This is a genomic window from Paenibacillus sp. BIHB 4019 (genome assembly GCF_002741035.1).
GTDB lineage: Bacteria > Bacillota > Bacilli > Paenibacillales > Paenibacillaceae > Pristimantibacillus.
The window spans coordinates 3,463,015-3,520,685 of record NZ_CP016808.1; the positions used below are offsets into that span (position 1 = coordinate 3,463,015).

Annotated in this window: 53 protein-coding genes and 1 riboswitch (1 of these 54 running past the window's edge); of the genes, 44 read left to right on the plus strand and 9 right to left on the minus strand. The window is 47.6% G+C overall.

What is annotated here, in order from left to right:
• The first annotated feature begins 136 nt into the window (after positions 1-136).
• The 4 genes from BBD42_RS14780 to BBD42_RS14795 all read left to right on the plus strand — a co-directional run bounded on the left by BBD42_RS14780 (position 137) and on the right by BBD42_RS14795 (position 4,800).
• The gene (locus tag BBD42_RS14780; protein WP_099518761.1) at positions 137-1,564 is read left to right on the plus strand and encodes an aldehyde dehydrogenase family protein; all 1,428 of its coding nucleotides are present in this window, start codon (positions 137-139) and stop codon (positions 1,562-1,564) included.
• Between the two features lie 124 nt (positions 1,565-1,688).
• Positions 1,689-2,807 (plus strand): PdaC/SigV domain-containing protein, encoded by a 1,119-nt coding sequence (locus BBD42_RS14785; RefSeq protein WP_099518762.1) that lies wholly within the window; start codon positions 1,689-1,691, stop codon positions 2,805-2,807.
• Positions 2,808-3,021: 214 nt separating this feature from the next.
• Positions 3,022-4,317 carry a homocysteine synthase gene (locus BBD42_RS14790; RefSeq protein WP_099518763.1) on the plus strand — a complete coding sequence of 432 codons (1,296 nt, stop codon included), beginning with the start codon at positions 3,022-3,024 and terminating at the stop codon, positions 4,315-4,317.
• 3 nt (positions 4,318-4,320) lie between these two features.
• A complete protein-coding gene (locus BBD42_RS14795) occupies positions 4,321-4,800 on the plus strand; it encodes a GAF domain-containing protein (protein WP_099518764.1) in 480 nt (159 codons plus the stop codon).
• 83 nt (positions 4,801-4,883) lie between these two features.
• Here the strand turns inward: BBD42_RS14795 and BBD42_RS14800 are convergent, their stop codons facing one another.
• Entirely contained in the window at positions 4,884-5,294 is a 411-nt protein-coding gene (locus BBD42_RS14800) for an ImmA/IrrE family metallo-endopeptidase (protein WP_056043730.1), read from the minus strand.
• An 8-nt stretch (positions 5,295-5,302) separates the two neighbouring features.
• On the minus strand, positions 5,303-5,731 hold the full coding sequence (locus BBD42_RS14805; RefSeq protein WP_099518765.1) for a helix-turn-helix domain-containing protein: 429 nt from the start codon (positions 5,729-5,731) through the stop codon (positions 5,303-5,305).
• Positions 5,732-6,034: 303 nt separating this feature from the next.
• Here BBD42_RS14805 and BBD42_RS14810 point away from each other — a divergent pair, with 303 nt between their 5' ends.
• The 18 genes from BBD42_RS14810 (at position 6,035) to BBD42_RS14890 (ending at position 20,832) form a co-directional block, all read left to right on the plus strand.
• A complete protein-coding gene (locus BBD42_RS14810; protein WP_237163481.1) occupies positions 6,035-6,649 on the plus strand; it encodes an ECF-type sigma factor family protein in 615 nt (204 codons plus the stop codon).
• 273 nt (positions 6,650-6,922) lie between these two features.
• Positions 6,923-7,111 carry a hypothetical protein gene (locus tag BBD42_RS14815; RefSeq protein WP_099518766.1) on the plus strand — a complete coding sequence of 63 codons (189 nt, stop codon included), beginning with the start codon at positions 6,923-6,925 and terminating at the stop codon, positions 7,109-7,111.
• Between the two features lie 3 nt (positions 7,112-7,114).
• Positions 7,115-8,431, plus strand: a complete 1,317-nt coding sequence (locus BBD42_RS14820; RefSeq protein ID WP_099518767.1) for a phage tail sheath family protein — start codon at positions 7,115-7,117, stop codon at positions 8,429-8,431.
• A gap of 1 nt (position 8,432) precedes the next feature.
• A complete protein-coding gene (locus tag BBD42_RS14825; protein ID WP_046229141.1) occupies positions 8,433-8,897 on the plus strand; it encodes a phage tail tube protein in 465 nt (154 codons plus the stop codon).
• 43 nt (positions 8,898-8,940) lie between these two features.
• A complete protein-coding gene (locus BBD42_RS14830) occupies positions 8,941-9,363 on the plus strand; it encodes a phage tail assembly chaperone (protein WP_056043746.1) in 423 nt (140 codons plus the stop codon).
• 236 nt (positions 9,364-9,599) lie between these two features.
• Positions 9,600-12,080, plus strand: a complete 2,481-nt coding sequence (locus tag BBD42_RS14835; RefSeq protein ID WP_099518768.1) for a phage tail family protein — start codon at positions 9,600-9,602, stop codon at positions 12,078-12,080.
• Positions 12,080-12,763 (plus strand): LysM peptidoglycan-binding domain-containing protein, encoded by a 684-nt coding sequence (locus BBD42_RS14840; protein ID WP_099518769.1) that lies wholly within the window; start codon positions 12,080-12,082, stop codon positions 12,761-12,763. Before BBD42_RS14835 ends, BBD42_RS14840 begins: the two co-directional genes overlap by 1 nt.
• Positions 12,764-12,767: 4 nt before the next feature.
• Positions 12,768-13,736 carry an XkdQ/YqbQ family protein gene (locus BBD42_RS14845; RefSeq protein ID WP_099518770.1) on the plus strand — a complete coding sequence of 323 codons (969 nt, stop codon included), beginning with the start codon at positions 12,768-12,770 and terminating at the stop codon, positions 13,734-13,736.
• Complete coding sequence (locus tag BBD42_RS14850; protein ID WP_197091339.1) at positions 13,736-14,008, plus strand: DUF2577 domain-containing protein; 273 nt, start codon at positions 13,736-13,738, stop codon at positions 14,006-14,008. Before BBD42_RS14845 ends, BBD42_RS14850 begins: the two co-directional genes overlap by 1 nt.
• Positions 14,005-14,406 carry a DUF2634 domain-containing protein gene (locus BBD42_RS14855; protein WP_099518771.1) on the plus strand — a complete coding sequence of 134 codons (402 nt, stop codon included), beginning with the start codon at positions 14,005-14,007 and terminating at the stop codon, positions 14,404-14,406. Before BBD42_RS14850 ends, BBD42_RS14855 begins: the two co-directional genes overlap by 4 nt.
• Positions 14,399-15,478 carry a baseplate J/gp47 family protein gene (locus BBD42_RS14860; protein WP_099518772.1) on the plus strand — a complete coding sequence of 360 codons (1,080 nt, stop codon included), beginning with the start codon at positions 14,399-14,401 and terminating at the stop codon, positions 15,476-15,478. The genes BBD42_RS14855 and BBD42_RS14860 overlap by 8 nt, the downstream gene beginning before the upstream one ends.
• The gene (locus BBD42_RS14865; protein WP_099518773.1) at positions 15,471-16,055 is read left to right on the plus strand and encodes a putative phage tail protein; all 585 of its coding nucleotides are present in this window, start codon (positions 15,471-15,473) and stop codon (positions 16,053-16,055) included. The genes BBD42_RS14860 and BBD42_RS14865 overlap by 8 nt, the downstream gene beginning before the upstream one ends.
• Positions 16,052-16,333 carry a ketopantoate hydroxymethyltransferase gene (locus tag BBD42_RS14870; RefSeq protein ID WP_099518774.1) on the plus strand — a complete coding sequence of 94 codons (282 nt, stop codon included), beginning with the start codon at positions 16,052-16,054 and terminating at the stop codon, positions 16,331-16,333. Before BBD42_RS14865 ends, BBD42_RS14870 begins: the two co-directional genes overlap by 4 nt.
• A 7-nt stretch (positions 16,334-16,340) precedes the next feature.
• The gene (locus tag BBD42_RS14875) at positions 16,341-19,064 is read left to right on the plus strand and encodes a pyocin knob domain-containing protein (protein ID WP_099518775.1); all 2,724 of its coding nucleotides are present in this window, start codon (positions 16,341-16,343) and stop codon (positions 19,062-19,064) included.
• 12 nt (positions 19,065-19,076) lie between these two features.
• Entirely contained in the window at positions 19,077-19,415 is a 339-nt protein-coding gene (locus tag BBD42_RS14880; protein WP_099518776.1) for a hypothetical protein, read from the plus strand.
• Between the two features lie 6 nt (positions 19,416-19,421).
• Positions 19,422-19,538 carry a CD1375 family protein gene (locus BBD42_RS32515; RefSeq protein ID WP_252120219.1) on the plus strand — a complete coding sequence of 39 codons (117 nt, stop codon included), beginning with the start codon at positions 19,422-19,424 and terminating at the stop codon, positions 19,536-19,538.
• A gap of 95 nt (positions 19,539-19,633) precedes the next feature.
• The gene (locus BBD42_RS14885; protein WP_099518777.1) at positions 19,634-20,161 is read left to right on the plus strand and encodes a phage holin family protein; all 528 of its coding nucleotides are present in this window, start codon (positions 19,634-19,636) and stop codon (positions 20,159-20,161) included.
• Positions 20,161-20,832: a M15 family metallopeptidase gene (locus BBD42_RS14890; protein ID WP_099518778.1), complete on the plus strand. Its 672-nt coding sequence runs from the start codon at positions 20,161-20,163 to the stop codon at positions 20,830-20,832. The genes BBD42_RS14885 and BBD42_RS14890 overlap by 1 nt, the downstream gene beginning before the upstream one ends.
• 129 nt (positions 20,833-20,961) lie before the next feature.
• Here BBD42_RS14890 and BBD42_RS14895 read toward each other — a convergent pair whose 3' ends face one another.
• Positions 20,962-21,297, minus strand: a complete 336-nt coding sequence (locus tag BBD42_RS14895; protein WP_099518779.1) for a hypothetical protein — start codon at positions 21,295-21,297, stop codon at positions 20,962-20,964.
• A 331-nt stretch (positions 21,298-21,628) separates the two neighbouring features.
• Between BBD42_RS14895 and BBD42_RS14900 the strand changes: the two genes are divergently transcribed.
• The 10 genes from BBD42_RS14900 (at position 21,629) to BBD42_RS14935 (ending at position 33,263) form a co-directional block, all read left to right on the plus strand.
• Positions 21,629-22,546: a helix-turn-helix domain-containing protein gene (locus tag BBD42_RS14900; RefSeq protein WP_099518780.1), complete on the plus strand. Its 918-nt coding sequence runs from the start codon at positions 21,629-21,631 to the stop codon at positions 22,544-22,546.
• 16 nt (positions 22,547-22,562) lie between these two features.
• Positions 22,563-23,582 carry a zinc-dependent alcohol dehydrogenase gene (locus BBD42_RS14905; protein ID WP_099518781.1) on the plus strand — a complete coding sequence of 340 codons (1,020 nt, stop codon included), beginning with the start codon at positions 22,563-22,565 and terminating at the stop codon, positions 23,580-23,582.
• A gap of 4 nt (positions 23,583-23,586) precedes the next feature.
• Positions 23,587-24,408, plus strand: coding sequence for a sugar phosphate isomerase/epimerase family protein (locus BBD42_RS14910; protein WP_099518782.1), 822 nt, complete (start codon positions 23,587-23,589; stop codon positions 24,406-24,408).
• A 123-nt stretch (positions 24,409-24,531) separates the two neighbouring features.
• Positions 24,532-24,663 carry a YjcZ family sporulation protein gene (locus BBD42_RS31985; RefSeq protein ID WP_216364933.1) on the plus strand — a complete coding sequence of 44 codons (132 nt, stop codon included), beginning with the start codon at positions 24,532-24,534 and terminating at the stop codon, positions 24,661-24,663.
• 84 nt (positions 24,664-24,747) lie between these two features.
• Positions 24,748-24,864 (plus strand): YjcZ family sporulation protein, encoded by a 117-nt coding sequence (locus tag BBD42_RS32245; protein WP_231594100.1) that lies wholly within the window; start codon positions 24,748-24,750, stop codon positions 24,862-24,864.
• 252 nt (positions 24,865-25,116) lie between these two features.
• A complete protein-coding gene (locus BBD42_RS14915; protein ID WP_099518783.1) occupies positions 25,117-26,190 on the plus strand; it encodes a CobW family GTP-binding protein in 1,074 nt (357 codons plus the stop codon).
• Between the two features lie 276 nt (positions 26,191-26,466).
• Entirely contained in the window at positions 26,467-26,946 is a 480-nt protein-coding gene (locus BBD42_RS14920; RefSeq protein ID WP_099518784.1) for a hypothetical protein, read from the plus strand.
• 433 nt (positions 26,947-27,379) lie between these two features.
• Positions 27,380-29,851: an EAL domain-containing protein gene (locus BBD42_RS14925; RefSeq protein WP_237163522.1), complete on the plus strand. Its 2,472-nt coding sequence runs from the start codon at positions 27,380-27,382 to the stop codon at positions 29,849-29,851.
• Between the two features lie 203 nt (positions 29,852-30,054).
• Positions 30,055-31,068, plus strand: a complete 1,014-nt coding sequence (locus BBD42_RS14930; protein ID WP_099518786.1) for a LacI family DNA-binding transcriptional regulator — start codon at positions 30,055-30,057, stop codon at positions 31,066-31,068.
• Positions 31,068-33,263, plus strand: coding sequence for an alpha-galactosidase (locus BBD42_RS14935; RefSeq protein WP_099518787.1), 2,196 nt, complete (start codon positions 31,068-31,070; stop codon positions 33,261-33,263). The genes BBD42_RS14930 and BBD42_RS14935 overlap by 1 nt, the downstream gene beginning before the upstream one ends.
• 150 nt (positions 33,264-33,413) lie before the next feature.
• On the opposite strand, the gene BBD42_RS14940 is transcribed toward BBD42_RS14935, so the two are convergent.
• From BBD42_RS14940 to BBD42_RS14950, 3 genes are all read right to left on the minus strand, one after another.
• Positions 33,414-34,388, minus strand: coding sequence for an aldo/keto reductase (locus BBD42_RS14940; RefSeq protein ID WP_099518788.1), 975 nt, complete (start codon positions 34,386-34,388; stop codon positions 33,414-33,416).
• 201 nt (positions 34,389-34,589) lie between these two features.
• Positions 34,590-35,609: an iron-hydroxamate ABC transporter substrate-binding protein gene (locus BBD42_RS14945; protein WP_099518789.1), complete on the minus strand. Its 1,020-nt coding sequence runs from the start codon at positions 35,607-35,609 to the stop codon at positions 34,590-34,592.
• Positions 35,610-35,722: 113 nt separating this feature from the next.
• Positions 35,723-36,508, minus strand: a complete 786-nt coding sequence (locus tag BBD42_RS14950) for an AraC family transcriptional regulator (protein WP_099518790.1) — start codon at positions 36,506-36,508, stop codon at positions 35,723-35,725.
• A gap of 223 nt (positions 36,509-36,731) precedes the next feature.
• Here BBD42_RS14950 and pyk point away from each other — a divergent pair, with 223 nt between their 5' ends.
• The 12 genes from pyk (at position 36,732) to BBD42_RS15015 (ending at position 53,033) form a co-directional block, all read left to right on the plus strand.
• Positions 36,732-38,153 (plus strand): pyruvate kinase, encoded by a 1,422-nt coding sequence (gene pyk / locus BBD42_RS14955; protein ID WP_099518791.1) that lies wholly within the window; start codon positions 36,732-36,734, stop codon positions 38,151-38,153.
• Positions 38,154-38,461: 308 nt separating this feature from the next.
• A complete protein-coding gene (locus BBD42_RS14960) occupies positions 38,462-39,793 on the plus strand; it encodes an SPFH domain-containing protein (RefSeq protein WP_099518792.1) in 1,332 nt (443 codons plus the stop codon).
• Positions 39,794-39,917: 124 nt separating this feature from the next.
• Entirely contained in the window at positions 39,918-40,367 is a 450-nt protein-coding gene (locus tag BBD42_RS14965; protein WP_099518793.1) for a hypothetical protein, read from the plus strand.
• Positions 40,368-40,415: 48 nt separating this feature from the next.
• Positions 40,416-40,970 (plus strand): hypothetical protein, encoded by a 555-nt coding sequence (locus BBD42_RS14970; protein ID WP_099518794.1) that lies wholly within the window; start codon positions 40,416-40,418, stop codon positions 40,968-40,970.
• A 133-nt stretch (positions 40,971-41,103) separates the two neighbouring features.
• Positions 41,104-41,451 carry a hypothetical protein gene (locus BBD42_RS14975; protein WP_099518795.1) on the plus strand — a complete coding sequence of 116 codons (348 nt, stop codon included), beginning with the start codon at positions 41,104-41,106 and terminating at the stop codon, positions 41,449-41,451.
• 35 nt (positions 41,452-41,486) lie between these two features.
• A complete protein-coding gene (locus tag BBD42_RS14980; protein WP_099518796.1) occupies positions 41,487-42,020 on the plus strand; it encodes a hypothetical protein in 534 nt (177 codons plus the stop codon).
• Positions 42,021-42,115: 95 nt separating this feature from the next.
• Positions 42,116-42,637, plus strand: coding sequence for a DJ-1/PfpI/YhbO family deglycase/protease (locus BBD42_RS14985; RefSeq protein WP_099521621.1), 522 nt, complete (start codon positions 42,116-42,118; stop codon positions 42,635-42,637).
• A gap of 275 nt (positions 42,638-42,912) precedes the next feature.
• Positions 42,913-44,076 (plus strand): response regulator, encoded by a 1,164-nt coding sequence (locus tag BBD42_RS14990; protein ID WP_099518797.1) that lies wholly within the window; start codon positions 42,913-42,915, stop codon positions 44,074-44,076.
• Positions 44,077-44,277: 201 nt separating this feature from the next.
• On the plus strand, positions 44,278-44,739 hold the full coding sequence (locus tag BBD42_RS14995; protein WP_099518798.1) for a hypothetical protein: 462 nt from the start codon (positions 44,278-44,280) through the stop codon (positions 44,737-44,739).
• A 360-nt stretch (positions 44,740-45,099) separates the two neighbouring features.
• Positions 45,100-45,184, plus strand: a riboswitch (cyclic di-GMP riboswitch).
• Positions 45,185-45,197: 13 nt separating this feature from the next.
• Positions 45,198-46,013 (plus strand): transglutaminase-like domain-containing protein, encoded by an 816-nt coding sequence (locus BBD42_RS15005; protein WP_099518800.1) that lies wholly within the window; start codon positions 45,198-45,200, stop codon positions 46,011-46,013.
• A gap of 285 nt (positions 46,014-46,298) precedes the next feature.
• Positions 46,299-52,172, plus strand: coding sequence for an SdrD B-like domain-containing protein (locus BBD42_RS15010; RefSeq protein ID WP_172455504.1), 5,874 nt, complete (start codon positions 46,299-46,301; stop codon positions 52,170-52,172).
• A gap of 216 nt (positions 52,173-52,388) precedes the next feature.
• Positions 52,389-53,033, plus strand: coding sequence for a class D sortase (locus BBD42_RS15015; RefSeq protein WP_237163482.1), 645 nt, complete (start codon positions 52,389-52,391; stop codon positions 53,031-53,033).
• A 93-nt stretch (positions 53,034-53,126) separates the two neighbouring features.
• Here BBD42_RS15015 and BBD42_RS15020 read toward each other — a convergent pair whose 3' ends face one another.
• The 3 genes from BBD42_RS15020 to BBD42_RS15030 all read right to left on the minus strand — a co-directional run.
• Positions 53,127-53,885, minus strand: coding sequence for a GGDEF domain-containing protein (locus BBD42_RS15020; RefSeq protein ID WP_099518802.1), 759 nt, complete (start codon positions 53,883-53,885; stop codon positions 53,127-53,129).
• 75 nt (positions 53,886-53,960) lie between these two features.
• Complete coding sequence (locus BBD42_RS15025) at positions 53,961-56,936, minus strand: hybrid sensor histidine kinase/response regulator (protein ID WP_172455505.1); 2,976 nt, start codon at positions 56,934-56,936, stop codon at positions 53,961-53,963.
• A gap of 211 nt (positions 56,937-57,147) precedes the next feature.
• On the minus strand, positions 57,148-57,671 hold the 3' portion of the coding sequence (locus BBD42_RS15030; protein WP_099518804.1) for an STM4011 family radical SAM protein. 361 nt of this gene lie beyond the right edge of the window; 524 of the gene's 885 nt are visible here — the last part of the coding sequence; its start codon lies beyond the right edge, outside the window; it ends in the stop codon at positions 57,148-57,150.

Below are 57,671 nucleotides of genomic sequence, written 5' to 3' on the forward strand. Positions count from 1 at the left end.
AGGATATGAATGTACAGGAAGCTTGAATCTGGTACGCTAGAAGGGGTTTCGCTTCAATTGCCCGAATTATGGTTATACATAGTTACATAGGGCTAGTTAATCAGGTATGTTTTGGGGAGAGGAAGGACGAGCTGCAATGAAGCAAAACTTATATGTGTTTGGTCAGGAAGCAGCTGCACAGCAGTACGATTCATTACGCTCGCCTTATTCAGGCGAGGTGATTGCTGAGGTAGCGAGCGCAACAATCGAGCAGGCCGATCAAGCGATTGAGGCGGCGCTGGAAGCGGCAGCAGTTATGCGGAAGCTGCCCGCTTATCGCCGGGCGGAAATTTTGGCCAAGGTGGCGTCGCTCTTGCAGGAACGCAAGGAGGAGGTTGCGAAAATCGTAGCTATGGAGGCGGCAAAGCCGATCAAGACGGCTCGCGCCGAGGTGGATCGCACCGTGCAAACGTATCAATTTGCGGCGGAAGAAGCGAAGCGGATTCATGGCGAGATGGTGCCGCTAGATGCTGCTCCAGGTGGCGAGGGACGGCTTGCCTATACGCTGCGCGAGCCGCTCGGTGTTATTGGCGCAATTACGCCGTTTAATTTTCCGCTGAATCTGGTCGCCCATAAGGTGGGACCTTCACTGGCGGCAGGCAACACCGTCGTGCTGAAGCCTGCTCCGCAGACGCCGCTGTCTGCTTATTTCATTGCCAAGCTGTTCGAGGAGGCCGGCCTGCCGCCAGGAGCGCTCAATGTTATTAGTGGAGACGGCAAGCTGCTTGGCGAGAAGCTGGTCCAGGATGCCCGCGTGAAGATGATTACGTTCACCGGCAGCCCAGAGGTCGGTATAGGCATTCGCAAGCAGGCGGGACTGAAGCGGGTGACGCTGGAGCTGGGCTCAAATTCGGCTGTCATTATTGACAAGGACAGTGACGTCGATGCTGTAGCTGCAAGGTGCGTAACCGGAGCCTACTCGTATCAGGGGCAAATTTGCATATCCTTGCAGCGGATTTTTGTAATGGACGAGCTGTATGATGCCTTCGTCAGCAAGTTTATCGCATTAGCTGTAGCGCTGCGGACAGGTGATCCGCTGAACGAGCATACGGATGTATCCTCGCTTATCACGGAAGCTGCGACGAAGCGGGCGATGGATTGGGTGGCGGAAGCGGTCCAGCTAGGCGCCGAGCTAGCTATTGGCGGCCGAGTCGACGAGCAAGGCGTTATGCAGCCGACTGTGCTGCTTCATGTGCCAGCAGAAGCGAAGGTTTCCTGCAAGGAGGTGTTTGCGCCGATCGTGCTGATCAATAAAATTAGCAGCATCGAGGAAGGCATTCAGCAGGTGAACGCCTCCGATTACGGCCTGCAAGCAGGCATTTTCACGCAAAATATAGGCAAAGCGCTTGATGCGGCGGATGCGCTGCATGTGGGCGGCGTGCTGATCAACGATATTCCTACGTTTCGCGTCGATCAAATGCCTTATGGCGGCGTGAAGCTCAGCGGCACAGGACGCGAGGGCATTAAATATGCGGTGGAAGAAATGCTGGAGATGAAGCTCGTTATTGTGAATCGGAACAAGTAGCTCGGAACAAGTCGCTGAGCGTTTCTCCGCTCAGCGCCCAAGCCCTATTTTCAAAAGCCAGTTTGTAACTTATTCGGTGGTATATGCGTCTACAATGATAATGAATTCACGGAGAGGAAGATGAATGATGAATAGGAATCCTTTTAAAAATTTGACTTACAAACGTACCCTTGCTTCGATTTTGGCAGCAAGTCTTATAGTAGGCGCATCGCCTGCCGCATTTGGTTTTCCCGGCATAGAGAAGGCAGCAGCGGCAACGGCTGTGCAAACTTATCGCGTCGTCCCGCAACCGTTTATCATTGACGACTACAAATATTCCATCCCGACGATTAACATTAGCGGCAGCACCTATATTGGCATTCGCTCGCTCAATGAGAAGCTGGGCCTGGATATTACGTGGAATGTGAATAGCCGCACGATTACACTCGATGGAAGAGGCCGCAAGCTAACGGCGAATCCGGAGGATGGCAGCTATGTAATTAATGGTCAGAAGACGTACGGCGATTCGGCCCTTATTTATAAAGGCTCGGCTTATGTGCCGCTGCGCTTCTTGCTGGAGCGGATGGGCTATGGCATTTCCTATGAGAAAGGCAGCAAGACCGTAGTTATTAACACGATTGAGGAAAATGAGCTAACGGTTGCTCTGGGCACGATTCAGGATAATAACGACAAGCAAACGCTGCTCGTCAATTATCCGGTCATCGAAGACCTTAAGGACAAAACAGTTGAGGGGAAAATTAATACCTTCCTGAAGCAGGAAGCGGAGTCCTATGCGGCAGCAGGTCAGAAGGACCTTACTAAAGCAACGGCCACAAATGCAGCGTACATCAAGAAAAATCCGGGCACAACATTTCCAAAGGCGACCTTCGAGGGCGTTTTTAACGTGACCTATAATGAACAGGGACGCCTCAGCCTGTATGTGGATTATTACTCCTATCTGGGCGGAGCGCATGGGATGACCTTCCGCGTGCCTTATACATTTGATATCAATAACGGCGAGCTGCTGACACTGAAGGAAGCTGCCGATTACAATTCGAAATACTTATCCATTATGAATGCTTCGATCAACAAGCAAATTAAAGAACGCAAGCTGCCGCTAATTGCACCGTTCGATGGCATCAAGTCGAATCGTTCCTTCTACTTGAAGCATGAGGGAATCGCCATTGCTTTCGAGCAGTATGAGTATACGTCTTATGCCGAGGGCATGCCGGAGTTTGTGACGCCTTTTGAGGCGTTTGAGTAAGAGTAGAATTTGGATTGCTTAAACTGTATTCCGCCAGTTCTGTCAAGGGCTGGCGGAATATTTTTTTGTATGAAAGCTTGTCTCCCTACTGTATAATTTTGCATAGATCTGCTATAATCGTTTTTAATTCCTACTTTATTGGTAGGATTAGTGATGACGCAGGGTGTTATATTCGTAAGCTTGGAAAAACTAACGTTCTGGGAGGTTTTTTATAATGGCTAAGCAAGAAAGACAATATTCACCTGAAACTTTAGCGGTACACGCAGGTCAGCAAATTGATCCCGCTACACAATCGCGTGCGGTACCGATTTATCAGACGACTTCCTACGGCTTTAAAGATACAGATCATGCGGCAAGATTGTTTGGTCTTGAAGAATTTGGAAATATCTATACACGCATTATGAACCCAACGACAGATGTATTCGAGAAGCGGATTACTGAGCTTGAAGGCGGAGTTGGCGCACTTGGCGTGGCGTCCGGTTCAGCGGCGATCACTTACTCCATTCTGAACATTGCATCTGCAGGCGATGAAATTGTTTCCTCGTCCAGCCTGTACGGCGGTACGTACAACCTGTTTGCCCATACGCTGCCGAAGCTCGGCATTAAAGTGCATTTCGTTGATTCCTCCGATCCGGAAAATTTCCGCAAAGCAATCAATGCAAATACGAAAGCGATCTTCGCTGAAACGATCGGCAACCCGCGCGGCGATGTGCTCGATATTGAAGCTGTAGCTGCGGTTGCCCATGAGAATGGCATTCCGCTCATCGTGGACAATACGTTCCCAAGCCCGTATTTGCTTCGTCCAATTGAACATGGAGCAGACATCGTTGTACACTCGGCGACGAAGTTTATTGGCGGTCATGGAACGTCCATTGGCGGCGTTATTGTAGACGGAGGCAAATTTGACTGGGCGCAAAATGATAAATTCCCAGGTCTGACTGAGCCGGACCCAAGCTACCATGGACTTGTATATACGCAAGCTGTTGGTGCGATTGCTTATATTATTAAAGCGCGTGTACAGCTGCTTCGCGATATGGGAGCTTCACTGTCGCCATTCAACTCATTCCTGCTGCTGCAAGGACTTGAAACGCTGCACTTGCGTATGGAACGCCACAGCTCTAATGCGCTTGCAGTAGCAAACTATCTGGAGCAGCACGAATCAGTGGAATGGGTAAGCTATCCAGGTCTAGCAAGCCACGCATCGAATGCGTTGGCGCAAAAATATTTGCCGAAGGGCCAAGGCGCGATTATCAGCTTCGGCATTAAGGGCGGCGTAGAAGCGGGCAAAAAGCTGATTCATGGCGTGGAACTATTTTCCCATCTTGCCAACGTCGGCGATTCGAAGTCGCTCATTATCCATCCGGCAAGCACAACGCACCAGCAGCTCGATGAGCAAAGCCAGCTTGCATCCGGTGTTACGCCAGGACTCATTCGTTTATCTGTCGGCACGGAAGGCATTGACGATATTATTTATGATTTGGAGCAAGCGATCAAAATCAGTCAGGAGTAAGCGATGTTTGCAGAACAACTTTATACAGGAACGAAGGAAGAGAACGAACGCCTGCTGCTGAAGCAATTGGAGGGGCTTATCGAAGATGAGCCCAGCCAGCTCGCTAATTTGGCCAATGCTTCGGCGCTGCTCCAGCAATTTTTGAGCGATATTAATTGGGTCGGCTTTTATTTGCTGGAAGGGGAGGAGCTTGTGCTCGGACCTTTCCAAGGCAAGCCGGCATGTACGCGCATCAAAGTGGGCAGAGGCGTCTGTGGGACGGCGGTTAGCCGCGGCGAGGCGATATTGGTAGCGGATGTGCATCAATTTCCCGGCCATATTGCCTGCGACAGCGCATCGAATTCCGAGCTGGTCATTCCATTGAAGCGGGATGGAGCGGTTATTGGCGTTCTCGACATTGACAGTCCGCAGTTCTCGCGGTTTGATGAGTCGGATTTGGCGACTTTAACGGCATTCGTGAATATTTTGGAGAAGTATTTATAAAATGATTGCAGCATAAAGGGCTCCAGGCCGCCGATTGGCGTTCTGGAGCTCTTTGTTGTTCAACCTCTAATGGAAGGCCGCAGCTAAAAATAAAACTTATCCATTTCCTTCGGCACGCCGTTGCGCTGCAGCAGCTCGCCAATGGATTCCGAGCGGCCAATCGTGTCGCCGGAGGTCAGCAGGCGGACGGCGAATTTATTCGCTTGGCGCTCATATTTTCCAACATTGATAAAGGACTGCTCGTCCAACCAAAAACGGCTGAAGCCGGGATGCAGGCGGTCATGTCCCAGCTCATGCGCGCAAACAAAACGCTGCCAGTCATCCGGCAGACGCTCGTGTATGACGATAAACCGACGGCGCAGCTTCTTATAATAAAAGCCTCGCGTTTCATTCCCCAGATCCGCATAACGAATATGGATACCCAAACCGTTTGCGATTACAAAAGGATCTCTTGTCTGGAATTTTCGTACAAGGCGCAGTATTAGTTTGTCCATGGCAGCACCTACCCTTCGGCATGATCTGTTGTTTTGTCCGTTATATCTGGTTTGGGGGCACGTTTGTTCATTTGCTTAGCTTCCCAGAATAGTCCGGTCAGCACGTCCATGACACGCTGGCGGTCGCCTTGGCTCATCGGAACGCCGTCAAACATGACTTCTCCGTCTTCCTCCAGCATTTTTTTGAAATCGCGTTTGTCTTTAGCAGTTGCCCAGTCTGGCACATGCTCTGCAAACGCATCGCGGCGTCCGAGCAAATAGTCGGCAGTCGTATGCAAAATGTCTGCAATTTTCTGCAAATCCTCACTGGTCGGGACGACACGATCATTCTCGATATGCCCAAAATTTGAGCGTCCCATGCCAAGCTGTTCGGCAATTTCCTGCTGGGTTAATCCTCGTTGTGTGCGCAATTGCTTGATCCTTGCTCCCATCGCCATGGTAATACCCTCCGTCTCTTGAAAAGGTATTTATAATACTTGACGGTATTATAAATATCAATTATAATAAGATTCACAGTCGTTACAGCGGCTATGAACTGATTCCGCAAATGCTACTGAAACTAGCAAGTGAACCGTTTGAAAGCGAGTATAGAAGCCAATTAAGCGGCAAAAACGTATTTTTAATACTATATTTATATTTTACCTTTTAACGATGGTATTGTCAATATCGTAGGTCTGCTATTATTTTTTTGAAATATAGGGTAATAAAAATACTTAATTAAATAGAAAGAGGGTATTTTAATGGACGTAGAAAAAATGACAATTGAGCAATTAAAGTCGTACAAGCGTCTCGTCGCCAGGAAAAAACTAATTGAGAGGCAAAAGGTTGGAAGCGGTCTGACGGTGAGCACGGTATATGAGGATGACAAGCTTCAGGAGCTTCATCGCCAGCTGCGCGGGCTTCCTTCCTATATGTATTTGGACAAGCAGGAGCAGCAATTAGAGAAGCTGGCACATACGCATTTGACGAGGTACCCCGCTGGAACGAAAGCGCAGCTTAGGGAAGTAAAGCAAATCCAGCCGGGTAATGCCGATGAAGAGCAGCTTGTACAGGAGCTTAGCCGCAAAATCGCTAAAGTTATTGAAGCAAGGGCAGGTGCAGCGCCGGAAGGTTATGAGGGTGTCATTGAACGTCTAAGCGAGCTGCAGGATTTGGAGCGCCAGCTGCAAACGATCGATGAGTCGCTGGAAGCGCTGGAAGCTTGTTTCCCTGAATATGCGACTCTGCTGAGGCTCCGTTATATTGAAGGAAAGCCAGCCGACTTCGTCGCATCGGAGCTTGGAATCGTCGATCGTACCTTCCGCAGATGGCGTCAAAAAGCGGTTTCCGAGATTGTCCGGTTTATGTCCGTATAGTGTCCGCTGAGTGTCCGAAATGACCTTCAAAACCGTGTTATTATGATATTGTCACCAAATGAGCAACGGCAACAAGCGATGCTTGCAAGGTATTTTAAATCCTGTTTTCATAATTATAAGTAATTTAAATATCACAACATGAAAGGGGGTGAGGACATGTAGCGCCAGACGAAGGAAGCTTTACAGCAGCAGCAGCGTCAAGGCCGGTAATCGCCGAGTGAGGCGGGAACAGAGCCGCAAGGCTAGCTTGGAGGAAACAGGAGGGAAGCAGCGGTGAACGATCAGGAAAATCGGCAAAGCACGATGGAAGCAAAGCATAGCAAGCAGAAGCTGCTGGCAGCAGCGCGCTATTCCGCAGGCGAGAAGGATGTGCTGAATGTCATTTTGGACGAGCACAGCACTTACTCCCATGAGCAGGTCAAACAGCATTTACAAGCATATTCACAAAAGGAGGTCATGTAGATCATGGCAGGAGGAACTTGGACAACGCAAACGAAAGCAAGACCAGGGGTATACATTAATTTCGCGGCTGAGCCGCAATCGGCAGCAAACGTAGGGGAACGCGGCATCGTATCAACGGCGCTGACGCTGAACTGGGGTGCGCCGCAAACGATGATTTCTATTAAAGCAGGCGACGATCTGCGCAGCGTGCTCGGTTATGATGTAACCGCACCGGAAATGCTGCTCGTTCGTGAGGCTTTGAAACGGGCACAAACTTTGCTGCTCTACCGCTTGAATGCAGGAACGAAAGCGACTGCAACGATTGGCAGTTTGGTTGCAACGGCTAAATTTGGCGGTACACGCGGCAATGCGATTACCGTATCGGTTCAGAGCAATGTGGATGATGAAGATCAATTCGACGTTGTCACTTATTTGGCGGGTGAAGAAGTGGATTCGCAGACAGTTGCTGCGATTGCTGGCCTTGAATCCAATCGCTTCGTCGATTTCAGCGGTACTGGCGCGCTTGTAGCGACAGCTGGTACGGTGCTTGCTGGCGGTGCGAATGGCACGGTGACGAATCAAAATCATCTGGATTATTTGGCGGCTGTTGAGCTGCAAGAATTTAATGCGGTGGCGCTTGTATCTGGCGACAGCTCGCTGAAGTCGGTTTATGCGGCTTTTGCCCGCAGACTGCGCGAAAATGATGGCAAGAAAATTCAGGTCGTGCTGGCCAATGCTGCACTATCGGATTACGAAGGTATCATTAGCGTGAAAAATGGCGTCAAGCTTGAAGACGGCACAGCTGTGAATGCCGAGCAAGCAACCGTATGGGTGGCAGCTGCTACTTCCGGCGCAAGCATGAGCCAGTCGCTTACTTACAGCGTCTATGAAGGTGCGGTGGATGCTGACGTTCGTTATTCGAATTCGCAAATCGAGCAGGCTTTGCGTTCAGGCGAATTTTTGTTCACGCCGAATGGCGGCCGCGTCATCGTTGAGCAGGATATTAACTCTCTGGTTACTTATGTGCCAGGCAAAAATCCTTCTTTTGCGAAAAACCGCGTTATCCGCGTGCTGGACGGCATTGCGACCGACATGAAAAAACTGTTCGAGACGCAATACATTGGCAAAATCGATAACAACCCGGATGGCCGCAGCCTATTCCGCAGCGAATGCGTGAAATATTTGACGCTGCTTCAGGATGGCAATGCGATTCAAAACTTTAATTCCCAAACGGACCTGACGGTTGAAGCGGGCGAGGCTTCTGACAGCATCGTCATCAACGTTTACATTCAGCCGGTTGACAGCATTGAAAAAGTATATATGAAAGTGACGGTGAAGTAATATGGCATTTTTGCATGCAGGAGATACGATTTCGGGGCAAGAGGGACGCGCTTATGCGAAAATCAACGGCCAAAACGAGGAAATGTTCTATATTAAAACGCTTGAAGCAAGCGTGGAGAAGACGAAAGCGGAAATTAAGACGCTGGGTCATCGCGCATTGCAGCATAAAGCGACGGGCTGGTCGGGTACCGGCAGCATGACGGTGTATTATGTGACGTCGAAATTCCGCCAAATGATGCTCGATTACGTGAAAACGGGCATTGATACGAACTTTGATGTCCACATCATCAACGAAGATCCGACTTCGACAATCGGCCGCCAAGAGGTTGTGCTGTACAACGTCAACCTGAACAAGGTCATCATCGGCAAGCTCGACACGGAGAGCGAAGCGCTTGAAGAAGAGCTGGAGTTCACCTTCGACGGCGTCGATATTGCCGAAAGCTTCAAAGCGCCAGCACGCGTATAAAACAGCTTTATCTTAAAATAAACCCAATCCATGGAGGTAGCAAATGAGTGACTTAAGCTTGTTTTTTGCGCAAAATACAGCTGCGGAGGCGACGGAGAAATTCGTCGTGTCCGAGCGATTCAAGGATGCAGACGGCAATCCGGTAGCCTGGGAGCTGCGCAGCATGACGGAGGCGGAGAATGAAGAATGCCGCAAATCCGCGACCCGCAAAGTGAAAGGCAAAAATGGCACCTTCGTGCCGGAGACGAATACGGATGAATATTTGGCCAAGCTGGTCGTCAGCAGCATTCAATATCCGAGCTTGAAGGATGCCGAGCTGCAAAAATCGTACGGTACGATGGGCGCTGAGCATCTGCTCCGCAAAATGCTGCGTCCGGGCGAATATGCTTCGCTCGTGCAGCGCGTCCAGGAAATCAACGGCTTCAATCAAAGCCTGAATGAGCTGGCCGATGAAGTAAAAAACTAATTAAAGAGGGCGACGGAGAAGCGAATTACGCTTACTACGCCCTCCATGAGCTTCGCATTTTGCCCCATGAGCTATTGAGTATGTCGCGCCGCGAGCGGGCGGCGATCTACGCCATGATCGATGTCCGCATCGACAGCGAGAAAAAACAGCGGGCCAAGATGAAGAAGAAATAATGAAAGCAACGGGACGGCGCTTCTCTATTAGAGGGCGCTTTTGTTCTGTAAGGAGGTGGAAGGATGGCGGGTACGATAAATTTGGATGCGAGCGCCGCCGCTGGCGCAGTTAAGATGCTAGATCAATTGAAAAACACCCTGTTGTTTATGGCGCAAACCAGCGCTGCCTCGACCCAGCAAATGATGGCTGCAACCTCGGAATTTAATAAGCTGAACAAGACGATGAACGAGATGAGCCGTGTAGTTTCAACACTTGGTAAAACGCTAAGCAGTTTCAATGCGACTGCTGCCAAGAGCAGCGGTTCAGGTATGTCGGGGCTGGGTGGCATGCTAAAGGGAGTAAGCGGACCAAAATTGTCTTTGGATGGATTATTACTAGCACCACTAAGAGATGCTGGTAATGCTTTAAATTTGAAATTGCAGAATATGGGCCAAATAGTACAAAAGGGTGCTGAAAAGCTATTCGAAATACCCAAAGTGGCTGGGGCGATTTCGAAAATGAAAGACGTTGGCCAAGCATTAACATGGGAGTTTGAGAGTAAGTTTGTTTTGCCATTAAAATATATTGGTAGTAAATTGCAAGGGCCATTGGATAAAATGTTCATTAAGCCATTGGAAAATGCTAGAAATACATTGCAAGAACCCATAAATAAAATGTTTATTAATCCATTGGGAAAACTTGGTAAAGTTTTGAAAATACCGCTGCAGGATCTGATTGTTACGCCACTTAATGAGATTAAAGCTGCAACTAAAATACCGGTTGATGATTCATTTCTTGCACCTTTTAGATCAATTAAAACGGAGCTTTTGAAATTAGCCTCTGAGCTAGCAGCAATATCCCTTAAAGGAGCCTTAAACGAACGCACTCAAAAGGACATGTTAATTGCACGTACTGGGAGTACGGAAAAAGGCACAGCCATTTTCGAGGCGGTAAGGGAACAGTCGATTTCAGCAGGGATTGACCCTAGTGAAGCGATTAAAAATACGATGAATTTGCTTCCAATGGCAGAGAACATGGAGCAATTTACGAAGATGACTTCTATGGCTATGCAGCTTGCTGCATTCGATACAAATGGAGGTGGTACTGCTAGGTCAAGTGAGGCCATAAAATCTGCGATGAATGGCGATACAACGTTATTAATGAGACAATACGGTATTTCTTCTGAAGCAGCACAGGGCTTCGATCCGCAAGAATACATTAACAATGGTGATATGGACGGTTTTTTGACCAGCCTTAATCAAGTTTTTGAAAATGCAAATCTTGGAAAAGCTGAATTGGATATTGTGTACAGTAGTCCACAAAGTCAATTGGACACCATTGTAAATAGTTTAAAAACCTCTTTGGCTGGAGCAGGAATGGGGGCATTAGATGTCCTTACCCCATTAATTGGAAGAATTATGGAAGCTTTTAATAGCGGACAGCTTCAAGGTTTTTTTGACATACTCGGAGCCGGGTTAAGCTTTGCAGCTGAACTATTTGTCATGCTGGGGGATGCGGCTTTATGGGTAGTAACAAATATAATAACTTACTGGCCGGCAATTGCTGCTATGTTACTAACAGCGGCAGTCTTTTTGCTTCCTACTATGATCCTAGGGTTATATAATATGCTGCTTCCTCTTTATATGCAGATAGCCGGATGGTTAATGTTGAATTTACCGATTCTAGCCGTTATTTTAGTAGTAGGATTATTAGTAGCCGCGGTTATTGCCTTTGGAGGGACAGTCGGAGATATAGTTGGATTTGTGGTAGGTACCTTTTATGCAATGTTAGCGAATATTAATAATATTATAGCACTTTTTTGGAACGCTATTGTTACTTACGTTGAGTTCATAGCTAATCTTTTCATCGATCCGTTTTATGCTTTTAAAAATTTGGTCTACAATATTCTCAAGGGAGTAATGGGGTATTTCGGTACGGTCATTAATGGTTTTATAGATGGTATTAACTGGGTCTTGGAAAAGATCAATAGTTTAACCGGGACAGAATTGAAAATAATATCAAAGTTTGATAATGATTCTCTTGAAAAATTCAAGCCAACGTCTGATAAAGATGTTAAGGATTTTTCTAACAATAGAATGAAAAATATGGATTTAGGAGATTCGTTTAAAACAGGCTTTGATGTAGGATCAAATATGACTAAAAGCATGACTGATAAGTTGGGTGATTTTAGCACTGATCTAGGTGGAGGCTTTACGCAGCCTAAAACTGTTGAAACGCCAGGTGGCACAGATATTCCGGGTGGAAACAACGGAGCAGGAGCAGCCGGCATGGGAGCTGGCATGACACCTGACATTGCCAATGTAAACAAAGTTGATGAAGTAGGCAAGGTCAATGACACCGTCGACATTGCCAGCGAGGATCTCAAGACGATGCGTGAGCTTGCGGAGATGAAAAATATTCAGAACTTTGTATCGCTCCAGCCGACCGTGAGCGTACAAACCGGCGATATTAACAATGGCACCGATATCGACACCATCATTGGCCGAATCGAGCGCTCCTTGAATGAGCAAATCGCTTCGTCGGCGGAAGGGGTGTATGCTTAATGATTACGAACAAGCATCATGAGTACGGCATCTGGCTCAGCTACAACAATCAGGAAATTGGCTTCCAGCTGCCGGTTAATCCAGCTGAGCTGCAAATTAGCGACGCAACTAGCGGCAAGTCTTACGATGTATCCGGTCTTGGTGAAATTAATGTGATTCAAAGTCCAAAGCTGACGGAGATTTCCTTCGACAGCTTTTTTCCTGCGCCTGGGGCGAATTATTCGTTTATCGCTAGCGAGACGCTGCTCGAGCCTTACGTATATTTGACGCTGATCCAAGACTGGATGAAAAAGAAACGTCCGATCCGCTTTATTTTCACAGGTGCCTCCTTCGATTTGAATCTTGCCGTCAGTATTGAGAAATTTGAATGGCGGGAAGCGGCGGGCTCGGGCGATATTGAGTACAGCCTGGGGCTAAAAAAGTATGTGTTTTATAAAGCAAGACCCGTCGAAATTAAAAAAGGCCATGAAAAATCTTTTCATGAAGAACGCGATACAAAAGGGCGCCAGACGAAGGAAACCCCAAAAACCTACACGCTCGTAAGTGGCGATACGCTCATTGGGGTAGCCAAAAAGCAGCTGGGTGACGAGTCGCGTTGGAAGGAAATACAGAAGCTGAATGGCATCGCCGATTCTGAGCTGCGCAAGCTGCAAATCGGTAGGGTGCTGAAGCTGCCGGGGTGATGAGATGCTGGAAATTTTGATCGATAACCGGAATGGGAAAGTGTGGAATGTGACAAATCTCGTACCTTCCCTGACGTATAAAACGAAGCGGACAGGCTCCGCATCGAGCTTGGATTTTACGCTTATTAAGGGCGCTCCTTATCAGCATCAGGCGTTTGCGGTCAACAATGGCGATGTCGTTCGGCTGTCGAAGGATGGGAAGGTCGTATTTTACGGCTATGTGTTTGAATACAATTTCGGCAGGGACGAGAGTGTCACAATCAAGGCGTATGACCAGCTGCGTTATTTGCTGATGAGCGATACGTATGTGTTCAGCAACAAAACCGCCACCCAAATGATTAAGCAAATTGCTGAGGATACGGGCTTGAAAATAGGAACGCTGGCGGAGACGGAGTATGTCATTCCTTCTATGGTAGAGGACAACAAAAAGCTGCTGGATATTATGTGCAAAGCGCTCGACTATACGCTAATCAATGATAAGGGCAATTTTGTATTATTCGATGAGGCGGGTGCTTTGTCTCTACGCAATATTGAGGACATGAAGACAGATTCTATCATTGGCGATTGGAGCTTGATGACGGATTTCGGCTATAAAAACTCAATCGACAGTGAATCGTACAATAAGATCAAAGTGGTGCAAAACAATAAAGAAACCGGGAAGCGCGACGTCTACATTGGGCAGGACAGTGCGAATATTGCCAAATGGGGCCTGCTGCAATTTTATCAGGTAGCCGACGAGCAAATGAACAGCGCGCAAATCAATGAATTGCTGGACCAGCTGCTGAAGCTGAAAAATCGGGAGCAGCGCAGCCTCAGCATTGAAGCCATTGGCGATTTGCGCGTGCGTGCAGGCTCCTATGTTCCCATTGTCATAGAGGAACTGGATATTGGACAGTATTTCCTGGTCGATGAATGCTCCCACAAGCTTGAAGCGGACGCGCATACGATGACTTTAGAATTGAAGGTGATATGATGGCACTGCTTGATGCAATTAAAAAAGCGGGCGCTGCCGCCCATGCGTCGGGCAACCCCGTCGCTGTGTTAATCGGCCGGGTAACCGGCACGAATCCTCTGGAAGTGAACGTTGACCAACGTTTCACGCTTTCGGAGGATTTTTTAATTATTCCCGAAGGCGTGAGCGATGTGCAGCGGATTCGCCGCGCTTTGGAGCCGGGTGATATTGTGCTGCTGCTGCGGGTTCAGGGCGGACAACAGTTCGTCGTGCTGGATCGGGTGAGCGCATGATTCCACAAGGTGCAATTATCGACGAGCTGCAGACCGAAGCGGCGATTGAGCCTAGCCGCACGTATTATATCGATTTTGCCAATAAGCGCATGTCCGGCATGACGGATGGCCTCAGTGCGATTAAGCAGGCTGTGTTCAAAATTTTGCAAACGGAGCGTTATCGCTATTTTATCTATAGCTTTGATTATGGCTCCGAGCTGGATTTATTGAATGAATCCTCCCATCTCTATGTACGATCTGAACTCAAGCGCCGCGTAACTGAAGCGCTGCTGGCGGATGATCGAATAGCAGATGTGACGGATTTTGAACTGACGGTTGAGGGGGACAAGGCAGCGGTAAGTTTTACGGTAGTAACCGATGAAGGCAGTTTTAAAGAGGAGGTGATGGCCCGTGTATGAGGCATTTACGTACAGCTTTATTTTACAGCGCATGCTGGACCGGGTTTCAGAGGATGTAGATAAGCGGGAGGGCAGCGTTATATTTGACGCTTTAGCGCCAGCGGCTGCCGAGCTGTCAGAGATGTATGCGCAGCTTGATGTGAATCAGGCGCTTTTGTTCGCGGATACGGCAACTGGAGAGTGGCTGGAACGCCGGACAGCCGAGTTTGGTGTGGAAAGGCAGCCTGCGACTTTTGCCCAGCGGCAAGGGGAGTTTTTTGGCAGCAATGGGCAGCTTGTAGATGTTCCTTTGAAGAGCCGGTTTGCCCTTGATGATTTGAGGTATACGGTGACGGGGAAAAACGGAACGGGACTTTTCACGTTGACCTGTGAGACAGCGGGTATCGTTGGCAATCAGAAATATGGAGCGCTGCTGCCGCTTGCTTATGTTGACGGGCTCGCGCGTGCCGAGCTTGCGCAAATTTTGGTGCCTGGCGAAGAAGCGGAAACGGATGAGGCTTTGCGAGCAAGGTATTACAGCGTCGTGAACGAGCCAGCGTTTGGCGGCAATATTGCCGATTACAAGCAAATGATCAGCTCAATTGATGGCGTTGGCGGGGCGAAAATTTTTCCGGTGTGGAATGGCGGCGGCACCGTCAAATGCACAATTATCGCTGCAAATTGGACAAAGCCAGCGGAACAACTCGTTGCGCTTGTTCAGACTGCCGTCGATCCAACGATCAACAGCGGACTTGGGCTCGGTATGGCGCCAATCGGACATGAGGTAACGGTAACGGGCGTCGACGTGGCGCAGGTGGCCGTGGAAACAACGGTTATGCTTGCGGCAGGTCGGACGATAGGACAAGTTCAAAGCGATATTGAGGATAAAATTTCCGCTTATTTGCTAGAGCTGCGTCAAGAGTGGATGAATCAGCAGGAGCTTACCGTTCGCATTGCTCAAATCGAGGCTCGTATTTTGACCGTTTCGGGAGTGGTGGATGTACTTGGCACAAAGCTAAACGGAGCTGCCGCCAATTTAGCTTTGGCTGAGGATGAAATCCCGTTATTGGGGGCGGTGGTTGTAAATGACTAAGCTGGTTTCATCCTATTGGCCGGAGATGTATGCAGACATTAAAGAATTCATCAAGCTCGCCGCCACGGAAGATGTGGAACTAGCTCTGCTGGAACAGGCGGAGCTACAGCAGTTGGCTGATGGGTTTGTAATGACCGCGAGCCTGCCTGCTATTAAACGCCGGGAGCGCATGCTGGGCATTCAAGCCGATCCGAATGCGGAAAGCATTGATTTTCGCCGGAGACGAATCGTCAATCGTTATTCGACCAAGCCTCCTTTTACGATGAGATATTTGCAGGAGCGGCTGGATTTTCTTGTTGGTGCTGGACGAGGCATCGCTGCTGTTGATGTGCAAAACTTCATATTGACGGTAACAGCTGCGATTGATGACGCTAATATTTTTAAAGAGGTCGAGCGTACGGTTTCGGCTATTAAGCCTGCCAATATCGTCTATCGTCAGCAGACAGCGATTATGGATGGCGTTGTTTTGAAAGAAAGGATTGCAGGTGTTCCGCTCGTGCGGAACACTAGACTCGGCAGCTGGAAGCTCGGAGTTACGCCATTTACAGATAGGGAAGCAGAGGTGGTTGTGAAGTGATTACGTCTACGTTTAAGCAGGAGGTTGCGGAGTTTATTGATTCAAAAATTACGAAGGTTGTACTCAATAACGGGGCTTATGAGATTACGGATTTTATTATGAAGTCGGTTAGCGATAACACGCTTAACCTGAATTATTTGATTCCGCAAGGCACGGTCGATACCGTCACTCGCATTGAACTGAAAAATGCAGCCGGAACCGTCAGCGACAACATCGTAAACCTACCGATTGCATCAGACACGCTTATGATTCAAACGATTTTTGTGAAGGAGGAGTAACATACACATGGCTAAAACAGATTGGAAATTTAATGATATGGTGACCGAGACGGATATGAATGAGCTGGGTCAGGAAGTGAACGAACAGGCCGCGGCTATCGGAGATATGCCCACAGTGCCGACGGAGGCGAAGGATGCAGCTGGGGCGATTGGGGAATTACATGGGGAACTTGATGAAATGAAAAGTGATTCAAGGATTACAGTACCTATTAAAACAGGGGCACAAACAATTCAAGGCGGGAATGTCCCTGCGCTTGTTTTCCCGAAGATAGAAGGACGTACGCTCATTAATATGCTTGGAGATTTAGGAAATCTTGAGGAGCTTAGCAAGGTGATTTTTTACCAATCTACTGGTGTACTAGATTCTATAAATAAAACGGTAGGCAATTATGGTGTCAAGGCAACTATTTTAAATGGATTTACTCTAGGTGTTGTAGCAGCTTCAGCATCAATTTCTTATAAGGCAAATAGGTACTATATTCTATTGGCCGATGTGAAAAATAGTAATTGTGAGGAAGTTTTTATCCAGACTGCAAGTTCCGCAACTACAAAACTAATTACAACGGCTGATTCGTCAAAGTTTAGCACAGTTGCTACTAAATTCTCTCCAACAACAGATATTATTGGATCAGCAGAAGTTGTTTTAAAGGGAGTTGCTGGGCAAGTTGCTTATGTAGATGCATTAAGGGTTTATGAAATTACTGCCACTGAATATTATGAGCTAGACACTATGAATGGTGGAGAACTTGGTGAAAAGTATCCGTATTTGGGAAAGGGCATTTATGGTGTTGGAAACCCTGTTATTACTAGCATTCAAAATAATCTGTTGCCTGATTTTAACGATTGGAGATTTAATGCAGGAGCAACTGCTGGAGCGGGAATTTCCCTTCTTGGTCCTAACTCCATAATTTTGGATGCTACTGAATCGCCAGCCGGCGCTGAGGTGGTTGTACAATTAGACAGAGTTTTATTAGAGCCTAACACTTCATACGTGCTCAATAATACTTCTACTAGTGGTTACATGAGGGTGAGGTTTGATTATAAAGACGGTACAGCCAATTCACGTATAGTTATCCCGCCTAATACTAGTAGAACTTTTATAACAACAATAAATACGATAGCGATGGCGGTTCTATTAACAAATATTTCTGGATATACAGACGAAAATAATATGGCAACCTATTCTTATTCAAAAACAAGTCATACCTACACGGATGTTTCCTTAATCAAGGGGGCTCATAGCCAGTCCGTTAAACGGCAACGGCAATCCTCATCTACCAGTATTGTTGAGTTGTATAGTAATGGTAGCGGCTCACATAAAGATTCAGTTCAATATATAAGCGGACAACTTAAAAAAATAAAGAAACTGGAAAAAATAGTTTTAGATGGATCGCTTCCTTGGAACTATCATTCAAATGCTGCGGGATACAAAATAGTTGCCATTCAATTAATCGGTCTTCCGGCAATCAAAACCGTCCCTCAAGGATATTTAACAAAATACGATGGAAAGCCTTGCATAAATGATTTAGGCGGTGTTGCTGTATGGCCCAGTAATGATTATTGGCAAATTGGTAATTCGACGTATGATACTCTATTCATTTCTGTTGCTAGCTCAGATAGTGGATGGGGTAATTCGTATACTCCCACTATAGATGAAATTAAAGCCTATTTTAATGGTTGGAGAATGTACATTCATGGAGGAAGTCCAGCAGTTCCTTATAATGGTTCTGGAACGAAGTCATGGGTTCGCATCATTGAATGGGATAATGCAACGCCAAATAACGTACCAACAATTCCTTCAGGTGGAGTATACAAAAACTATCAATTGCTATACCAGTTGCTAAATTCTTCTGTTGAAAATATACAAACCAAGGGAGCTGTTGTTCTTGAACAAGGTGACAACACAATTACACTGTCTACCAACAATGTTCCGATATTTAAAGCTTCATTAACATATGCTGAAAATCTGCATGCGGTTATAAGTGACTTGGAGCGTGAAGTTGCTAAAAATGACTTGAAAGTAAGTAATACAAAAATAATGCCTGATGGATTTAATGTAGACGCGTTAATTGAGACAGGTAAATATTCAGTGTATAACGCAATTAACGCTCCAAGGGGGAATGGTATTTGTTATTATGACGTCATAAAACATTACGAGCTTAGTAACTATGGATCACAAGTCGCTTATTTCTATGGGTCTAATCAAATATGGACACGCAGAAAATTGAATGATATGTGGACAAAATGGGAAGAAGTAACGGGTAAACTTTCCAAAACAGGAAATGAATCCGTAACGGGTGTTAAGCAATTTCTTAACGGTCTAAGCGTTCAAGCAGCATCCGTTCCGCCCGAATTAGCGTCTCCAGGCTGCATATACGCCGATGGTGCCAATGGAATGTTGTATTACCACGATTTAAGCGGCTGGAAGCTTGTGTATCACAGTGGTTTTTCCCCCTATGTTGCTGGAGGTTATACAGGGAATGGAGCAGCAGTTCGAGATATCTCATTGCCTTTTACTCCAAGCTCCGTTTTAGTCATGGCTAATAATGGTGCCACGTTAAGCGGCACTTCAGGGTTTGGCGGGCTATCAAATACTAGTGTTCCTGTAAATATAAATTCTAATCTTATTGTTCAAAATGGGACAAATAAATTTACTATTTTCTTTAATTCTTCCAATGGACAGCAATCTAATAATAGTTCATATGTATACAACTTCATTGCATTCAGATAAGGAGGCTTCAAAATGATCGTATGGAAAGATGGTAACTACGAGACGGGCTCATGGTTGACGGCTGAATCATATGAAGGTTCAGATCATTATTTTATTGATGAAGCAACGGACGAGGGAGAAGCACTAGCTGTAAAATTGCAGCGACTTTATCCTTATTTCAAGCTAATTGTCGAAAATGGTGAATTAAAAGATGTAGAACCGAGGGAGAAAACGGCAGAAGAATTAGCGGCTTTAAATGCCCCACTCTCAAAAACTCTGGAACAAAAGCGCATTGAACAACTGGAAGTTAGCAATCTCGCACTAATGGAAGTCGTTGCTGAGCTTTATGAGAAAGTAATTGATGGGAGGTAAGCGAAAATGGCAATTGTAAATGTATATGTATCCCTAATTATTGCAGGGCGACGAACGTTTGATCAGGTTCCAGAAAGTTTGAAGGCAGCTGTTGAAACCGAGTTGGCAGTTAAAAGGCTTTAAGAGTAATAACCCATGCTCCGCTCCGGCGGAGCCTTATTTTTTGTCTCTAGCGCAACAACCGCGTGGAGACTAATACGAAAGGAGGCAACACCAAAATGTTCAAACCTATATTCAACGTCGATATTACGCCGGGCACGACAATTGCCGGAGCGATCGGCGCTTTTTTGGCGCCGTGGATTGGATTGATTTATGGGGAGGGGAGGCTGATTCCGATTTTGCTGCTAATGGTGGTCATTGGGCTGGACTGGATCACGGGCATTGCCGCTTCGCAAAAAGATACGACGTATTCCTCGGAATACGGCATGCAGGGCGTGCTGCGGACGCTGTTCCTTCTGGCCCTGCCAGTGCTGGCGAATTTGCTCGATATGATGCTGGCGATGCCGGGGCTGTTTTTCTACGCGATTACGATTGGGCTGATTTATCACACCTGGCAGTCGTTGACGGCCAATGCTTACCGCGCCGGCTGGGGCAAATGGATTCCCGAGGCTGTCGTCAAGTTGATCGAAAGCGAACTGAAAGCGAAGATGGAGCGGGCGACAAAACGCGGTGCGGACCCTACAGAACCAACAGAATCAACAAAACCAACTGAGTCAAGTGAACCAACAGAAAGGAAGGATTCCTAATGCTGACCTTATTGCAGGTGAAAAATAAATCCGTACCCAAGCTCGAAGGGCTGCTAGCCCCTGTGCGCGCCGCCGCAGAGCGCCTAATTGAACGCTGCTATGCGCGTGATATTCCCATCGTCATTACACAAGGCTTGCGTACAATTGCTGAGCAAGACAAGCTTTACGCACAAGGCCGAACGTCAGCGGGCAGCATCGTCACTAACGCAAAAGGCGGCTACAGCTATCATAATTTTGGCGTAGCAATAGATTTTGCACTGCTATCCGCAGATGGAAAGCAGGTTTACTGGGATACGAAGCGCGATGGCAATGCCAATAAAGTCGCGGACTGGGCCGAGGTAGTAGATGAAGCGAAGCGGCTTGGTTTTGCGTGGGGAGGAGACTGGACTTCATTTAAGGATTATCCCCATTTTGAAATGACGTTCGGCCTGACGACGGCACAGCTTCGGGCTGGCATTCGGCCAACAGCGGCACAGATTGCTGCTGCGATGGCCATTATAACGAAGGAGGACTCGTATACTATGAAAGCCGAAGATGCTAATGATCTTATTAAACGGTACTTGCAGCCCGCCTGGGCAGCATGCAAGCAAAAAGGCGATACAGCAGGCATGCAAGAAGCGCATCGACTTGCAAATGAGCTTCGCAAAGCAAGCGGACAAAAAGAACAATAAACCGCCTGCGGCCATCTATTTTGCCGGCTTGCAAATAGAATCTGAACAAAGAAATGGAGAGAAATTGCGATTTCGACGCACTTTTGCGTTACTCACCAGACGCTCTCCATTTCGGCGATTGCCGCAAGCTTATTTTGTGACCACGATGTACTGCTGCCTCCTCCATTCGAACTCCTCTGCTTGAAGCAACTCAGCTATTTCTAGCGTCAGTTCAGGCTCCAGCTTCGCCGCTTCACTAAAGCGCTCCACTCCATCCGTCCAGCAGGAAAAGAGCTGGATTTCCTCATCGATTTCCAGATTGCGGTCGAGGTAATGGAACAGCTCCGTCAAGCATTTTTTGCTGCATCGATATGCAGTAGGATACAAGCTCTTTATTTCCTCATTCATTTGGAAGGAGCCGCCATCCGGGTGTACTTCGTATACATAGGGAAGGCGGAAAATATGCGAGGCATATTGATCTTCCATAGGCCCGCGTACATATAACCCCGCAGCATCCTCTGACGTTTCATAAATTTCTATCAGTTTGTCCCCCTTCGGATATTCAGTTGAACTGTATTCTCCAGCAAAGTCTATTTACCTACCCCATCCTTGTGAAAAATATATCGTAGTTTTTGTTAAATAGTCATACTTTCCCCTAAAGAAATGGAAGCGTTATTACGTTAAAATAAAACGGTAGCAAAGCAAATGAATAGGCGAAAAAGCTCATAATCGCGAGTGCGTCTCTTACTCCAATGATTGCCTCTTCCATGTTAAACTTAAGCTTATAGGCTATTTTCGCAGGAGGAGGGGTTAGCGGATGAGTTTTTCGGCAGCAGCGTTAAAAGATATTTCTCCATTCGTGCGTTTTGTTAAAATCATCAAATCCGCCGAGCTATCGGGCGAGTGGCTGGATTTTGACCACGTATTTACATTTATTGAGCAGGGGCAAGCCGATTTTATATTAGATGGCGTTCGCTATCAGCTTGGAGAAGGCGATGCCATTGTGATGCCGCCGCTGATGACGCATTTCATTCGCTCTACGTCGAGCGAGCCGCTGATTCAGTATATTTTTCACTTTGATTTATTCCATGATGTTAACCGCGAACGTTGGCAGTCCATTGGCATCGTAACGGGTGAACAGCTAGTCATTCCACAGCGTGAGCAATTGCTGCAAGGCTTGCATCCGGTTTCCGCCATTAGCGGGCCTGACCGCATGGAACTGAAGAAGCTGTTTCTCGTCATGCGAAAAAGATTTATAGAAGGCGGCGTTACTAGCGAACTGGAGCTTAAGGCAATGGCATTGCAACTGCTCGTGTTTTTTCTCCGCAATCAAAACGGGCATGAGCGTCAAGAAGGCACACAGGCGAAAGCGTGGGCGCCAATCCAGCAATGCATTGACTATATTCAGCAGCATTACGCTGATCCTGAACTGGATAATGATCGCATAAGTGGGCAATCCGGTCTGTCGCCGGGCTATTTATCCAACTTATTTAAAGAGCAGACGGGCGTCACGCTTCATAAGTATTTGACGTATGTGCGCATTGAGCATGCCAAAAAACGGATTATGGCAGGCAGAGAGACGTTGACCGCGATATCGGCGGGCAGCGGATTTTCGAGCATTCATCATTTTAGCCGAATATTTAAACGCGAGGCGGGCTTGACACCCAGCCAATTCAAGGCGGAGGCATCAGGCCCTATTCGAAGCCTCATAGGCGATAGTCCAACCACTACATAACGGGAGAGTGCGTCTTATGAAAAACACGCAAATTGAATTTACAGCGCCATGGAAAGTAGAAGTGAAGCAGGAGGAGCTGCAAGCCCAGGTTCCAGAGCTTACAGGCAATCAGGTGCTGGTGAAAAAGCATTATACGCTCATTAGCCCTGGCACGGAGCTTGCTTGTCTTTCGGGAGGCGAAGGCTGGTTCCATATGCCATCTGTACCAGGGTATGCGGCAGCTAGCGAAATTGTAGCCTTGGGGCCAGAGGCGGCAGAAGGCTTCCAAATTGGCGATATGGTGTTCCATTACGGCAAGCATTCCCGCTATGAGCTGACGACGACAAGCGGGGTGTTTCTTAAAGTGCCGGACAGTTTGCCGCTGGCTTGGGCTCCTTTTACACGAATGGCCACGGTAGCAATGACAAGCACGCGGGTATCGTCGATTGAACTGGGCGATTATGTAGCGGTGACGGGCCTTGGCCTAATCGGCAATATGGCCGCGCAGCTGGCCGGACTCCAAGGCGCTTCGGTTATTGGCATTGATTTAGCTGCAAAACGCAGAGATCTCGCGAAAAATTGCGGCATCCAGCATGCCATTGAGGCAGGCGCGGATACGCATAAGCAGGTTATGGAGTTGACGGGCGGCAAAGGCGTATCTACACTTATTGAAGCGACGGGCGTCCCGCAAGTTATTTTGGATAATGTAGCGCTTGTTGGCCAATATGGGGAAGCGATTTTGCTCGGCAGCCCAAGGGGAGAGCTGCAAAGCAATGTAACCGACTTGCTGAACAGCATTCATTTGAATGGTCGCGGCTGTGTGACGTTCAAGGGAGCGCATGAATGGCGTTATCCGCTAACGCCGGAAGCATTCGTCAAGCATTCCCTTGTGCGCAATTCAGAGGTCGTATTCCGCCTCATGCAATATGGCAAGCTGCAGGTCGAGCCGCTCATTAGCCACATTATGAGTCCTGCTGATGCACCTGCTGCCTATGAAGGATTACGCAATAAGAAAGATGAATATTTAGGTGTGCTATTTAACTGGGAAGAGGTGTAGGGGAATGATTAGAGGATTAAGCAGGTCGGGATTAGGCTCCATTACAGATGAACAGCTGATTGCAAAAGCGGCAGAGTACGGATTCGGGATTGTGGATATCGATGCCAAAGCGCTTGTAGAAAAGCATGGGGAGCAAGGGGCAGTGAAGCTGCTGTCTGACCATCATGTGACTGTAGGCTCAATAGGGCTGAATGTTGAATGGCGCGGCACGGATGAGCAGTTTCGGGAAGGCTTGAAGCAGCTTCCGCTGCATGCAGCGGCTGCGGCACAATTGGGATGTACAGCTTGCTGTACTTACATTTTGCCCTCGACGGACAATAAATCGGCCCTATTCACCGTGCTAGCGGTAGCCCGCCTGCGCCAAATTGCTGACATTTTAGATGCGTATGGCATTCGTTTTGCGCTGGAGTTTGTGGGGCCGCATCATTTGCGGACGGCATGGGCGAACCCTTTTATATGGACGGTTGAGGAGACGCTAGCGCTTATTTCGGCAATAAATCGCCCAAATGTTGGCTTGTTGGTAGATGCCTATCATTGCCATACGACGGGTTTTACGCCGGAGCATTTGCGGAGCCTCAGAGCTGATCAGGTCGTTCACGTTCATATTAATGATGCCCGCGATCTTCCTGTCGCTGAGCTGCTGGACAATGACCGCCTCTACCCTGGTGAAGGGGTTATTGACCTGAAAGGCTTTCTTGCTGCGCTCGCCGACATCGGCTACAAGGGGCCAGTTGTACAGGAAATATTGACCCAGAAGGCTCCTGAAGGAACAGCGGATGAACTGCTAAGCCGCTCCAAGGCCGGATTTGACAAGGTTTTTGCATAAAAGGCTCCTTAAGCCAGCAAGCCCGCAGCTAACGGGGCAAACGCACATTTCTTGCAAGCGCCTATACCGTTTCGCCATTTCGTCCATAGGATACTGTGTACTTCAACCAAAGGAGATGGACAAATGAGCTACAATGTGGCAAACGCTGGAATTGGCTGTGCCCCTTGCGGTGTAGGCGGAGCTTTCACAAGCGTAGGATCGATTCTTGTGCTTTTCATCCTGCTTGTAATTATTACTCGCGCTTGCTGGATATAGTCCAGTTATAGGGTCTGGCGGTTCGGCACCTAACTAGGCGCTGGGCTGCAGGAACGTATATCTGAACAAAAAGGAGTTGAACAAATGAGCTACAATTTAGCAGGTGCAGGCTACGGCCACGGCTGCAGCCCCTTTACTAACGTAGGAGCGATCCTTGTCCTTTTCATTCTACTTGTTATCATCACTCGCGCTTTCATCTAATGAATAAATGTTGATGTCTGCCGACATGGCTCATAACTTTATTAGGTTTTGCATATCCGCTGCAAGCTATTTCATTCAGACTGCCAGCTTTCCTGAGCGTGCAAAATCATGAAATAGGCTTAATCGACCCGGAGCATCCCGCGCTCCGGGCTTTTACATAGCTTGGGCCGTATATAAGGTGCGAAAACGTAACTATTACGATATAATAAAGCTTATGTAGAAGGACAATAATGGGATACGGGAGTTTTGGAGATGGAAAATAGCAAACCGCCAGTTCCGGTCTATTTGCTGACCGGGTTTCTCGGAAGCGGCAAGACGACGCTGTTGAAACGCATGCTCGATTATTGGCAGGCTGAAGGTAAGAAAGCAGCTGTCATTATGAATGAACTGGGCGATATTAATTTGGATGGACAAGAAGTCGGAGATGAAGTGCCGATGGCCGAGCTGCTGGGCGGCTGTATTTGCTGTACGATTCGCGGCGATTTGAGCTTGGAGATGAAGCTGCTGATGGATGAGCATCAGCCAGATATCATCGTTATTGAATCAACGGGTGCTGCGAATCCAATGGAGATTTTGGACGGCGTTACCGAAGCGGCCATGTATATGCGCATTGATCTGCGAGCGGTTATTACAGTTGTAGATGGCCCCGAGCTGTTAAAGCGTACCCGTGCCGGCAAAGGACGGACGCTTAAGCTGATGCAGGACCAAATTCGCTGCGCGAGCTTTTTGCTGCTTAATAAGGTGGACAAGCTGGAGCCGGAGCAGCTGGTTGAAGCGCAGCAGGCGCTGCGGGAGCTGAACGCCCACGCCCAAATCGTTGCGACGATGCGCTGCATTATCGACGAGTGGTCCTGGCTGGACGCTCAGCAACCGGTGATTGCAAGCTCCGCGGCCTTGCCGCCGACTGCGAACCGGGAAAACGCTGAAGCTGTCCATGCCTGTGGCCCGGGCTGCTCCCATGAGCATGATGAGGATCATCACCATCATTCTCCCGAGCATGAAGAGCAGCATGCGCACCACCACCATTCGCATGACCATGTCATGGCGCTGACCCATTATTTGCAGGGGCCTGTAGACAGCGTTCAGTTTGAAGCGCTGCTAAGAAATTTGCCTGAGCATGTTTATCGGGCGAAGGGCATTGTGACTTTTACGGATACGGCGAGCCGCTTCTTGTTTCAATATGCCTATGGGGAAAGCGATTTTATGAAAATAACACCGCAAGGCAAAGTTAATGATGTAGCCGTGTTTATTGGCGAGCATTTTTCCCGGGAAGAGCTGATTGCACAGCTTCAGCAGTTGGAGTACGGCGCTTCTTCTGAAGCATAAAGCGAGCCAGCAGTAAGAATGGGGCAAATGGGCTGTCTCCATGCACATAAAGCTGTATTTGCAGCGCCAGGCGTCAGAGCAGAAGCTCTGGCGTTTTTTTATGATTCTTCCGCTTTTCTCATGATTATGTTAATTCGTTGATGGACAAAATAACCAAGTAAAGGGGCTGAAGCGATACGCCCTCTTGCATCAAGAACTCAGGCATGGCGAAGAAAGGATTTTTAAATTAGCCATTCCTTTCTTCGCCTGTGCTCAGCAGAAAGGTTGTGTCCAAGGATGAATAAGTCAAAAATAGTGAGGTCAGCAGCGGCATGCCTGCTCGCAGCGGCCATAGCGGTACCCGCGGCCTATGCCGCCGAGCCTGCCCAGCAGCCGCAGGCGGAGGAACAGCCTGGCAAGCTGCCAGCTGCCAAGGGCCATTTTCACGAGGAGCATAAAAAGCATCATCGCGAGCACGCGCTGGGCCACGAGCAGTATCGTCTCGCCAAGCTTCGTTATATGGCTGAATACTTCGGCATCGCGGTAGAGGGCAAGACAGCCGAGCAATTAAAGAGCGAGCTGAAGGCAGCGAAGGAAAAAGACCCGGCGAAGTGGGAGGCCTTTAAAGCGGAGCATCGGGCCAAGCGTTTGGAAATGCTGCGCAATGCAGCGAAAGAGTATGGTCTTGAGACAGAAGGAAAAACCGCCGAGCAGCTGCGCGAGGATATTCGCAAGTTTCAACGCTCCAAGGACACGGCAGATGACAGCAGGCGTTAAATTGGCCGTATTTTTCTTGAAACGGTAGCTGCGCCGCCAAAGTCCTTGATTATGTGTAAAAATATGGCCGGTCTATTATCGGGTACAGGTCCAATATGCCTACAAAAGCAGAGCCGGAAAGCGCGAAAGCTCCCATCACATGTAGGGGAGCTTTCAGCTATAACAGGCAACGAGGGTGAGGAAATACAGTTTTTTGAACGTCAGCAGCCAGGCGCAAATGGCTGAAAAACAGCTTTTTCTCAGTAGATAGAGCAGTTAAATCGAGATTCGACAATAATTGTCGCAATTTGTCGTGGTAATTTAAAATATTAAATTAATTTGGCGTTGTGTTTGGATTAATGCGTCAAGTATACTAGAACTATATCATAATTTGGCAAAATTCGTCGATTCAATAAGCAGCTTCATTTTGGAGGAGGATAGGCACTTGAAAACAATGAGGGTTGGTATTGCACATAAATTAATTTTTACTTTGGGAGCCCTCATGATCCTGTCTTTCACTTTGCTTGCTTCCATTCAATTAATGAAGCTTTACGACGTCAGCTTGCGTCAAGGGGAACTGGTTGCGCAAAATCAGTCCAATGCCTACACAACCAAGATGTCCATTGAAACGAACGATGCCTTGATTAGACTTGAAGGACTGCAGCAATCGTTGCAGCAAATGAAGGAATATAACATGACTGACCGCTCGGAGGCAGTTAGACTCATTGAAAATTTTGTGCGGGAACAGCCTTATATCCTCGGTGTTTTTACGGTTTGGGAGCCTAATGCATTCGATAATCAGGATGGGAACTTTCGCAACAAAAGCAGCTACGATGATGACACGGGACGTTTTGTCCCCTATATTGTGCGTCAAGGCGACAAGATAGTAGCTTATCCTAATAAAAACTATGAGAATATTGGCGAAGGGGACTATTACCAAATACCCAAGCGGACGAAGAAATTCGCTCTAATGGAGCCTTATTATTATGATATAAATGGCGAGCGGATTTTGATTTCGTCATTTGTTTATCCGATTTTGGATGAGCAGGGCAAGTTTCTAGGTGTCGTTGGAGCGGATATTTCCCTCGACATGGTGCAGCAGGAAGTGGAGAAAATCCGACCTATGGGCGGCTACGCGACGATGATAACGGCTGGTGACAGCTACCTTGCTAATGGACTTGATCGCGCGCTGGTATCCAAGCCTTATTTGCCTTTGCCGAAGGGCGAATCGTTAGAGGAGCTGAAGGAGCAGGCTCTAACCATTATGTATACTTCCGACCCCATGTTAGGCGGAACGGTAATGAGGCTGCTTAACCCGATACATATAAAGGATCAAACCTGGTATTTTGAAACGATCATTCCGAAGGGCAATATGCTCAAGGACTACTATAAAGGCTTAAGCAATACCATCATCATTTCCCTGGTTGCTTTTATTTTCACAACGATGCTGATGATTTTGCTCATTCGCAAAATTGTGCTCCAAAACATCCGCAAAGTGGTCCACGTGTCCTCGGCGCTGGTGGAGGGAGATACCGACCAGAAGCTGGACATTGATACGAAGGACGAGTTTGAATTTATGGCGCAGCAGTTCAATCGCATGATTGATCACCGCAAGGCGAGCGAGGAATTAATCGAATTTCAAGCGACTCATGATTTGTTGACAGGCTTGCCTAACCGCTACGGCTATACGCGTCATATTGAGCAAATACATACTGTGCCTTACAGCAACAAGCAGGCAGCACTGCTGTATATCGATTTGGATCGCTTTAAAGTCATTAACGATACGCTCGATTATGCGATGGGCGACCAACTGCTCAAGCAGTTTGCGGACCGTCTCAAACAAACCGTTGGTTCTAATGGGCGGGTGTTCCGTTTTGGCGGAGACGAATTTGTTGTGCTGCTGAATGACGTCAATCATATGAATCCGCTGCTGCTGGTAGCTGATGATATTTTGCTTACGATTGCCGAACCTATACAATTGAATGACCGGCTATTTTACATTACCGCTAGTATTGGCATTAGTTTGCAGCATGAGCTGACGGAGGAAACCGGCGACCGTATGGTCAAGGAGGCGGACACCGCGCTTTTTGTCGCCAAGAAGCAGCGCAATACAAGCAGGCTGTATTCCCCGTCGATGAAGGATGTTTCGAAGCGGGAGCAGGAGCTTGAAAATGGGCTGTTCCCTGCGCTTGAGGGCGAGCAGTTCGTGTTGTATTACCAGCCAAAGGTAGATTTGAAATCCGGACAAATATACGGAGCCGAAGCTTTGATCCGCTGGCGCCATCCTGAGTTTGGCATGATCTCGCCACTTGATTTCATCCCGCTTGCCGAGAAGACGGGCTTCATTATCCCGCTGGGGGAATGGGTGCTTCGAACGGCATGCAAACAAATCAAGCTGTGGGAGCAGCAAGGCGTCACGGCGCTTACGGTCAGCGTCAATATGTCGATGCTGCAATTTCAGCAAAAGCATATCGTGGAGACGATCCAGTCCATTATTACAGAAGCTTCTGTCAGACCCGAGCAAATTGAGCTTGAGCTGACGGAGACGATTTTTATGGACAACCCCGATCACACGCTGAAAATATTGCGCGAGCTGCAGCAGCTTGGCATTCGGCTATCTCTGGATGATTTTGGAACCGGCTATTCATCCCTTAGCTACTTGCAAAACATTCCGCTGCATTATCTGAAGCTGGATAAATCATTTATCCATGACATAGTCTCGGATTTCAAGAAGCAAATGATTTTTAAATCGCTCGTTGTTATTGCCCATAACCTGAATATGAAGGTTGTGACGGAAGGCGTCGAAACCGACGAGGAGCTGCAAATTATTCGCCAGCATAAATGCGATCTGGTGCAAGGCTATATTTATAGTCCGCCGGTTACGGCTGAGTGTTTCATCGAGCTTTACCATAAGCATGTATCTTAAGGCATGTTCTAGAGCTTGTATGCCTTAGAGTAGGTTAAGCCAGTCATGAGTAAAATAAGGAAAGACTAACAGGAGCTTCCCGTACTAGGGCAGGCTCTTTTTTTCGTTCATGGAGGCAAAGCTTGTTGTGCGCCAAAAAATTTGCTAAAATAAAGCGAGAGTTATTTAGTAAATTTATTAACTAAACGAATGTGGTGGATGAAATGGCAACGATTAAAGAAATTGCGGCTATGGCGGAGGTGTCTGCCGCGACGGTGTCACGTGTGCTTAACAACGATATGACGCTCGCTGTCGGCGAAGAGACGCGTGCACGCATATTCGCGATAGCGGAAAAGTTGCAGTATAAGCCATCGCGTCTAAAACGGCTCAAGCAAGAAAGCCAGCGTTCACAGCTGCAAGTTGGCTTATTGCTGAGCTTTACGCTTGAACATGAGGATATCGATCCTTATTTCCTGTCCATTCGCAGAGGAATTGAGCGCCGTTGCGAGGAGCTAGGCATCGCCATCGTTAAAGTATGGCGCATTGGCGGAGCTATGGAGCCTCATCCGCAGCTGGATGGCCTCATTGTCGTTGGCGGGGTCGCAGAGCGTGACGTTCGGATGCTGTATGAGGGCGACAAAGTCGTCATGATTGACCATCTGGGCAAGCTGCGGCATTATGACACGGTCAACTTGAATTTTGAGCAGGCGGTTGAGGATGTTATGGAGCATCTGCTGGAGCTCGGACATAGCCGCATTGGCTACATTGGCGGTGGAGTAGATCAAGCCGCCGACGAGCCGCGGCGCAAGCATATGCAGCACCTGCTGGAGTCGCACGGTATTTTGCGTAAGGATTGGGTGCTTGCCGGGGAATGGACAACAGGCAGCGGTTATGAGCTGATGAATGGGCTGCTGGGCCTGGAAGAACGTCCTACTGCATGCTTTGTCGGCAGCGACCCAATGGCAATTGGTGCGCTTCGCGCGCTGCATGAGCACGGTGTAGAGGTGCCGGAGCAAATGGCAATTGTCGGTTTCGACGACATTGAGGTATCGGCTTTCGTACAGCCGCCGCTAACGAGCGTCAAGGCGTATACGGAGCAAATGGGCAAGACAGCAGTACAACTGCTTTTGGAACGGATTGAAGGCCGCGAAGTTCCGCTGCATGTCATGATGAATACGACGCTAATGGCGCGTGAAAGCAGCGGGACAACCGGTCATAATAAGGAGGCTAATGAATAATGGCTATTATTTTTGACGAACAAAATCAGCTTTTTCATCTGCAATCGAAAGAAACCAGCTATGTGATCGCGTTGGTGAAAGGCGCTTACCCGGCACATGTGTATTGGGGCAAACGGGTACGCGGCAGCCAGCTCGGAAGACTGCTTGAGCTGAAGGAGCGCTGCTCGTTCAGTCCTTCAACAGAAGCGGATGATTTAAGAGTGTCGCTTGATACGCTGCCGCAGGAATATCCGGCATTCGGCAATTCGGATTTCCGCTATCCGGCATATCAAGTACAGCTTGCTGACGGAACGACGGTAACGGATTTGCGCTACGATTCTCACCGGATCGTACAGGGCAAGCCGGCACTTGAAGGATTGCCGTCTGTCTATGCAGAAGGCGAAGACGAGGCACAGACGCTTGAAATTACACTTGCGGACAGCTACTCAGGCCTGCGTGTCGTACTGCTCTATACCGTATTTGAATCGTATAACGCGATTACTCGCTCGGCTCGTGTCATTAATGGCAGCGAGAACACGCTGCAGCTGCTTCGGGCGCTTAGCATGAGCTTAGACCTCCCTAATGACCATTATGATATGCTTCAGCTGTCTGGTGCGTGGGCGCGCGAGCGTTACATTCACCGCCGCCAGCTGGAGCCGGGACTGCAATCGGTGGAAAGCCGCCGCGGCGCAAGCAGCCATGCGCAAAATCCATTTATCGCTTTGCTGTCTGAAGGGGCGACAGAGGATCATGGCGATGTGTATGGGGTAAACCTCGTCTACAGCGGCAACTTTGTAGGAGGCGTTGAGGTCGACCAGTACCATGCGGCAAGATTGTTTATCGGAATTAATCCGTTTGATTTCAATTGGAGACTGGAGCCAGGCGAGCAATTCCAGACGCCAGAGGCGGTACTCGTGCATTCCTCCGAAGGGCTGGGCGGCATGTCCCGCAGCTTCCATGATCTCTATCGTTCGCGTCTATGCCGCGGCAGCTTCCGTGACGAGAGCAGACCGATTTTGATCAATAACTGGGAAGCGACTTACTTCAACTTTACAGCGGATAAAATTGAGGATATTGCTAAGGTTGGCAAGGAGCTGGGCATGGAGCTGTTCGTGCTCGACGATGGCTGGTTTGGGCAGCGAAATAGCGACAATTCATCGCTTGGAGACTGGTTCGTTGACAAAAACAAGCTGCCGGGCGGTCTTGAGGATCTAGTTGCGCGCATTCGCAATCTGGATATGCAGTTCGGCCTTTGGTTTGAACCGGAGATGGTATCGCCTAACAGCGAGCTGTATCGTGCTCATCCCGAGTGGTGTCTGCATGTCGAAGGAAGGCGCCGTACAGAGGCTCGCAATCAGCTGATTTTGGATCTGTCCCGTGCTGACGTTCGCGAATATATCGTTAAAACGATTTCTGATGTGCTCGCTAGCGCGCCGATTACGTACGTAAAATGGGACATGAACCGCAATATGTCCGAGATTGGCTCTGCACTGCTTCCAGCCGAGCGCCAGCGTGAGACGGCTCATCGTTACATGCTTGGCCTTTATGAAGTGCTGGAGCGCATTACATCCGCTTTCCCGCATATTTTGTTCGAAAGCTGCTCCGGCGGCGGCGGACGCTTTGATCCGGGCATGCTGTATTACATGCCGCAAACGTGGACGAGCGATAATACCGATGCCGTTTCGAGGCTGAAAATCCAATATGGCACGAGCCTCGTTTATCCGATTAGCTCGATGGGCTCCCACGTATCGGCTGTTCCTAACCATCAGGTTGGCCGCATTACGCCGCTTGAGACGCGCGGCAATGTGGCACTGTCCGGCAACTTTGGTTATGAGCTGGATTTGACGAAGTTCACCGAGGATGAGAAGGAAACGGTGAAAGACCAGATTGCGCTGTATAAAGAAGTCCGCCATCTCGTACAGTTTGGCGATTTCTATCGTCTGTCCAGCCCATTTGAAGGCAATATTGCCGCATGGATGTTCGTTTCGAAAGACAAGAGCGAGGCGTTTGCTGTCTACACATCCGTCTTGCAGGAGCCGAATCCGCCGCTGAGCCGTTTTGTGCTGAAAGGGCTTGATCCAAACCGCGATTATGTATGGCAAGAAAATGGCGAGACGTATGGCGGCGATGAGCTGCTGTATGCTGGACTTGCGACGCCGCAATTCCATAACGATTATGCAAGCAAGGTTTATCGTTTCCGCGCTGCTGGCGTTTAAGCTGTCGCAAAGTCGCACATAGTCGCAATTTTCAAGTCGTTGACTATTCAAGATAATAAGTTATGAATCAGAAAAAAGCTTCCGCCGCCACGAAAAGTGGTGTTGGAAGCTTTTTTCAATTACATATAAGTGCCATTGTTCTTATAATCCTTAAGGCAGCGCTTTGCCGCGCGAGCAGTTATACAGCCTGTACCATTCTTCGCGCGTTAAACGAAGCGTATTGGCATCTTTGCAGGCGAGGATACGCTTTGGATTGATTGAGCCGATAACAGGCTGAATGTTAGCCGGATGTCTCATCAGCCATGCGAGTACGATCGCTTCAGGCGTCGTATCTTTACGCTCCGCGAATTCAGCGACGAGCGCGGCTGTTGCAACAACCGATTCAGGGCTGTCGCCGAGCGGCGCACCGGAATAGATGCCTTGAGCGAGCGGGCCCCACGATTGCAGCTGAATATTTTCCATCCGGCAATACTCAAGCGTTCCTTCCGGGAACACATTATCGCGCGCAGCAAGCTGATTGACATGCAGCCCTGTATCAATAAATCCATGCTTGAGCAAACTGAGCTCCAGTTGATTCACGATAAACGGCTCATCCGTATAAGCGCGAAGCAGCTTAATTTGCCCTTGGCTCATATTGGAAACGCCGAATGCGCGAACTTTGCCGGAAGCCTTGAGCTTCGAAATCGCGCTGGCTACTTCCTCTGGCTCAACAAGCGCATCTGGGCGATGCAGCAGCAAAATGTCGAGATACTCGGTTTGCAGCCGCTCCAAAATACCATCGACGCTGCTTAATATATGGCTTTCCGAAAAATCAAAGCGCTGCGGATCATCATCGCCGCCTTGCAGGCGAATTCCGCATTTGGATTGCAAAATGATTTGCTCACGCAGGCCCGGACGGTCCTTCAGCACTTGGCCGAAAACTTGCTCGGCTTTGCCGAACGTATAAATGTCTGCATGATCATACATGTTGATGCCGATTTCCAGCGCCGCGTCGACGGCTTCATGGCCTTCCTTAAAATGCTCGGCCTCAATCGGATTACGGTTCCAGCCGCCGCCAAAGCGCATACAGCCGAGAACAAGCTGGCTCGCTTCAATGCCGCGTTTATGCAAAGGGATCGAACTCATACGTTTATCAACCTCCATGTAAGTGATTACATCACTTCCTATTATAATGCTAAATGGACAGGCGTACAGTGTTTATTGTTGAAAAAAGGACAAGCAAAACGCCATACTCTGTGAGTCGATGCCCAATTGAAAAAACACGCCATACTTCGTCCAGCAAGGACGATCGTACAGCGTGTTCTAAGCCATTGGCTTATTAATAGTTTATTTCACCATTGCTTTCAATACATCGTCAATGATTTGCCCATTGGCGATTTTGCCTTTGTACAGCCAGCTGCTGGACGAATCGAGCTCAATGACGTTGCCTGCTTTGACAGCCGGAAGGCCTTGCCAAATGGGACCATCAATGATGGAAGTATCGCCAGCTTGCTTGTCGCTGTCGAGCAGGAAAATATAGTCGGCATCCAGCTCGGCGAGCTTCTCCAGTGATACGGGGTTCCAGTTGCCGCGGGTTTCTACGGGCACTTCTGTAACCAGATTCGGCGTTTTGAGACCGAGATCCTGATAAAGCACAGCACCGCTGGATACGACCTCATCTACCATATAGAAGTTTTTTTGCGTTAGCCAAAAGACAGCTGCGGATTTCTCGCCGACTGCCGCTTGAATTTTAGCTTTGGCATCGGCTGCTTTTTGATCGTAATCGGCAATCGCTTGCTCAGCGCCTGCTTTATTATTCAGCAAATCGCCAATCGTAAGCAGTGTTTTACGCCAATCAATATTAGTGGCATTTCCGAGCACATAAGTAGGAGCGATTTTGGCATACTGCTCATAAAGGCCTTTCTGCACGGCACTTTCCTCGCCGATGATAATCAAATCGGGAGAGAAGCTTGCCACAGCTTCTACTGGAAGGTCGTAGGCAATCGTAGGAACATCCTTCAGACTGCCTTGCAAGTATTGCTGAATGCTGTTGCTTCCAACAGTCCATTGCGCGACTGGAATTTTGCCAAGCGTCACGACTGGATCCTCCAAATAAGAAGCCAAAATACGCTGAGGGTTGCCAGGAATGGTTACTTCATGACCCATAGCATCCGTTACTACTTTATCTGCTGCAGGAGCCTCGGAGGCTTCAGCGCTTGCTTCCGGCGAGGCGGATGGAGCGGCTGAACCTGCTGTATTGTTTGTAGCTGCATTCCCTCCGCAAGCTGCAAGGAGCAGCGTTAGAGCAAGCAGAGCAATGAGGGTAACCTGTGATTTGCCTTTCAGAAATCCAAAACGTGAGAGCATAATTTCCTCCTAGAAATCTCTAATTATCAAGCATGGCCTAAACCTATTCTTGACTCCAACTAGAATGATAATCATTATCGAAATTAATGTCAATGTTTCATTTAGTGGGAGATTTAAGGCTGAGCTTTGGCGCGCTCTTTCATATAAAAGGTCGGCGTCCTTCCCGTAAAACGCTTGAACAGCCGTTGAAAATAAGAAACGTCGCGATAGCCGACAAATTCAGCAACCTCACCAACCGTCAGCATCGAATCGACGAGCATATAGATCGCTTTTTTCATCCGCGTATCATGAACGAAGGTGCTAATCGTTTGCCCAGTGACACGGCGGAACAGGGTAGCGGCATAGTTGGGGCTTTTCTGAATGTAGCTGCCGAGCTCTTCCTTCGTAATTTTTTCACGATAATGGTTGAAAATATAATGCTTCATACGCTCTACCTGCTGATTCGTATCGGCCATTGCGGGGCCTTTATTCCATTCGCGATTCCAGACCGCCAGCCATTCTGTTACGACAGCTTGGGCGATGATAGGCGCATACTCGGCTTGCTCCAGCCATTCCGCATGAAGATGTTTCATTCGGGCCAGCAGCATGTCGTACATGCCAATGCGGGATTTTACCCACGTCTGGCGCTGAAGCAGCGGCAATACGGGAGCAGAAGACAAACTTAATGTAACAACAAACTTCTCATGAAAAACAGTAGGCACACATTTTCCGTAATACGCTTGGTTCGGCGGTATATAGAGCAGGTCGCCCTTCTCGGCGATCACCTTCTCGTTCTCAATCCAATAGACGACCGTCCCATAGCTGACTAGAATCAACGCTGCTTCGTTCGTATTTTTTGTGTTTTTTTCGTAAAACCATTCCATTCCTCGGTCCTGTCGAACCGCTGTTACTTGCAGCATTTGGGCCATCGGCCTCCTTATCAAAAATATAAGAAATCATTAGCTTCACTCTTATAATCAGCTTATATTCCACCCTCGAAACGGAAGCTTTGCCGCCAAAGGACGGCGAAAGCCGTTTACGCTTTAATAGTACTATATTACATTTAGAATACTATATTTCGTAGTCGATTGAAACGGCTAGGTTTATAATAGGGGTATAAATGTTCAGGAGGAATGAGACTTCATGCGTAAAACCAAAATTGTTTGTACGATGGGACCTGCTTGTGATTCGGTTGATACTTTAAGGGAAATGATTCGATCGGGGATGAATGTGGCGCGTCTGAATATGGCGCACGGGGAACTGGAGGATCATGCTGGACGTATTGAGCGGATTCGCGAAGCGGCTGCTGCTGAAAATGCAATCGTGCCGATTTTGCTGGATATTAAAGGACCAGAGGTACGGATTGGCAAGCTGGAGGAAGCTTCTTACATGCTGGTGGCTGGCGAGACGCTGACGCTGACGACGGAAGAAGTACTCGGCAATGGCCGCCGCATTCATGTTAACTATAGCGAGCTTCCGCTTGTCGTGAAGCCTGGCAATACGATTTTGCTCGATGATGGCCTGATTGATCTTGAGGTGGCATCGGTGGAAGCGACGGAAGTACATTGCACGATCGTAAACGGCGGTCTGATCAAGCCGCGCAAAGGCGTTAACCTGCCGGGCATCCGCACGACGCTGCCAGGTGTAACAGAGCGCGATATTCGCCATATCCACTTTGGCATTCAGCAAAACATCGATATTATTGCGCCTTCCTTCGTAAGAAGAGCGGAAGATATTTTGGAAATTCGCGAGCTGCTGCAAGCACACGGTGCTGGTCACGTTCAAATCATTTCGAAAATTGAAAATGAAGAGGGCGTCGTAAACCTGGATTCCATCATTGCTGCTTCGGATGGCATTATGGTTGCCCGCGGCGACTTGGGTGTTGAAATTCCTGTTCAGGATGTGCCTTCGATGCAGCGCGACATGATTAATAAGTGTAACGTAGCAGGCAAGCCTGTTATTGTTGCGACCCATATGCTGGATTCCATGCAAGTAAACCCGCGTCCTTCGCGCGCAGAAGTGAGCGACGTTGCAGGTGCGGTTATGCAAGGAACGGATGCCATCATGCTGTCCGGCGAGACGGCTGCGGGGAAATATCCGGTTCAATCGGTTGCAACGATGGCTGCTATTGCGTTTAAGGCGGAGTCCCAATTGGACTACTACGCAGGCTTCCAGGAGCGCCGTCAGCTTGCTTCCACGACGATTACAGAAGTCATTAGCCAAGCGGTTGTCAGCTCATCTCTGGAGCTCAAGGCGAAAGCGATTCTTACTCGTACGGAAAGCGGCTTTACGGCGCGGATGGTATCCAAATACCGCCCGCAATCGCCAGTTATCGCGATTACTTCCGACGAGAAAATTTTGCCGCTATTGGCGCTGCTTTGGGGCGTTATTCCGGTGAAGGGCACGAAGACTGGCACGACGGACGAGCTGCTGCATGCGGCAATGGCGGATGCAGAGCAAACCGGACTGCTTGCTGAGGGAGATTTTGTCGTCATTACGGCAGGAGCGCCTGTTGGCTTATCCGGTACGACGAATTTGATCAAAATCGAGCAATACGGCGTATAGCCGCAAGCCTAAACGATAAGACATGGATGATAGACTGGCCTAGGCGGGGCAGGATTATCGATCCATGTCTTTTTTCTTAGGTTAGGCTTGCTTAGTAAAGTCGAATGCTGGAGAAATAAGCTTAAATCTGTGGAATATGGACCATAATTTTGTTGAAAAACAGGAAAATTGTTCTTATTATTAAATAATAGAGATAGAAGTTTTGATAGTAAGGTGAAAAAGGCGAAGCTTTTCTTGCAGCATAGCTTCTGTATCGCCAAGCTGCTAGTGAGTGACAAAAAAAGTCAACATGTTAGAGGTGAGAGGGAATGGCTATAGTAGAGGTGGTCAAATACGACGGTTCTCCGGACGTATACGCTTGGAAATATCCGAATGCGGAGCTAGGAACTTGGACGCAGCTAATCGTTAATGATACGCAAGAGGCGCTGTTATTCAAGGGCGGTCAGGCGCTCGATTTATTCGGGCCCGGCAGGCATACGCTCAGTACGCTTAATATACCGATTTTAAACCAGTTGGTTAATATTCCTTTTGGCGGGAGATCGCCGTTCTCGGCCGAGGTGTGGTTTGTGAACAAGCAGGTATCTCTTGATGTGAAGTGGGGAACGTCGTCGCCGATTCAATTGCAGGACCCGAAATACAATATTGTCATTCCGGTTCGGGCTTTCGGCCAGTTCGGCATTGCGATTGAGGATTCGCGCCGGTTTTTGTCCAAGCTGGTTGGAACGCTGCCAGTGTTTAATCAGGACACGCTGTCCAAACATTTGCGCGGCATGATTATGATGAATATTAATGAGCTGCTTTCTTCCTACCTAGTGTTCAAAAAAGTGAGCCTGCTTGAAATCAACGCCTACATCGGCGAAATTTCCAAGCACGTTGAAGAACGGGTTGGGGCGCTGATGCACCCATTCGGCATTCGGCTCGTTAATTTCTTCATTGATTCCATCAGTACGCCGGAGGATGATGCCTCGCTGAAACGGCTGCGCGAAGCGCTGGCGCGCAAAGCAGAGATGGACATTATCGGCTACAACTACCAGCAGGAGCGTACCTTCGACACCTTGGAGGGCGCAGCGAAAAATGAAGGCAGCTCGCAAGCTGGCGTCATGGGCGCAGCCCTCGGGCTTAGCATGGGAGCGGGAATTGGCGGCATATTTGGCAGCCAATTTGGACAGCTGGGCGAGCAGCTGTATGGAGCAGCCGGCGCAGCCCAGGTTTGTCCAAGCTGTCAGAGCCGCAACGATGCGCAGGCGAAGTTTTGCAACAGCTGCGGCAAAGGGCTTGCTGGCAGCGCCGCTGGCGGTCAGGCGGGAGCGCCGAGGCCGATTCATAATTGCGATAAGTGCGGGATGCCGCATCGGGAAAACTCCAAGTTCTGCGCTAATTGCGGCGATGCTTATAATCCTTGTCCAAGCTGCGGCGCGGATTGTGCGGAGGATGCAGTCAATTGCAGCGCTTGCGGCGAGACGTTGCCGCGGCCGTGCAGAGGCTGCGGGGAGCAAGTAGCTGCAAGCGCCAAGTTTTGTCCGCACTGCGGAACCAGCAACAGCAGCGGCAGCCAGCAATGTCCGGCATGCCGCCATGAAGTGCAGCCGGGGCAGAAGTTTTGTCCGGAATGCGGCCATGGACTTGCTGGCAGAGCATAGCTTCTTTGCTGGTCGAGTGCAGAGCACGGGGGACGCAAATATTAGGCCGTGGCAGCTATCAAAAGCAGCAAATTACTGCGCGTGAGACGTAATAGCGTTGCTGCTGGGAAAGAGGGAAAGCTTCATGAGTTTGCTGTTTCGCGTAATTGGAGTGGGATTTTTGCTATTCGGAACTAATGTGTTATTTGAATTCGATGGTAGGATAAGCACGCTCTTATTTTCACAGAAAGTCGGGTTATATATACTTACAGCGATTCTTCCTTCTTTGTTCTTCTTTATGTTGGCCTACTTTTCTGCCAAAGGGGAGAAGAAGCGTGATGACGCATGGGTTGCAGACATTCGGGCGAGCCATGCTACCATACAACAGAACACTTTAGAGGCTAAAAAAATGGCCGATGAAATGAGGCATGCAAGGCTGCAGAGAGAGCAAGCAAGGGGAGGCAGGGCTCCTGCGGGCAGCACAGGGCAAGGGAGAAAGTCTGTTGCTTGCCCAAGCTGTGGAAACCATACGATGCTATGGCCTAAACAAACGATCCTCTGTGAATATTGCCATGCAAGTATTGAATACCGCTAGGTGTAAAGGCTCCTATGCATTACTGAGCGAAAGACGGGGTGAATGTAAATGGCAGCTGGTTTTTGGTACAAGGCATTTGGTGTATTTTGGGCTGCTTTAGGTCTTATCTTATATCCGAATACATTGTCCCCAAGATATGGATTAGATGGACTCATAGCTACTTTGATTATCTTCTCTTTATTTCCTGGCATTTCCCTTTATTGCATTGGGGATAGGAAGAATAGGCGTTTTAAATGGAAGCAAAAATATTTAGCTGAACAAGAGCCATACCTAGTCCAGTTTCGAATAGAGCTACAGAAGCTGGAGTATGAGCAGGAGCTTGCAAGAGAAGAGCGCGAACGAGCCGAAGAGGCCGAAGAAGCGGCTAGGCTAGAGGCGGAGAAGGAAGCGACACTTGCGGCTTTGCGCGCAGAGACAGAGGCAGCGGCAAGGCGCGAAGCCGCGAGCCGCACATCACCAGTTCCACCTCCATCGTCGTCTCCGCCAACACTACCCCTCATGCCCAAAAATATCAGCTGTCCGGGTTGTGGAGCAAAAAAGGTGCTGCAGCCTATGCAGAGCGTGGAATGTGACTATTGCGGAACGGTGCTGGTGTATAGTTAATTTTAAGCCAGCCTATTTGAGGGTCTCAAAAGAGAAATAAGAGCAGCAAGCGTTTAGCCTATAGCGGGTATAACGGATGCTGCTTTTTTTACTAGAGTAAGAGATTCAATATAATAGCAGCTTATGGTCTCAAATGATTGCAGCAACGAAAGGGAAAGGGGATAGCGGGATGGGTGGAGTACTTAAAATAATTGCAATCGGATGTCTTGTGAATGGCATGCTGTATATGCCCTTATATAGAGCAGGAGAGATCTCATTCGCGGAGCAGGCTTTATTTTTCGGGAAATATTTCGGGATAACAGCGGCAGTCATATTTATATTGGCGGCAATGATCGAGAAGGTCGATAAAATAAAACAAAAAGAATACATGGAAAAAGCACAGAAGTATTCAGCCAGCTTGGAGCAGCGTTTGCATGAGATGCAATACGAAACAAGTGAGCTGAAGAGGGCAAGACTTGCACGAGAACAACATTTAAATTAAAGAGACTGGACGATGATACAGAGGCGGGATGAGCAATGCGGAAGGGATACGATTCATCTAAAATGATTTCGTATGCAAACGGAATTGTGTGGTTAGTTATTGGTGCTTTCTTTATTAAAAATGGAATATCGACTCCAAATCGGGAAGAATTAATGTTTTATATTCTTCTTTATTCCTTGATTTTCGTTTTCCCAGCATGGATCGGAGTGTACCTTGGTTTGCGCTATTCGAACCGTAAATCTGTCCAAAAAAAGCATAAGGAAGCGATTGATTCATTAGAGCTTGAATTGCATATCGCAAGACAAGAGCTATTGCATGAGAAAAGTCTTGCTGAAAATGAGGAGCAAGCGAGGAAATCTGCCAGGGAAGCGGAGGAGCAAGCGGCAGCAGCTGCCCGTTTAGTAGAGCAGACAGAACACCATAATGCAAGGCAAGGACCTCCGCCCCCGCCTGCCCCGCCGTCCATGCCGAAAACAATCAGCTGCCCAGGCTGCGGTGCTAGTAAATTGCTGCGTCCAATGCAAAGCGAGGAATGCGACTATTGCGGGAGGATGCTTGTGTATCGTTAATGGCATCTGAGCGTCAGGATTTGTTTGCGAAACCTTTTTTTAGGGTAAAGTAACATAGAGCCCAAACAAGAAGGAGCGTGTAAATGATGACGCAAATGAAGAAGGTGGCTTTTCTGCTGGCCGATGGCTTTGAAGATTCAGAAATGCAAAATCCGTATGATGAGATGGTGAAAAATGGCCATGAAGCGGTTATTATAAGCTTGCGCAGCAATGAGGAATTAAAGGGCAAGCAGGGCACAGTTGCCTATAAATCGCATCTTGCGATTAATGAGGCGAAGGCGAGCGATTATGCGGCGATTATTATTCCTGGCGGCGCATCGCCTTCCCATTTGAAGGAAGATGCGGCCGTGCAAGCTTTTGTCAAAGAGGCTGATGAAAAAGGCATTACTATCGCTGCCATTTGTCATGGTCCGCAAATTTTGGCGGAGGCTGGTGTGCTGCAGGGACGCACGCTGACGGCTTATCCAGAGCTGGAGCAGGAAGTGCAGGCAGCCGGGGGGCATTTTCGCAATGAGGAAGTCGTAGTTGACCGTAATTTGATTACCTCCCGTACGCCAGAGGACGAGCCGGCTTTTATTCAAGCAACGATTGAACAACTGGGCGTCAACGCCTGGTAGACTCTCTAGCAAAGCAGCTGGAGCGTGCATTCCATCTGTTATCGCTGCAAGTTTTGCCTATAGGCAAAACCAAAACCGCAAATCGCAAGTGCAGCAAGCGTTTAACCTGGCTTAGGTTTAACGCTTGCTGCTTTTTTTGCTATGTAAATTTTCCTGAATTTGTAACGACTATTCATGCCAAATGATTGCGGCAACTATTTAACTGCATTATAATTGTTGTCAGCATGGCAGAGTTTGTGAACGAGTGGTTATTTCGTATATTAAAGGAGTCAAGCATGAAGGTTATCCTTGTAGATGATGAAAGCCTCGCTTTGGATTACTTGGAGCGGCAACTCGTGAAACTAAATAACGTAGAGGTTCTGGGGAAATATGAGGATCCAATGGCAGGGAAAGAGCGGATTTTGCTTGATCTGCCGGATGTTGTATTTTTGGATATTAATTTGCCCGAAGTCAGTGGCATAGCGCTTGCCGAGCAACTGCTGGAGGTAAGACCAGAGCTGAATATCGTATTTGTAACCGCTTATGATGAATATGCAGTGAAAGCTTTTGAGCTGAATGCGCTGGATTATGTCGTCAAGCCGATCCATCCTGAGAGGTTAATGAAAACGATGGAACGGATTCAGAAGCGGCTGGACTTCCATGTGAAGGATACAGGGCAGGCCGTGCAGCAAGTGGAAAAAACGAATGAGGAGCAGTACCTGATTTTGCAGCTGCTAGGGCAGTTCAGTGTCGAATTTTCTGGAAAAAAGGATGCAGCCATACGTTGGCGCACGACGAAGGCGCAGGAGCTGTTTCTGTATTTGCTCCAGCATCGCGAACAACTGGTAAGGAAATCGCTATTAATCGATTTGCTATGGCCCGATAATGGGACGGAGAAAATATATGCCCAGCTGTATACGACGGTGTACCATATTAGGAAAACGCTTGATCAGTTTGGAAAGTGTTTTCACATCGCCAATACAACAGAAGGATACATATTGACGCTGAATCAGGTTGTGCTGGATGTGGAGGAATGGGAGAGAGGTATTGCTGCTGCACCGCCGCTAGCGGCGGCAACCCTTGCGGAATACGAGGAGGCTATGAATTTTTATCGAGGCGATTATTTAAAGGATTATGATTATTGGTGGGCGGAGAGCGAACGCCAGCGCCTGAAGCGTCTGTGGCTGAATACTTCCTACCGCTTGGAAGCTTGGCATGTCGAGCATGGCCAGCTGGATAAAGCGATTGCTGGATATATTCGAATTATCGAGGAGCATGCGCAGGCGGAAGAGGCTTATTTTGCCTTAATGCAGCTGTATGCGTCTAAAGGGAATCATCTTATGGTTAATCAGCAGTACCATGCTTTAACCGCCGCGCTGATGGAGGAATTGAATGAGCAGCCAAGCGCCTACATTACAGAATGGTACAAAGATTGGAAAAGCGGCGTTAATAGTTTGTAGACTGGCTGTCGGAGGAATAAAAATTCAATATTCTATGCGGCCTATTATTTTGTAAGTTTTGCGAGATTAAACAGAGATTTTGTCGAGAAATTGTAGAGATGCCCTATTTATAATAGAGGAGTAGGTGAAAATGGAGACGGACAAGCTTTATGAGCTTCATTTTCAAAAAAATAGCATGTCCAAAAGGAATGGTTGAAGAAGATGATGATAACCGGGAAGCGGCAAATGAACGTCATTCGCCATTTTCGCTATCCTGAGCTGGCTTGCTGTATAAGCGAGGGAGCCCAGCACCTACGACAGCTGAATTTGCATCAAATGACCGATTACACCATCGTTCGTGGCTTTTATACCCATCATAGAGGTCATTTCATTGGCATTACAGCTACTTCTGAGGGGCCTTTGTTTTTTTATGACAAGCAGTATTTTCAGCTTTCGGAAGGGAAATTTATGATTACTCTGGAGCATGATGATAAGCGGAACACGTTTTCTTTTTGGTGGGACGGGGTGGAGATCTGCCGCCTAAACTACCAGCGTCAGCTTTATCGTTATAATGAGGGAATCGTAGATGATGGTATTCGTGATTTTTTTGCGTGGCTTTATTTGTCGACAGGACCAAGGAAGTTTTGGAGATTCCAAAAATTTTACACGGTCAAAAGCAGCTAATCGCTGTTTCGGGTATCGGAATTTTATCAACCGACATAGGATTGATAAAACGCATGATGGAGTTGAAGTGAGATGGGCGCGGAACATTTGAAAGAATTTCAAAGCTTGAAGCACGAAGATGAAATGCGGTATATGCTCCTGCTAAGAGACGTAAAGGGCATGCTTAAAGAGCGGAAGGAAGAGCCTTTTATGAAACGGTTAAAGCGGAGATGGAAGAAGAAAAACCAGAAAATACAAGCCTCAGCCTGGAAATAAAAAAAGGTTTAACGTATTGTTTATTGCAAATAATGGGTATATACTAGAGATAATCATAGTTTAATATAAGGTAGTTTTTCTACCTAACACCACTTACAAAACTTTACACGATAACGGCAAACCTGTCGAAAGGCAGGGACGCAAAGCTAAAGGGCCTTCTCTATTATTAGATGGCAGCCTAGCCACCGAAGGGAGTTTTTTTTATGCGCAAAAGTTTAACGGTTATGATTTTGCTTGCATTGCTTCTGTCCGTGTTCCCTCAAGCAACTGCTCAAGTGGCAGCAGCAGCTGGGACAAGCTGGCTCGATGAATCCAATGTGGATAAAGGAAGCATCGGTATTCGTTATGAGGTCAAGTCGGGTGTAGATACAAGGCTGGTTGTAGCCAAAGACGGCAAAAATTATACGTATGCGCTCCGGGCAAGCCAGACAGAAGAGTGGTTCGCGCTTCAACTGGGCAATGGAGATTATACGATTACATTATTGGAAAACGTAAGTGGAACCAATAAATATAGAGCAGTTCAAACAGGCAAAGTTACCTTGAATTTGAGTGACAGCAGCCTCGTCTATTTGAACTCCATTCAAAATATTGATTGGAGCAGCAACAGCAAAGCGGTTAAGAAAGCATTGGAACTGACTAAGGGTGCAAAGACGGATACCGAGAAGGTAACGGCGGTTTACAATTACATTGTAGCGAATATTTCTTACGATCATCAGCTCGCGGCTAAGGTGACTAACGATTATTTGCCTCAAATCGATCGTACATTTAATTCGCAGAAAGATATTTGCTACGGCTATGCTGCATTAATGGCGGGCATGCTTCGCAGCTTGGACATTCCGGCCAAGATGGTGACAGGCAAAGCGTCCGATGTATCGAATTATCATGCCTGGAATGAAGTATATTTGGACGGCAAATGGATCACAATCGATACGACGCTTGATGCTGGCCTGAAGAACAGCAAGAAAGCGGGCAAAATGATTAAAGACAGCTCGCGTTATACGGCTGCTAAAGTTTATTAAACGGAAATAAACACATAAAACTCAATAGGTACACACAGAAGCTTCGTCTATCCTTTAAGGGATGGATGAAGCTTTTTTTGCTGTTATTTAGGCTGACGAGTGAAGGGGAGGCTTGTAAAGTTTTTGTACAGTTTGGCTGGATATAATTTTCTTATTTGAATATAAGGAGGAAGAGGATGGAAAAAGACGTGGTATTCGTAAGGTAATGCTTTTGTACTAGGCATGATCGGTATTCACAACAAGAGAGCAACTAGAGGAGATAGAGAAAAAGAGAGGATTGATGAGATGCCCGCAAGTAGACAGAGAGCGATCAGGCACAAGATTTCCTGGATCATGCTGCTCGTTTTGCTGCTGCAAGCTGCATTACAGCCATTCGCAGCACCCGCACAGGCAGCAGGCCCGATTACAGGGCTGACTTTTACAAAGACAGCCAGTGTGAGCACCGTTAATGTAGGAGATACCTTCAAGTATACGATCTTGTATCAGGCAGATGGAGCGACTCATGTCGGTAAGAATGTAACGATTGTTGATACAGTACCGGCACAGTTTGAAATTGTAGATGGCTGGGAGGACGGAGGCTGGGATACGAAAAACGGCCAAACGCTAACCGTCAATGCACATCCATTGCCTTCCGGTACTTCAGTGAAGCTGGAAATTCCCGTGAAAGCGAAGCCGACTGGCTCAAGCTCGGTTGTGCCTACGACGAATACGGCGACGATTACACTCGTTGATTCAGCAGAAAGTACAACGGCATCGGCGAATGTAACGATTAACGCGGACCCGAATCCGGTAGCTACACCAACGCCGACAGCAACACCGACGGCGACGCCAACTGCTTCAACCTACGACAAGTGGTGGGCTTATAAGAGCCAAGCTACTGGATTTGGCAGCACTGTTCCGATTATTGGCGGAGCGGTTGAGTATACGGTAGGCATTAAAGGCGAAGCAGGCAATGCTAACCCTGGCAGCTTGAAAAATGCGACGTTAGTCGATACGCTGCCGCCAGATGCTGTATATGTGAGTTCAACAGAAGGCGGAGTCTATGATTCAACAGCTCGCACGATCACTTGGTCGAATATTGAGCTTGCTTCCGGACAATCTTTCGAAGCGAAAGTATCGGTCACCTTCCCTGATGATTTAGGGTATGGTCATTCGACTGGAGCACCGCTGGAACGCAAAAATAATGTTGAAATATTGAGCGGCTATACGCTCGAGGGAGGCGGCTCGGTCACTGATCCTGACGCTGATGTGACGACTAAATTCGGAGAGCCAGTATCTGGCGTTTCCGGACTAACCAAGTCGCGCGTTTACCAGTATCGCTGGCATGGCCAAACACAGAAGTTCAACATCGGCGGCATCAGCAATACCGGAACGAATGTAAATACCTCTTTGTCGAACCTGGTATTGACAGATGTGCTGCCTGCGGAAATGGACTACAGCAGCATTAAAATGCCAAATGTGTTCACTTCCCAGCTTCGTTATAAAACTAGCGATGGTACGACTGAAACTTGGCATGCGTATAGCGGAAGCCTTGCCCCTAACGGCACAATTGCAGTGAGCACGACAGCTGGTACGAACCGCATTGTGCTAAATGCTGGCGAATTTTTGGTTGCCTTGGAGTGGTCATTCAGCACCCTAGCTCCAGGCGGTACAATTGGCGGCATTGAAATTACAGGGACCGTTAGAGATTTTGCTAATGGCACGAACGCCCCTGTCGTCCACGGCGATCAAGTAACGAATCAAGTCACGCTGGATTATCAAGCGCTGAATGTTACCATTCCGGGCCAATGGGATGACAAGCCTCAGAAAACGGCTCAGGCAGATTTCAACATCAACAATGAGAAGCCATGGCTTGTAGCTAATAAAGCAATTGGCGCGGGAAATTTCCGTCCACTCAGCACGGTGCCGTTCACGCTTACGGTCCGCAACGATATTAAAGCAACGGGACCTTATATTAATCCAGTTGTCTATGATCTATTGCCAACAAGCTTTGATTATTACACGAATCCTAAAATAGCTGATCCTGCTGCGGCATTGGCAGCCTCGTTTACATTTACGGGAACGCCTGCTGGAGCAAGTGCTCCAGAGCTGGAGCTTGTAGATAAAAACTGGAACGGTACGGGACGGACCCTTGTGAAATGGTCATGGTCCGACGGCACCTCTTTTGCTCCAGGAACAAGCTTTGAAATCGGCTATAAAGGCGAGGTTCGTGCTGGTACGCCTCAAGGTACTACCTACACGAACGATATGTATATTACAACAAGCGATCCAAATACAGAGTTCTGGCATACAGGAGATTCCGCACAGGATAATCCGCAAAGTTTGCCAGCGTGGCAAACACGCAACAATACGATTAAAGATACAGTTATAGGCTTTGATCCAACGGCGGGAACGGATGAATTTTTTGTTCATGCCTCAGCAAATGTAACGGTACGCAAAGCATCGCTCGTCCAGTCGACAAAATGGAATCAAGGCGATTTGGAGCCTATTTTCCGGGCATCAGATGATGCTACGTATGATGGAGAACCAGCTATTCCTGTACAGCCATTTGATTATGATGGCGATATCGAATACACCGAGTACCCGCGCTACAGCGTAACGTATGAAGGCGGAACAGCGGATTACAGATTGGCAGTTCGCAATAGCGGCAATACGAGACTCGGCGTCATTGATGTGCTGGATATTTTGCCGCATGTAGGCGATAATGCACTGCGCGTCAACAGCGGTTCGCCTTATGAAGCTAGGGGCTCCCAATGGCAGCCTAACCTAGCGGAAGTACTCTCTTCCGGCAATAAAACCTTTACATCCTCAGCGGCAGCGGGAAGCAGAACGGTAAGCTACACGCTGTCCGCGTATTACAGCAAGTCGGTTAATCAGGAGCAGGTTGTCAATTTCACGAATGTGAATGACAGCAAGCAAGGCTGGATCGAACAAGGAAATTACCAAAAGGATGATTTGACAGACATTAAGTCGCTCTACTTCCAACTGTCGAACATTGTAGGCAGTGATGGAGCATCTGGACTTGCGCCAGGCGACTATATCGTATTGGATTGGAAAATGGATGCCCCTGTAGGAGCACCGACAAATGAAGTAGCTTGGAACTCTTTTGCCATTCAAGCAACAGAAATCGGTGCAGGCAATGATGAAGGCAGCAAAATGCTTCCAACAGCGCCTAACAAAGTCGGCTTCCTGATTCACCCGAACGACGAGCATGTACCGCTGGGCGAAATCGGCAATTTTGTCTGGTTCGACAGCAACCGTGATGGCACGCAGGATGAAGAATATCCAGGCGACAGCGGCCAAGGTGCAGGTATTAACGGCATTACCGTAAATCTGTACAAAGCGGGCGAAACGACACCGTTCAAGTCAAGCAAGACAGGCTATCATTACAATGGAAGCCCAGGCTACTATTTGTTCCAGGGACTTGAGGCAGGCAATTATTTCGTAGAGTTTGTGCTGCCAGATCGCTACATGCCGACAACAGCTAATGTGCATGGCGCAGATCCAAGCCATACGAATGACAATGACTCCAACCTGGTAACGAAAGGCGCCACAGTAGACGGTTATACGCCATATCGTACGGATACGATCAGCTTGGGTACTGCTGGTAAAATTCCGACAATCGATTTGGGCTTAATCGAAACAGCATCACCTACTGGCGACTCATACCCTTCCATCACGTTTGAGAAAGAAATTACGAGCGTGACGCAAGGCTCCTCCACAATTGCTCCATCGCAGCAATATGTAGTGGTAGGAAACGATGTGCATTATAAGCTTTCTTTGAAAAATACATCTTCTGTTACTTTGCATAATTTTAAAATTTCAGATGCGCTTGATAGACTGCAAGCCGGCTTTGCGTTTACTAAGCTGACGTATAATGGCGAGGAAATTGCCTTGAATGGCGGCAGCCATGACAGACCAGACATTATTGGCCAGCTAGCTAACAGCGGAACAAATCCGTCTATTGTCATTAAAAATCTTGCAGCAGGAGCGGGATTGACGCTTGAAGGCGTATACCGCGTCACGAGTGCGGATTTGGATTTGACAGATTTGGATAATGTAGCAACTGTATATTACAATGAATCCCCTGATCCAATTAAGGATGAGGCTAGCATTCCGACAGCAGGGCTTAAGATTGAGAAAAGAGGCAGTGCAGTCGCTGTATCCGATACAGCAGCAGGAAGCTGGATTAACTACACGGTTAAAGTAACGAATACAGGCAAACGCGATTTAACGAATGTTGTGATTACCGATACGAAAGTTTCCGGCATACCGAGCATTCCATCGCTAAAATCTGGGGAATCGAAGGAATTTACGTATTCCTATCAAGTAACATCAGTAGATACAGCAGCGGCTTCCATTATCAATGTGGCTAAAGCGGTATCGGATGAAACGCCGCCAGTGACGGCTGAGCATGAAATACCTGTCGTTTCAGATGAGCGTGGCACTATCGGCAACTATGTATGGCTTGACCGTAATGAAGATGGGCTGCAAGATGCAGCGGAAACAGGCATCAATGGCATTATCGTTAAGCTTTATGACGATGCAAACCATGTATTGGCTGAGACCGTGACGCATGATGAAAATGGCAAGCCAGGATTTTATTTGTTTGCTGGACTGCCGCAAGGCGATTATCATGTCCAGTTCATCATTCCGGCAGAATACGGCGTAACGAAGCCGGAAGCTGGAGCGGCAGATGTGGATTCCAACAAAACGGATGGCCAAGGCATAACCGAGGTCATTACGATTGGACCAGCAGGCTGGAATGATCTGACGATTGATTTGGGTCTTGTTCCACGCGGCGAAATCGGGAATTATGTATGGCTCGACCGCAACCGTGATGGCTTGCAGAACGAAGATGAGAAAGACGGAATTAATGGCATTGTAGTGAAGCTGTATAAAGGCAGCAGCACAGGTACGCCTGTAGCTGAAACTACAACAGCGAATGATGAAAGCGGCAAGCCGGGTTATTATTTGTTCGATAATTTGCTTGCAGGCGAATATTATGTTCAATTCGTTTTGCCAAGCGATTATGTGAAAACAAGCGCGGAGCAAGGAGCGAACGCAGCTCTTGATTCCAACGCAACGGATGCAGACGGCATAACAGCCAAAATCGTGATTAATGAAACGGCTGGCTGGGTTGATCATACGATTGACCTTGGCGTAGTTGCCAAAGGGGTTATTGGCAATTATGTATGGTTTGACCGTAATGACAACGGCAAGCAAGATGAACTGGCTGCGGACGGACAAAATGGCGTTACCGTACAGCTTTTTGATCAAAACAAAGTACAAATTGGAGAAACTACTACGGCAAATGATGCGAGTGGAAATCCTGGTTACTATTTGTTTGATCAATTGCCAGGCGGACAATATTTTGTGAAATTTATTGTGCCAGTCGGGTATATTGTAACGAAGGCTGAGGCAGACGGTGTTTCTGCTGAGGAAGATTCAAACAAACAGGTAGATGAATACACAGAAATTATCGTTATTGGTGAAGGAGCGCCTCGTGGCTGGGAAGACTTGACGATTGACCTTGGACTTATTTATAAGCCAACTAGTCCAGGTGGCAATTCAGGCAACCCATCAGTACCAACGCCGACACCTACACCGACGCCAACAGTGACACCGTCTCCTACACCGACTCCTGTTGTAACGGAGACGCCAACAGCGACACCGACGCCGGTTGTACCAAGTCCTGAGCAGTCAGGCACACCGACACCAGCGCCAACAGCGACTCCTGTCGTAGAGAAAGATAAGACACAGGAAAATACGCCAGTTGAAGGTAAAGTTGACGTGCCAAAAGGTGGAAATGTGGACGTTGGCAAGCAACCGGAGCATGGACAAGTAACGGTTGACGACAATGGAAAATGGGTATATACGCCTGATCCAGGCTATACAGGCAAAGATGATTTCTCCATTATTGTAAAAGATACTGACGGCAACGAAGAGGAAATTTTGTTTGAAATTGATGTGGATGAAATCCCGCTCGGGGTAGTGGAGGATTCGGATGAAGATGGAGCTGGAAATAAGCCAGCACCGAATAACCAAGGCACACTTCCGAAGACAGGTGAGTCCAGTCAATTGCCAATTCAGCTCGCAGGTGCTGCATTAATTGCCCTCGGAGCTATATTGCTTAGAAAAAAACGCTCACGTCCTTAAGCGTAATGTAGCAAGCTTTATAAGAGTAGAAAAATTTTGATACGGTACGCATTCTACTCTACACACATGGCCTCCAAAACGAAGATTTTACATTCGTTTTGGAGGTTTTTTTATAGAAGCGTGCAGCCTGTAGAGAAACTGTAGAGCCAGGCTCTGCATAATAGAGAAGCCTATTCCGTTTAGTTAAGAAACATATAAGCAGAGGGAGTTGAGAATTTGCGTAAAATCGCAATAACATTGGTAGCGCTTGGAGTGCTGCTGCTCATTTATCCGCAGTGGAATGAATGGATGGCAGATCGGGAGCAAGAGAAGCTGCTAAAAGAAGCGCTGCTGCTCATGGATACGCCCGAGCCTGTAAATACGGGGGCCGCACAAAGCTACGCACAGCTGAATGATATGCTAAATGCAGGAGAAGAAGCCGAGGATGAAGCAGCTTCCCTATTAAACGATTTTCAAAATGGCAAGCCCATTGCAACGATTACGATAGATCGTATTGATGTTTTATTACCGATTTTAGATGGCGCTACTAAGGCGAATATGAAGCATGCAGCTGTACATATGCGAGAGACCGCTATTTTTGGGGAGGAGGGCAATGCAGCTGTAGCAGCACATCGTGCCCATACAACCGGAAGGTTATTTAATCGGCTGAATGAAGTGGAAATTGGCGATGATATTGTTGTGCAGACGAGCACTGCCAAATTTATTTATAAAGTGTACGAGACGTTAATTGTGGAGCCAACCGAATTATCAGTTTTAGATAGTGTCCCGGGAGAAAATATACTTACACTCATTACCTGTGATCCGCTCATTAATCCGACGCATAGGCTAATTGTACACGCCCGTCAAATAGAGACACTTTAGAGGAACTCGATTAATTAATAGGAAAGAAAAAGCAAGGAGTAACTCTCAATCCACGGAATAAATGGACGAAGTAGAACTCCTTGCCTTTTGGCTTTATGGCTTAGCTTGATTAATATTGCCGTATTTTTCTTTGGGGAGCTTGCTTCTGCCTTCTCGGAAGACAAAAAATCCATTTTTGCCTTGTTTCTTGGCCACATACATCGCAGCGTCCGCTTCTTTTACAAGCATATCATGCTCAGCGTTGCGAGCTGTGCACATCCGAATACCGATACTAACCGTAATTAACACGTGATAACCTTCGACTGCATAAGGCGTCGTCAGTTTATCCAAAATTTGCGTGGCAGCCCGTTTTGCCATTATAGGATCGCAGTTTTTGAGAATCATTACGAACTCATCACCGCCAAGCCGGAATAACTCACGGCGTTTTTTAGACTCCACCTGTTGTAAGCGAACGCTGACCTCCCGAAGCAGTGCGTCTCCAACATGATGACCGAAGCGATCATTTATTTCTTTAAAGTGATCCAGATCGAGATAGAGAATGGCCATACTTTTTTTGCTGCGATATGTTTTCCAGAATTGTTCAAGCCCATGACGATTATATAGACCAGTAATACCGTCCCTAAAAGCTAGCTTCTTCAATACTGCTCTCTCAACAAGCATGGCACGCATTATTATGATTAGTACGGTAATGATGATGACCATAAAGGTGTTGAAGAAGAATGGAAGGTTCTGGTTAGAGTAGATTGGCTCGGGGAGTCTGAACAGTTGCGTGAAAAACAGCACCAGCATTCCCGTTATTGCGGCAATCATAATGGAGGTCGGGAAAATCTTAACCCATTTTTTTAAGCGCATGTTTTATCACCATATTTATTTTTTGTGTTCCCCCAACATTATACACGCAACTTCTATACAATTTCTATACTTGTTCTATAACTCATTTGAATTTCCATCATTGGCTGAGGATTTTGGGACTGTAAAGCTTACAAATGTGCCTTGCTTTTCTGTGCTTTCAATGCGTAATCCCTTGCCGTATAACTGTTTTAAGCGACGGTCAGTATTGCGCAGGCCAATCCCTCCACGGCTTTGCTCAAGCACGTTCCTAACCTTTTCCTCCTCCATACCTACCCCATTATCTATAATCGCGATTTCAATATAATCGCCGTATTCTTTCAGGCGAATACGCACGCTGCCTCCGCTTGAACGGGCGAGCACGCCGTGACGCACGGCATTTTCTACAAGCGGCTGAATGGAAAGCGGCGGAATGCGTAGCCACGGCAGTTCATCAAGCTCCCATTCAATTTGCAGGCGATTGCCGAAGCGTTCTTTCTCTATGAAAAGATAGGAATGAAGCAGGTCGAGCTCATGCTGAAGCGGAACTACGCGCTCTGAGTTTTTCATATCAAAGCTCGCTCGCAAATATTTCCCGAATTCCTCCAGCAATTGCACCATTCGCGATTGGTCAATTACACTTAAGGAGGCAATGGAATTTAACGTATTAAATAGAAAATGGGGTTGAATCTGCGCTTGAAGCCAAGCAGCCTCAATACGCAGCCGCTCATTTACCGTTTGTTTGAGGTCAGTTAGAGCTTGTACACGAGACCTGAGCTCCATTGCATCGACAGGCTTAGTAACATAATCATTTGCCCCTGCCATAAAACCTGTGTTGACATCCTCAGGACGGCTGCGAGCAGTTAGCAATAATATAGGAAGCTCAGAAATGCTGAATCGTTTGCGAATCGTTTGGGTCAACTCATAGCCCGACATTTGCGGCATCATAACATCGGCGATAATGAGATCCCATTCCTTCGTTTCAAGCAGCTTGAGTGCTTCCTTGCCGCTGGTGACGGTAGCCACTTCATAAAACTCTGAATCCAGCAAGTTGAATAATATTTTCAAGTTAACAGGATCATCATCCACGGCGAGCACAGCAGCTTTATTTTGCTGTGTTTCTGAAGCCGCTTTTCTCTGATCAAGGCGCACTAATTGCGAATCGGCGGCAATGACGGACTTTACAGATAAGGCTGCTTCAACTGCGCTTGGCAGTATAAATTCCGGTTCGTCAGCAGCTGAGTGGGGGTCAAGGAGCATGGTGAAGGTGAAAGTAGAACCTTTACCAGGGATCGAATATACCGTTAGCTTGCCTCCATGAAGCTCGACTAACTGCCTGCAAATGCTGAGTCCGAGGCCAAATCCGCCGCTCATAGCCGTCATGCTAGAATCGCCTTGCTCGTAAGCTTGGAAAATAGTGCGCTGCACGTCCGCCTCTATGCCGACGCCTGAGTCCTGTATGTGGATATAGGCTTTATCGCCAATAGCTTCTGCATGAACACTAACGTGTCCCTCGTTCGTAAATTTAACAGCATTATGGATGAGATTAAATAAGATCTGAATCAGCCTGTTTTCATCCGCGATTATTTTAGGAAATGAACGGGAAATATTCATTTCAAGCCGGACAGGCTTGTCCTCAGTTAAATAACGCAGCATATCGAATACACCGGAAATAATGTTTTGCAGCCGGACGCTTTCCTTATTCAAATGAATATCTCGATCCTTCAGACGCGTCACATCGAGCAAATCATTAAGCAGCAGCGACATGCGGCGTCCTACGGTGATGAGCAGCATTAAATTGTTTTTGCTTGCTTCACTAATGGAATGGGTAGTGCTAGCCAATACGGTCTGCGCCATATTAATCATGCCATGAAGCGGATTCCTCAGCTCGTGAGAAGTATTAGCGAGAAATTCATCTTTCGCTTTATCGGCTTTTTGCAGTTTGAAAGCAAGCTGTTCCAAATTGGTTCTTGTTTGCAGAAATTGTTTGAACCAGAAGGAGGCAAAGCAGATAAAAGCAAAAATTAAATCAAATGGATAATAAGGCAAATCCGAGCCAAATCTTAACTTGACCGAGCCCCAAAAAATGCTGGAAGCAACGCTCATAGCTGCGAATAGGAGAAAAATCATATGCTCTTCGCCCTTAAGTGCCAGGCGCAGAATCATAATAAGAATAAAAAGAGACGGTACGGTAACTGCAGCAGCCATATAAGGTAAAAGAGTAATTGCATAATGGAATGGCAATATTGCAATGGCAAGCGTATAAAGGAAGCATAAAAATAAATAGACCCGTACCGCTTTGCCTTTCTGATAAACAGCGAAGAAGCTTGCAGAAAACGTTAATAGCAACGTGGACGCGCCAATCATAGCAATCATTAGCCCTTTTATAGTCCAATGTAAAGAGATTGGAAGCCACATCGTAAGCAAGCGGTTGTCATCAAGAAGCGTGCCTGTCATCATGCAGAAAACCACAATGGCAAAATAAAAAAGCTCTTTCTTCCGAACTCCAAGCAAAGGCAGCAGGCCAACGTAAATAAGATGAAGCAAATAGATGACTGCGACCATAAGCTGCATAGCAATTAAAAAATTATTCTCGTATTGAACGGAGGCAAGCGTCCCAAACTTAATCGGTTTGGTTATGCCGCCCCCTGCAGGGAAATCATAATTGGACACATGCAGCACAATATTCATTTCATGTGTTCCTGTAATAGATGCGATATGGGGATACATCTTTCCCACATGCTCTTGCTTATTTTCTGAAGGTTGACCAAGCTTGGATACAGAACGCCCGTTAACGAATAGCTCATAGCTGCTGGATACAACCATCATTTCCATTCCATACTGGTCAACGTTATTGTCAGGCAGCAAAAGCTTGAGACGATAAGTGCCGAAGCCAAAGCCGGTACGATTTGAATTATTGTCCGAATAACTGCCCCATGCAGCAGGAACGACAGCCCAGCTTTTGTCAGTAGGGATGGAACTAAATGGCTCAGGTGGGAGAAAAGCATCCGGATAAAACTCCCACTGTCCATTAAGCCGAATCGTTTCCCCATCTATAAAATGCCAGTTGCGCAAATCAAGTACACCTTGTTTGGCAACAGGATGGACAGGGGGCTTATGCGCTGCATTCCAAGCGAAATGCAGACCAGTTAGAAAACTTGCGAATAGCAAGATATAAATGAAAAGTCTGATTTTTGGATAGTTTTTGAGTATCATATTAGTTATAATTCGACAGAAATAGACAAGTTCCTTTACAGGGAAAATCTAGGGGAAACAGAAACCAGTTTTATGAAGTGATTACTTTTTGCTTATGCTGAAAATGTGCCGGAATTCGTTCTAGCAGACTGTCTGCATAGATGCTTCCAAGCTCCAGCTTTGGTATATGGATATAGCCGATATAGCATCCGCATTTCTTCATGCCGCAAGGCCGTTCTGCGGATAAGCCTTCCAGTCCGTCTCGATAGAGTTGACCGATAATACGCCGATCTTTGTAGCAATGTTTGACGACACCGCTTCCTTGAACATAAAACACAGAGGAGCCAGCGGAGCAGCGTTGCCCGAAGCTATCGTAATCTCTTGTATTCCATAGAAAATAAGGATCAACGGCTTCAAGCCGTACAATTTCCGCCTCTGTGTAATAATTGGGCTTATCTTTAAAAGCATTCACCCAAACGTATACATCCTCTGGCAGGCTGCTCCGCAGCGCTTCAATTTGCTCAAAGGCGCTCCGCAGCCCTACCGTTCCAACGCTAAAATTAAGCCCTTGTTGGTACAATTGCATGCATTGTGACAGCATCTGGCTAAGCGTCG

Coding starts and splice junctions, on each gene's coding strand:
- BBD42_RS14895 (WP_099518779.1), bottom strand. CDS start 21,297: ATGGAAGATCAATATGCCTCGCATATTTTCCGCCTTCCCTATGTATAC.
- BBD42_RS14925 (WP_237163522.1), top strand. CDS start 27,380: ATGAGGGTTGGTATTGCACATAAATTAATTTTTACTTTGGGAGCCCTC.
- BBD42_RS14990 (WP_099518797.1), top strand. CDS start 42,913: ATGAAGGTTATCCTTGTAGATGATGAAAGCCTCGCTTTGGATTACTTG.
- BBD42_RS14880 (WP_099518776.1), top strand. CDS start 19,077: ATGATCGTATGGAAAGATGGTAACTACGAGACGGGCTCATGGTTGACG.
- BBD42_RS14855 (WP_099518771.1), top strand. CDS start 14,005: ATGATTCCACAAGGTGCAATTATCGACGAGCTGCAGACCGAAGCGGCG.
- BBD42_RS14950 (WP_099518790.1), bottom strand. CDS start 36,508: ATGCTGCAAGTAACAGCGGTTCGACAGGACCGAGGAATGGAATGGTTT.
- BBD42_RS14805 (WP_099518765.1), bottom strand. CDS start 5,731: ATGGCGATGGGAGCAAGGATCAAGCAATTGCGCACACAACGAGGATTA.
- BBD42_RS14980 (WP_099518796.1), top strand. CDS start 41,487: ATGCGGAAGGGATACGATTCATCTAAAATGATTTCGTATGCAAACGGA.
- BBD42_RS32515 (WP_252120219.1), top strand. CDS start 19,422: ATGGCAATTGTAAATGTATATGTATCCCTAATTATTGCAGGGCGACGA.
- BBD42_RS15005 (WP_099518800.1), top strand. CDS start 45,198: ATGCGCAAAAGTTTAACGGTTATGATTTTGCTTGCATTGCTTCTGTCC.
- BBD42_RS14900 (WP_099518780.1), top strand. CDS start 21,629: ATGAGTTTTTCGGCAGCAGCGTTAAAAGATATTTCTCCATTCGTGCGT.
- BBD42_RS14960 (WP_099518792.1), top strand. CDS start 38,462: ATGGCTATAGTAGAGGTGGTCAAATACGACGGTTCTCCGGACGTATAC.
- BBD42_RS14885 (WP_099518777.1), top strand. CDS start 19,634: ATGTTCAAACCTATATTCAACGTCGATATTACGCCGGGCACGACAATT.
- BBD42_RS14780 (WP_099518761.1), top strand. CDS start 137: ATGAAGCAAAACTTATATGTGTTTGGTCAGGAAGCAGCTGCACAGCAG.
- BBD42_RS14795 (WP_099518764.1), top strand. CDS start 4,321: ATGTTTGCAGAACAACTTTATACAGGAACGAAGGAAGAGAACGAACGC.
- BBD42_RS14800 (WP_056043730.1), bottom strand. CDS start 5,294: ATGGACAAACTAATACTGCGCCTTGTACGAAAATTCCAGACAAGAGAT.
- BBD42_RS14850 (WP_197091339.1), top strand. CDS start 13,736: ATGGCACTGCTTGATGCAATTAAAAAAGCGGGCGCTGCCGCCCATGCG.
- BBD42_RS14785 (WP_099518762.1), top strand. CDS start 1,689: ATGATGAATAGGAATCCTTTTAAAAATTTGACTTACAAACGTACCCTT.
- BBD42_RS14975 (WP_099518795.1), top strand. CDS start 41,104: ATGATTGCAGCAACGAAAGGGAAAGGGGATAGCGGGATGGGTGGAGTA.
- BBD42_RS14920 (WP_099518784.1), top strand. CDS start 26,467: ATGAATAAGTCAAAAATAGTGAGGTCAGCAGCGGCATGCCTGCTCGCA.
- BBD42_RS14875 (WP_099518775.1), top strand. CDS start 16,341: ATGGCTAAAACAGATTGGAAATTTAATGATATGGTGACCGAGACGGAT.
- BBD42_RS31985 (WP_216364933.1), top strand. CDS start 24,532: ATGAGCTACAATGTGGCAAACGCTGGAATTGGCTGTGCCCCTTGCGGT.
- BBD42_RS14810 (WP_237163481.1), top strand. CDS start 6,035: ATGGACGTAGAAAAAATGACAATTGAGCAATTAAAGTCGTACAAGCGT.
- BBD42_RS14965 (WP_099518793.1), top strand. CDS start 39,918: ATGAGTTTGCTGTTTCGCGTAATTGGAGTGGGATTTTTGCTATTCGGA.
- BBD42_RS14985 (WP_099521621.1), top strand. CDS start 42,116: ATGAAGAAGGTGGCTTTTCTGCTGGCCGATGGCTTTGAAGATTCAGAA.
- BBD42_RS15010 (WP_172455504.1), top strand. CDS start 46,299: ATGCCCGCAAGTAGACAGAGAGCGATCAGGCACAAGATTTCCTGGATC.
- BBD42_RS14945 (WP_099518789.1), bottom strand. CDS start 35,609: ATGCTCTCACGTTTTGGATTTCTGAAAGGCAAATCACAGGTTACCCTC.
- BBD42_RS14840 (WP_099518769.1), top strand. CDS start 12,080: ATGATTACGAACAAGCATCATGAGTACGGCATCTGGCTCAGCTACAAC.
- BBD42_RS15020 (WP_099518802.1), bottom strand. CDS start 53,885: ATGCGCTTAAAAAAATGGGTTAAGATTTTCCCGACCTCCATTATGATT.
- BBD42_RS14820 (WP_099518767.1), top strand. CDS start 7,115: ATGGCAGGAGGAACTTGGACAACGCAAACGAAAGCAAGACCAGGGGTA.
- BBD42_RS14905 (WP_099518781.1), top strand. CDS start 22,563: ATGAAAAACACGCAAATTGAATTTACAGCGCCATGGAAAGTAGAAGTG.
- BBD42_RS14845 (WP_099518770.1), top strand. CDS start 12,768: ATGCTGGAAATTTTGATCGATAACCGGAATGGGAAAGTGTGGAATGTG.
- BBD42_RS32245 (WP_231594100.1), top strand. CDS start 24,748: ATGAGCTACAATTTAGCAGGTGCAGGCTACGGCCACGGCTGCAGCCCC.
- BBD42_RS14790 (WP_099518763.1), top strand. CDS start 3,022: ATGGCTAAGCAAGAAAGACAATATTCACCTGAAACTTTAGCGGTACAC.
- BBD42_RS14930 (WP_099518786.1), top strand. CDS start 30,055: ATGGCAACGATTAAAGAAATTGCGGCTATGGCGGAGGTGTCTGCCGCG.
- BBD42_RS14935 (WP_099518787.1), top strand. CDS start 31,068: ATGGCTATTATTTTTGACGAACAAAATCAGCTTTTTCATCTGCAATCG.
- BBD42_RS14890 (WP_099518778.1), top strand. CDS start 20,161: ATGCTGACCTTATTGCAGGTGAAAAATAAATCCGTACCCAAGCTCGAA.
- BBD42_RS14865 (WP_099518773.1), top strand. CDS start 15,471: ATGACTAAGCTGGTTTCATCCTATTGGCCGGAGATGTATGCAGACATT.
- BBD42_RS14830 (WP_056043746.1), top strand. CDS start 8,941: ATGAGTGACTTAAGCTTGTTTTTTGCGCAAAATACAGCTGCGGAGGCG.
- BBD42_RS14970 (WP_099518794.1), top strand. CDS start 40,416: ATGGCAGCTGGTTTTTGGTACAAGGCATTTGGTGTATTTTGGGCTGCT.
- BBD42_RS14835 (WP_099518768.1), top strand. CDS start 9,600: ATGGCGGGTACGATAAATTTGGATGCGAGCGCCGCCGCTGGCGCAGTT.
- BBD42_RS14915 (WP_099518783.1), top strand. CDS start 25,117: ATGGAAAATAGCAAACCGCCAGTTCCGGTCTATTTGCTGACCGGGTTT.
- BBD42_RS14995 (WP_099518798.1), top strand. CDS start 44,278: ATGATGATAACCGGGAAGCGGCAAATGAACGTCATTCGCCATTTTCGC.
- BBD42_RS14940 (WP_099518788.1), bottom strand. CDS start 34,388: ATGAGTTCGATCCCTTTGCATAAACGCGGCATTGAAGCGAGCCAGCTT.
- BBD42_RS14825 (WP_046229141.1), top strand. CDS start 8,433: ATGGCATTTTTGCATGCAGGAGATACGATTTCGGGGCAAGAGGGACGC.
- pyk (WP_099518791.1), top strand. CDS start 36,732: ATGCGTAAAACCAAAATTGTTTGTACGATGGGACCTGCTTGTGATTCG.
- BBD42_RS14910 (WP_099518782.1), top strand. CDS start 23,587: ATGATTAGAGGATTAAGCAGGTCGGGATTAGGCTCCATTACAGATGAA.